The sequence below is a fragment of the Streptomyces sp. NPDC002884 genome, assembly GCF_040295245.1.
Classification (GTDB): Bacteria; Actinomycetota; Actinomycetes; order Streptomycetales; family Streptomycetaceae; genus Streptomyces.
The window spans coordinates 910,878-967,167 of the sequence record NZ_JBEOVB010000001.1; the positions used below are offsets into that span (position 1 = coordinate 910,878).

Annotated in this window: 51 protein-coding genes, 2 tRNA genes and 2 pseudogenes (1 of these 55 running past the window's edge); 33 read left to right on the forward strand and 22 right to left on the reverse strand. The window is 71.1% G+C overall.

Annotated features, from left to right (window positions below):
- Positions 1-60 precede the first annotated feature (60 nt).
- Both ABT070_RS04000 and ABT070_RS04005 read left to right on the forward strand, forming a co-directional pair.
- Positions 61-1,092 (forward strand): glutamate ABC transporter substrate-binding protein, encoded by a 1,032-nt coding sequence (locus ABT070_RS04000; protein ID WP_351754206.1) that lies wholly within the window; start codon positions 61-63, stop codon positions 1,090-1,092.
- Between the two features lie 74 nt (positions 1,093-1,166).
- On the forward strand, positions 1,167-2,501 hold the full coding sequence (locus ABT070_RS04005; protein WP_351754208.1) for a hypothetical protein: 1,335 nt from the start codon (positions 1,167-1,169) through the stop codon (positions 2,499-2,501).
- A 25-nt stretch (positions 2,502-2,526) separates the two neighbouring features.
- On the opposite strand, the gene ABT070_RS46235 is transcribed toward ABT070_RS04005, so the two are convergent.
- Entirely contained in the window at positions 2,527-2,895 is a 369-nt protein-coding gene (locus tag ABT070_RS46235; RefSeq protein ID WP_451099125.1) for a hypothetical protein, read from the reverse strand.
- A gap of 10 nt (positions 2,896-2,905) precedes the next feature.
- Here ABT070_RS46235 and ABT070_RS04010 point away from each other — a divergent pair, with 10 nt between their 5' ends.
- The 4 genes from ABT070_RS04010 to ABT070_RS04025 all read left to right on the forward strand — a co-directional run bounded on the left by ABT070_RS04010 (position 2,906) and on the right by ABT070_RS04025 (position 9,827).
- A complete protein-coding gene (locus ABT070_RS04010; protein ID WP_451099124.1) occupies positions 2,906-5,182 on the forward strand; it encodes a serine/threonine-protein kinase in 2,277 nt (758 codons plus the stop codon).
- Between the two features lie 3 nt (positions 5,183-5,185).
- A complete protein-coding gene (locus ABT070_RS04015; protein WP_351754212.1) occupies positions 5,186-6,670 on the forward strand; it encodes a PP2C family protein-serine/threonine phosphatase in 1,485 nt (494 codons plus the stop codon).
- A gap of 139 nt (positions 6,671-6,809) precedes the next feature.
- Entirely contained in the window at positions 6,810-8,156 is a 1,347-nt protein-coding gene (locus ABT070_RS04020; RefSeq protein WP_351754214.1) for a vWA domain-containing protein, read from the forward strand.
- A gap of 48 nt (positions 8,157-8,204) precedes the next feature.
- Positions 8,205-9,827: an FHA domain-containing protein gene (locus tag ABT070_RS04025; protein ID WP_351754217.1), complete on the forward strand. Its 1,623-nt coding sequence runs from the start codon at positions 8,205-8,207 to the stop codon at positions 9,825-9,827.
- Between the two features lie 44 nt (positions 9,828-9,871).
- On the opposite strand, the gene ABT070_RS04030 is transcribed toward ABT070_RS04025, so the two are convergent.
- Positions 9,872-10,900, reverse strand: a complete 1,029-nt coding sequence (locus tag ABT070_RS04030) for a methyltransferase domain-containing protein (protein WP_351754220.1) — start codon at positions 10,898-10,900, stop codon at positions 9,872-9,874.
- A gap of 107 nt (positions 10,901-11,007) precedes the next feature.
- Between ABT070_RS04030 and ABT070_RS04035 the strand changes: the two genes are divergently transcribed.
- On the forward strand, positions 11,008-11,412 hold the full coding sequence (locus ABT070_RS04035; RefSeq protein WP_351754223.1) for a globin: 405 nt from the start codon (positions 11,008-11,010) through the stop codon (positions 11,410-11,412).
- 193 nt (positions 11,413-11,605) lie between these two features.
- Here the strand turns inward: ABT070_RS04035 and ABT070_RS04040 are convergent, their stop codons facing one another.
- From ABT070_RS04040 to ettA, 3 genes are read right to left on the reverse strand one after another with little or no spacing between them, the layout of a single operon-like run.
- A complete protein-coding gene (locus tag ABT070_RS04040; protein ID WP_351754225.1) occupies positions 11,606-12,286 on the reverse strand; it encodes a DUF8185 domain-containing protein in 681 nt (226 codons plus the stop codon).
- Positions 12,283-12,693 (reverse strand): acyl-CoA thioesterase, encoded by a 411-nt coding sequence (locus ABT070_RS04045; protein WP_351754228.1) that lies wholly within the window; start codon positions 12,691-12,693, stop codon positions 12,283-12,285. The genes ABT070_RS04040 and ABT070_RS04045 overlap by 4 nt, the downstream gene beginning before the upstream one ends.
- Positions 12,694-12,699: 6 nt before the next feature.
- Entirely contained in the window at positions 12,700-14,364 is a 1,665-nt protein-coding gene (ettA, locus tag ABT070_RS04050) for an energy-dependent translational throttle protein EttA (RefSeq protein WP_351754231.1), read from the reverse strand.
- A gap of 242 nt (positions 14,365-14,606) precedes the next feature.
- Between ettA and ABT070_RS04055 the strand changes: the two genes are divergently transcribed.
- The gene (locus tag ABT070_RS04055) at positions 14,607-15,143 is read left to right on the forward strand and encodes an HAD domain-containing protein (RefSeq protein WP_351754234.1); all 537 of its coding nucleotides are present in this window, start codon (positions 14,607-14,609) and stop codon (positions 15,141-15,143) included.
- Between the two features lie 891 nt (positions 15,144-16,034).
- On the opposite strand, the gene ABT070_RS04060 is transcribed toward ABT070_RS04055, so the two are convergent.
- Positions 16,035-16,107: transfer RNA gene (locus ABT070_RS04060), tRNA-Arg, on the reverse strand.
- 321 nt (positions 16,108-16,428) lie between these two features.
- Here ABT070_RS04060 and ABT070_RS04065 point away from each other — a divergent pair.
- The 4 genes from ABT070_RS04065 (at position 16,429) to ABT070_RS04080 (ending at position 22,877) form a co-directional block, all read left to right on the forward strand.
- A complete protein-coding gene (locus tag ABT070_RS04065) occupies positions 16,429-18,036 on the forward strand; it encodes a dynamin family protein (RefSeq protein WP_351754236.1) in 1,608 nt (535 codons plus the stop codon).
- Between the two features lie 3 nt (positions 18,037-18,039).
- Complete coding sequence (locus tag ABT070_RS04070) at positions 18,040-20,220, forward strand: GTPase (protein ID WP_351754239.1); 2,181 nt, start codon at positions 18,040-18,042, stop codon at positions 20,218-20,220.
- A gap of 372 nt (positions 20,221-20,592) precedes the next feature.
- On the forward strand, positions 20,593-21,081 hold the full coding sequence (locus ABT070_RS04075) for a single-stranded DNA-binding protein (protein WP_351754242.1): 489 nt from the start codon (positions 20,593-20,595) through the stop codon (positions 21,079-21,081).
- Positions 21,082-21,458: 377 nt separating this feature from the next.
- The gene (locus tag ABT070_RS04080) at positions 21,459-22,877 is read left to right on the forward strand and encodes a Cys-Gln thioester bond-forming surface protein (RefSeq protein WP_351754245.1); all 1,419 of its coding nucleotides are present in this window, start codon (positions 21,459-21,461) and stop codon (positions 22,875-22,877) included.
- Between the two features lie 228 nt (positions 22,878-23,105).
- On the opposite strand, the gene ABT070_RS04085 is transcribed toward ABT070_RS04080, so the two are convergent.
- A tRNA-OTHER gene (locus tag ABT070_RS04085) sits at positions 23,106-23,190 on the reverse strand.
- A 340-nt stretch (positions 23,191-23,530) separates the two neighbouring features.
- Between ABT070_RS04085 and ABT070_RS04090 the strand changes: the two genes are divergently transcribed.
- The gene (locus tag ABT070_RS04090; protein WP_351754452.1) at positions 23,531-23,863 is read left to right on the forward strand and encodes a DUF6083 domain-containing protein; all 333 of its coding nucleotides are present in this window, start codon (positions 23,531-23,533) and stop codon (positions 23,861-23,863) included.
- Between the two features lie 165 nt (positions 23,864-24,028).
- Here ABT070_RS04090 and ABT070_RS04095 read toward each other — a convergent pair whose 3' ends face one another.
- Positions 24,029-24,634 carry a hypothetical protein gene (locus tag ABT070_RS04095; RefSeq protein ID WP_351754248.1) on the reverse strand — a complete coding sequence of 202 codons (606 nt, stop codon included), beginning with the start codon at positions 24,632-24,634 and terminating at the stop codon, positions 24,029-24,031.
- A gap of 56 nt (positions 24,635-24,690) precedes the next feature.
- Here ABT070_RS04095 and ABT070_RS04100 point away from each other — a divergent pair, with 56 nt between their 5' ends.
- From ABT070_RS04100 to ABT070_RS04110, 3 genes are all read left to right on the forward strand, one after another.
- Positions 24,691-25,251 (forward strand): GIY-YIG nuclease family protein, encoded by a 561-nt coding sequence (locus tag ABT070_RS04100; RefSeq protein WP_351754250.1) that lies wholly within the window; start codon positions 24,691-24,693, stop codon positions 25,249-25,251.
- 434 nt (positions 25,252-25,685) lie between these two features.
- Positions 25,686-26,012 (forward strand): hypothetical protein, encoded by a 327-nt coding sequence (locus tag ABT070_RS04105; RefSeq protein WP_351754253.1) that lies wholly within the window; start codon positions 25,686-25,688, stop codon positions 26,010-26,012.
- 1,446 nt (positions 26,013-27,458) lie between these two features.
- Positions 27,459-27,971 (forward strand): DUF4760 domain-containing protein, encoded by a 513-nt coding sequence (locus tag ABT070_RS04110; protein ID WP_351754256.1) that lies wholly within the window; start codon positions 27,459-27,461, stop codon positions 27,969-27,971.
- 231 nt (positions 27,972-28,202) lie between these two features.
- Here the strand turns inward: ABT070_RS04110 and ABT070_RS04115 are convergent, their stop codons facing one another.
- Complete coding sequence (locus ABT070_RS04115) at positions 28,203-28,505, reverse strand: hypothetical protein (protein WP_351754258.1); 303 nt, start codon at positions 28,503-28,505, stop codon at positions 28,203-28,205.
- Positions 28,502-29,200: pseudogene (locus ABT070_RS04120) on the reverse strand (GntR family transcriptional regulator); the annotation flags it as partial. The gene ABT070_RS04115 and the pseudogene ABT070_RS04120, both read right to left, overlap by 4 nt.
- A gap of 11 nt (positions 29,201-29,211) precedes the next feature.
- Here ABT070_RS04120 and ABT070_RS04125 point away from each other — a divergent pair.
- Positions 29,212-29,514 (forward strand): annotated as a pseudogene (locus tag ABT070_RS04125) (UTRA domain-containing protein); the annotation flags it as partial.
- 49 nt (positions 29,515-29,563) lie between these two features.
- On the opposite strand, the gene ABT070_RS04130 reads toward ABT070_RS04125, so the two are convergent.
- Together ABT070_RS04130 and ABT070_RS04135 are read right to left on the reverse strand one after the other, a co-directional pair.
- On the reverse strand, positions 29,564-29,878 hold the full coding sequence (locus ABT070_RS04130) for a hypothetical protein (RefSeq protein ID WP_351754260.1): 315 nt from the start codon (positions 29,876-29,878) through the stop codon (positions 29,564-29,566).
- Between the two features lie 643 nt (positions 29,879-30,521).
- The gene (locus tag ABT070_RS04135; RefSeq protein ID WP_351754263.1) at positions 30,522-31,337 is read right to left on the reverse strand and encodes a 4'-phosphopantetheinyl transferase family protein; all 816 of its coding nucleotides are present in this window, start codon (positions 31,335-31,337) and stop codon (positions 30,522-30,524) included.
- 75 nt (positions 31,338-31,412) lie between these two features.
- Here ABT070_RS04135 and ABT070_RS04140 point away from each other — a divergent pair, with 75 nt between their 5' ends.
- Positions 31,413-32,129, forward strand: coding sequence for an alpha/beta fold hydrolase (locus tag ABT070_RS04140; protein ID WP_351754265.1), 717 nt, complete (start codon positions 31,413-31,415; stop codon positions 32,127-32,129).
- Positions 32,130-32,139: 10 nt separating this feature from the next.
- Here ABT070_RS04140 and ABT070_RS04145 read toward each other — a convergent pair whose 3' ends face one another.
- Positions 32,140-32,520: an S-adenosylmethionine decarboxylase family protein gene (locus ABT070_RS04145; protein ID WP_079662176.1), complete on the reverse strand. Its 381-nt coding sequence runs from the start codon at positions 32,518-32,520 to the stop codon at positions 32,140-32,142.
- Positions 32,521-33,162: 642 nt separating this feature from the next.
- Here ABT070_RS04145 and ABT070_RS04150 point away from each other — a divergent pair.
- From ABT070_RS04150 to ABT070_RS04165, 4 genes are all read left to right on the forward strand, one after another.
- Positions 33,163-34,944, forward strand: coding sequence for a GNAT family N-acetyltransferase (locus tag ABT070_RS04150; RefSeq protein ID WP_351754269.1), 1,782 nt, complete (start codon positions 33,163-33,165; stop codon positions 34,942-34,944).
- Positions 34,941-36,071, forward strand: a complete 1,131-nt coding sequence (locus ABT070_RS04155) for an HAD-IIIC family phosphatase (protein ID WP_351754272.1) — start codon at positions 34,941-34,943, stop codon at positions 36,069-36,071. Before ABT070_RS04150 ends, ABT070_RS04155 begins: the two co-directional genes overlap by 4 nt.
- Positions 36,068-36,346 carry an acyl carrier protein gene (locus ABT070_RS04160; protein WP_351754275.1) on the forward strand — a complete coding sequence of 93 codons (279 nt, stop codon included), beginning with the start codon at positions 36,068-36,070 and terminating at the stop codon, positions 36,344-36,346. The genes ABT070_RS04155 and ABT070_RS04160 overlap by 4 nt, the downstream gene beginning before the upstream one ends.
- Positions 36,347-36,486: 140 nt before the next feature.
- Positions 36,487-36,810: a chaplin gene (locus tag ABT070_RS04165; protein ID WP_351754278.1), complete on the forward strand. Its 324-nt coding sequence runs from the start codon at positions 36,487-36,489 to the stop codon at positions 36,808-36,810.
- 151 nt (positions 36,811-36,961) lie between these two features.
- Here the strand turns inward: ABT070_RS04165 and ABT070_RS04170 are convergent, their stop codons facing one another.
- The 8 genes from ABT070_RS04170 to chpG all read right to left on the reverse strand — a co-directional run bounded on the left by ABT070_RS04170 (position 36,962) and on the right by chpG (position 42,340).
- The gene (locus tag ABT070_RS04170) at positions 36,962-37,828 is read right to left on the reverse strand and encodes a tyrosinase family protein (protein WP_351754280.1); all 867 of its coding nucleotides are present in this window, start codon (positions 37,826-37,828) and stop codon (positions 36,962-36,964) included.
- Entirely contained in the window at positions 37,812-38,303 is a 492-nt protein-coding gene (locus ABT070_RS04175) for a tyrosinase family oxidase copper chaperone (protein ID WP_351754283.1), read from the reverse strand. Before ABT070_RS04175 ends, ABT070_RS04170 begins: the two co-directional genes overlap by 17 nt.
- A 284-nt stretch (positions 38,304-38,587) precedes the next feature.
- Complete coding sequence (locus tag ABT070_RS04180; RefSeq protein WP_351754286.1) at positions 38,588-39,094, reverse strand: hypothetical protein; 507 nt, start codon at positions 39,092-39,094, stop codon at positions 38,588-38,590.
- 170 nt (positions 39,095-39,264) lie between these two features.
- Entirely contained in the window at positions 39,265-39,861 is a 597-nt protein-coding gene (locus ABT070_RS04185) for a vitamin K epoxide reductase family protein (RefSeq protein ID WP_351754288.1), read from the reverse strand.
- Positions 39,861-40,361, reverse strand: a complete 501-nt coding sequence (locus ABT070_RS04190) for a DUF5949 family protein (RefSeq protein ID WP_351754289.1) — start codon at positions 40,359-40,361, stop codon at positions 39,861-39,863. The genes ABT070_RS04185 and ABT070_RS04190 overlap by 1 nt, the downstream gene beginning before the upstream one ends.
- Before the next feature lie 167 nt (positions 40,362-40,528).
- Positions 40,529-40,816 (reverse strand): hypothetical protein, encoded by a 288-nt coding sequence (locus ABT070_RS04195; protein ID WP_351754291.1) that lies wholly within the window; start codon positions 40,814-40,816, stop codon positions 40,529-40,531.
- 160 nt (positions 40,817-40,976) lie between these two features.
- Complete coding sequence (locus tag ABT070_RS04200) at positions 40,977-41,816, reverse strand: hypothetical protein (RefSeq protein WP_351754293.1); 840 nt, start codon at positions 41,814-41,816, stop codon at positions 40,977-40,979.
- A gap of 284 nt (positions 41,817-42,100) precedes the next feature.
- Positions 42,101-42,340: a chaplin ChpG gene (chpG, locus tag ABT070_RS04205; protein WP_351754295.1), complete on the reverse strand. Its 240-nt coding sequence runs from the start codon at positions 42,338-42,340 to the stop codon at positions 42,101-42,103.
- A 238-nt stretch (positions 42,341-42,578) separates the two neighbouring features.
- On the opposite strand from chpG, the gene ABT070_RS04210 reads away from it, so the two are divergent.
- The 9 genes from ABT070_RS04210 to ABT070_RS04250 are packed head-to-tail and all read left to right on the forward strand — an operon-like array spanning position 42,579 to position 53,067.
- Positions 42,579-43,691, forward strand: a complete 1,113-nt coding sequence (locus ABT070_RS04210) for a DUF3344 domain-containing protein (protein ID WP_351754298.1) — start codon at positions 42,579-42,581, stop codon at positions 43,689-43,691.
- 49 nt (positions 43,692-43,740) lie between these two features.
- Positions 43,741-44,916, forward strand: coding sequence for a glycosyltransferase (locus ABT070_RS04215; RefSeq protein WP_351754301.1), 1,176 nt, complete (start codon positions 43,741-43,743; stop codon positions 44,914-44,916).
- Positions 44,913-46,328 carry an exopolysaccharide biosynthesis polyprenyl glycosylphosphotransferase gene (locus ABT070_RS04220; protein WP_351754303.1) on the forward strand — a complete coding sequence of 472 codons (1,416 nt, stop codon included), beginning with the start codon at positions 44,913-44,915 and terminating at the stop codon, positions 46,326-46,328. Before ABT070_RS04215 ends, ABT070_RS04220 begins: the two co-directional genes overlap by 4 nt.
- 7 nt (positions 46,329-46,335) lie before the next feature.
- The gene (locus ABT070_RS04225) at positions 46,336-47,646 is read left to right on the forward strand and encodes an O-antigen ligase family protein (protein WP_351754305.1); all 1,311 of its coding nucleotides are present in this window, start codon (positions 46,336-46,338) and stop codon (positions 47,644-47,646) included.
- A complete protein-coding gene (murJ, locus tag ABT070_RS04230; RefSeq protein ID WP_351754307.1) occupies positions 47,643-49,424 on the forward strand; it encodes a murein biosynthesis integral membrane protein MurJ in 1,782 nt (593 codons plus the stop codon). The genes ABT070_RS04225 and murJ overlap by 4 nt, the downstream gene beginning before the upstream one ends.
- Entirely contained in the window at positions 49,411-50,151 is a 741-nt protein-coding gene (locus tag ABT070_RS04235; RefSeq protein WP_351754310.1) for a polysaccharide deacetylase family protein, read from the forward strand. Before murJ ends, ABT070_RS04235 begins: the two co-directional genes overlap by 14 nt.
- On the forward strand, positions 50,148-51,311 hold the full coding sequence (locus ABT070_RS04240; RefSeq protein WP_351754313.1) for a glycosyltransferase: 1,164 nt from the start codon (positions 50,148-50,150) through the stop codon (positions 51,309-51,311). Before ABT070_RS04235 ends, ABT070_RS04240 begins: the two co-directional genes overlap by 4 nt.
- The gene (locus ABT070_RS04245; protein WP_351754315.1) at positions 51,308-51,955 is read left to right on the forward strand and encodes a YveK family protein; all 648 of its coding nucleotides are present in this window, start codon (positions 51,308-51,310) and stop codon (positions 51,953-51,955) included. The genes ABT070_RS04240 and ABT070_RS04245 overlap by 4 nt, the downstream gene beginning before the upstream one ends.
- Positions 51,952-53,067 (forward strand): GNAT family N-acetyltransferase, encoded by a 1,116-nt coding sequence (locus ABT070_RS04250; RefSeq protein WP_351754317.1) that lies wholly within the window; start codon positions 51,952-51,954, stop codon positions 53,065-53,067. The genes ABT070_RS04245 and ABT070_RS04250 overlap by 4 nt, the downstream gene beginning before the upstream one ends.
- 28 nt (positions 53,068-53,095) lie before the next feature.
- Here ABT070_RS04250 and ABT070_RS04255 read toward each other — a convergent pair whose 3' ends face one another.
- Positions 53,096-54,523 (reverse strand): glycoside hydrolase family 26 protein, encoded by a 1,428-nt coding sequence (locus ABT070_RS04255; protein WP_351754319.1) that lies wholly within the window; start codon positions 54,521-54,523, stop codon positions 53,096-53,098.
- 162 nt (positions 54,524-54,685) lie between these two features.
- Here ABT070_RS04255 and ABT070_RS04260 point away from each other — a divergent pair, with 162 nt between their 5' ends.
- Positions 54,686-56,029, forward strand: a complete 1,344-nt coding sequence (locus ABT070_RS04260; RefSeq protein ID WP_351754322.1) for a carboxylate--amine ligase — start codon at positions 54,686-54,688, stop codon at positions 56,027-56,029.
- A protein-coding gene (locus tag ABT070_RS04265; protein ID WP_351754325.1) for an FAD-dependent oxidoreductase crosses the window boundary here: on the forward strand, positions 56,029-56,290 show its 5' end (the start). Its footprint extends 983 nt past the window's final position; only the first 262 of its 1,245 coding nucleotides appear in the window; it begins with the start codon at positions 56,029-56,031; its stop codon lies beyond the right edge, outside the window. The genes ABT070_RS04260 and ABT070_RS04265 overlap by 1 nt, the downstream gene beginning before the upstream one ends.

Sequence of the window (56,290 nt, forward strand, 5' to 3'; positions counted from 1 at the left end):
GTGTCGGTGGGCGGCGGCGGACCGGCGGAAGGGGGCGTACCGGTGGAAGGGGGCGTGACGATGCGTGTGCGACGAATGCGGGCCGGCCTGAAGGGCTGGGGCGGAGTGGGCGCGATGGCGGCCCTGTGCGCCCTCGCGCTGGCCTTCGTCCTGCTGCTGCCGTGGACGACCCGGTCGCCCGGCGACGGAAGCACCGGCCAGGCCGGCCGGGGCGTCGCCGCGGGCACCCAGGCGGCCGACGCGGACTGCACGGACCCGGAGAAGCGGACGCCGGCGCCGTCGAGCGCGGACGGTCCGACGATCGCCGCCATCAAGGCCCGGACGGGCGAGAAGCGCAAGCTGATCGTCGGCGTCGACCAGAACAGCTACCGCTGGGGCTACCGCGACCCCAACAACACGGGCGCGGAGCTGGAGGGCTTCGACATCGACCTGGTCCACCGGATCGCCCAGGACATCCTCGGCGACCCGAACGCGGTCCAGTTCAAGGCCATCCCGACCAACCAGCGCATCCCGGCCATCCAGGAGGGCCGGGTCGACATGGTCGTCCGCACCATGACGATCTCCTGCACCCGCCTCGACGATGTCGCCTTCTCCGCGCCCTACTTCAAGACGGGACAGCAGGTCCTCGCGCCCAAGTCCTCGACGATCAAGGGCTACGACGACACGCTGGCGAAGAAGAAGGTCTGCACGGCGACGGGTTCGACGGCCAACACCAAGCTGGTCGACGACAAGAAGGCCGGCAGGATCGCCTCCGGCGTCGTGATCGCCGCCCCCGTGCCCAACCAGCTCGACTGCCTGGTGCGGCTGCAGCTCGGCGAGGTCGACGCGGTGGTCACCGACGGCGCGCTCGCGGCCAGCCAGGCCGCCCAGGACCCCACGGTCGAACTGAAGGGCGCCCCCTTCACGACCGAGTACTACGGCGTGGCCATGGACAAGAAGGCCACGGATCTCGTACGCCGGGTCAACCAGATCCTGGTGGAGTACCGCACGAACGGCTGGCAGGCGTCGTACGACACGTGGCTGTCGGCAACACTGGGCACCGACGCGACGAAGTCGAAGCCGCCCGCGCCGCAGTACCTGAGCACGAGCTGACGGACCGGCGGGCAGGGCGGCAGGGCAGGCGGCGGACAGAGCCGACAGACCGACACAGCAGCGAGAGGTGATCGATGGGCGTCACGGGACCCCCCGGGCCGGTGATGGACCGGGACGAGGTCGACCGTGCGCTGGCGCGGCTCGGCGCGGAGCACGAGGCGATCGAGACCTCGCTCCTCGCCCTCCAGGACCACGCGGGCCGCAGACTCCTCGAAGGCGCCGAACTCACCGGTGTCACCAAGGAGCGCTGGGCGACCGCGGACGCGTCGATCACACTCCTGTGGACCTACTTCGACGCGTACACGGACGCGCTGCGCGGTGCCCGCGACATCCGCTCGCGCCGCCGCTGGTCCAGCCGCGAGGACCTGGCGGAGCTGACGGAACTGCTGCGCGGCGAGTCGGTCACGGTGGCGGGCTCGGCCGCCGGTACGGCCGCCACCGCCAACGCGCCCACGCTGCACGGCACCGGCAGGCTCAGCCACAGCTTCTCCCTCACCACCCTCGTCGACCGGATGAACGAGCTCTACGCGGCCTCGCTCGACATGGTGGTGACCGCCGACGCGGTGTGGTCGGCGCTGCCCGCCCGGATAGATTTACTGGCCGCGGAGCTCCAGCGCACCCGCCGGCTCGCGCACTCCGTCGGCGTCCGCCCGGGCGAGCACCCGGCGGGCGACGACCTGGAGCACATCACCCACACCCTGACCTCCCTGCGCGAGCAGGTGGTGTCGGACCCGCTCGCCTTCTGGGTACGCGCGCAGGGCAGTTCGGCGCCGGGCGGCGGCCGTCCGGACACCACGGTGTACGACCGTGAGGCGCGCGCCCTGGAGGACGTGCGCCGGGAGATCGACGCCGTGCTGACGGTCCGCCAGGACGCCGAGCAGCGGCTGGTGAAGCTGCGGGACGTCCTCAGCCGGGCCGACCGGACGCTCGCCGAGGCGCGCACCGCGCGCGGCGAGGTCCTCGCGAAGATCGCCGCGACGGAGGTACCGGTGGTCAGCGGGCCGCCGACCGTGCTCCAGGAGCAGCTCGCGACGGCCGCCGACTACCGCCGGCACGCCCAGTGGCACCGACTGTCCCCGCTCCTGGAGTCCCTGGAGCGGAAGGCGGAGGACGAACTGCTGCGGGCCCGCGAGTCGCTGTCCGCGGTCACCCAGCCGCTGGCGGTCCGCGCGGAGCTGCGCGGCCGTCTCGACGCGTACAAGGCGAAGGTCGCCCGGCACGGGCTCGCCGAGGACCCGTTCCTCATCGAGCGCTACGACGCGGCGCGCCGCATGCTGTGGAGCGCGCCCTGTGATCTGCGCGTCGCCGAACAGGCCGTCCTGCGCTATCAGCAGGCGGCCGCCGAACTGCTCACGGCACCGCGCGTGCCGGAGCAGGGCGGACCTCAGGACCGTAGGGGGGAGCAGTAGCCATGAGTCAGGCAGAGCAGGCGTGTCAGCGGCCGGGCTGCGAGGGGGCGTACGAGGATGTGGGCGGCGGCGAGCTGTACTGCGACACCTGCGGTCTGGCCCCGGTCGTCTCGTCCGGGGGTTCGTCCTCCGGGGAGGGCCTGGTCGGCTCACCGCCGACCGGGGTGACCGGGGGCGGCAAGGGCTCGGCGGGCAGCGCCAGTTCACGCTCCAGCGGGCGCAGTGCCCGCAGCACGCGTACGTCGTCGCAGTCGTCGAAGTCGCGCCGCTCGGTGTCCGGGCGGCTCTCACGGTCGGTGTCGGGCAGCTCGACGGGCCGTTCGGTGTCGGTGCGCAGCTCCGGCTCGACCGCCGGGTCCTCCGGCCGGGCCCGGCTCGGCGCCGGCCTGGTCACGGTGCCGCAGGTGCCGAGGCCCGACCCGCGCGTGATGGTGCAGGAGAACCCCGAGGTACCGGAGCGCAAGCGGTTCTGCTCGCGCTCCGACTGCGGTGCACCGGTGGGCCGTTCGCGCGGCGAGCGGGAAGGGCGCACGGAGGGCTTCTGCACCAAGTGCGGCCACCCGTACTCCTTCGTGCCGAAGCTGAAGGCCGGCGACGTCGTGCACGGCCAGTACGAGGTCGTGGGCTGTCTGGCGCACGGCGGGCTCGGCTGGGTCTATCTGGCGGTCGACCGCGCGGTCTCCGACCGGTGGGTGGTGCTCAAGGGCCTTCTGGACACCGGTGACCAGGACGCGATGGCCGCGGCCATCTCCGAGCGGCGCTTCCTCGCCGAGATCGAGCACGCCAACATCGTGCGGATCTACAACTTCGTCGAACACCTCGACCAGCGCACCGGTTCGCTCGACGGCTACATCGTCATGGAGTACGTCGGCGGCAAGTCCCTCAAGGAGATCGCCAACGACCGGCGCACCGCGCAGGGCAAGCGGGATCCGCTGCCCGTAGAGCAGGCGTGCGCGTACGGCATCGAGGCGCTCGAGGCGCTCGGCCATCTGCACAGCCGCAACCTGCTGTACTGCGACTTCAAGGTCGACAACGCGATCCAGACCGAGGACCAGCTCAAGCTGATCGACATGGGCGCGGTCCGGAGGATGGACGACGAGGAGTCGGCCATCTACGGCACGGTCGGCTACCAGGGTCCGGAGGTCGCGGAGGTCGGCCCGTCGGTCGCGTCCGACCTGTACACGGTGGGCCGTACGCTCGCCGTCCTGACCTTCGACTTCCAGGGCTACACGACCGTCTTCGTCGACTCGCTGCCCGACCCCGACAACATCGAGGTCTTCCGCCAGTACGAGTCGTTCTACCGGCTGCTGGTCCGCGCGACCGACCCCGACCCGGCCCGCAGGTTCGCCTCCGCGCAGGAGATGGCGGAGCAGCTGACGGGCGTGCTGCGTGAGGTCGTCTCGCTGCAGAGCGGCCGGGCCAGGCCCGCGCTGTCGACCCTGTTCGGGCCGGAGGTCAAGGTCACGGACACGGAGCTGTTCCCGAAGCAGGCCGGCGAGGTGTCCCGGCTGGGGGCGCGGGTCGCCGTCAGGTCGCCGCGTCCGTCCGGCGGTTCGGGCACCGCTTCCGCCCGGCCGGCCGCGGCTCCCGCCCTGCCCGCCACCGCCCCCGCGTTCGCCGGCGCGGCTCCCGCCCTCGCCTCCGGCGCCGCCGCCTTCTCCGGTGGTTCCGCGCTGCCGGGCGGCGGCGGTGTCGCGTCGTCCGGCGCCGGGAGCACCGTCGCCGGGAGCACGGTCGCCCCCGGCCTGGTGAAGACCGTCCCCGCTCCCGCCGCCGCGCTCGCGCTGCCCGCTCCGCACGTCGACGCCACCGACCCCAACGCGGGTTTCCTCGCCGGTCTGCTGGCGTCCGCGCCGGCCGAGCTGATCACGGCTCTCGCGGCCGCGCCCGCGCCCTCGGTCGAGACCCGGCTGCGGCAGATCCGCGCCTGGCTGGAGAACGGCGACCACCAGGCCGCCCTCATGTCCCTCCAGAAACTGGAGGGCGAGCGGCCCGACGACTGGCGGGTGGTCTGGTACCGGGGCGTGACCTCGCTGGTCACCGGTGACCACGAGGGCGCGGCACTCGCCTTCGACGCGATCTACGACGCCTTCCCGGGCGAACCCTCGCCCAAGCTGGCGCTCGGCCTGTGCGCGGAGGTGCTGGGGCAGCTGGACAACGCCGCCGAGTACTACCGCCTGGTGTGGTCGACCGACCCGAGCTTCGTGAGCTCCGCGTTCGGCCTGGCCCGCGTGCAGCTCGCGGCCGGGGACCGCCGCAGTGCCGTACGGACGCTGGAATCGGTGCCGGAATCCTCCATCCACTACACGGCGGCCCGGGTGGCCGCCGTGCGGGCCCGGCTCCGGGAGCGGACCGCCCTCGCCTCCGACGTACCCTTCCTGGAGGACCTCACCGCCGCCGCGGCCCAGGTCGAGGCGCTGGACGCGTACGGTCTGGATTCGACGCGGCGCGAGCAGTTGTCCGCGGAGGTCCTCGGCTGTGCCCTCGACTGGATACTCTCCGGTGGCCAGGGCGCGGGCTCGGCCGCCCGGGTGCTGCTCGGCAGCGAACTGGACGAGCGGGGGCTGCGCTTCGGCCTGGAGCGCTCGTACCGCACGCTGGCCCGGCTGGCGACCGGCGGCGAGGAAAGGATCGACCTGGTGGAACGTGCCAATCGTTACCGCCCCCGGACGTGGGTGTAGTTGATGTCCCAGATGCCCCGGCAGGCCGCTCTGCCGACGTGTCCGAGCTGCGCGGAGCCGCTCGACGCGGGTGACCGTTTCTGCGGTGCGTGCGGATACGACCTGTCCGCCGTCCCTCAGCGCCCGGACGACCACCCGACCCTCACGATGAACGGCTCGGCCCTGCCGGCTCCCGCGGGAGCGGCGGCGGGGCCGACGGTGAGCGGTACGGGCGTGCCGGGCGCCGGCCTGAGCGGTGTCGCCGCGGGCGGGCCCGGTACGAACAGTGCCGGTGCGAGCGGTGTCGCCACGGCGGCGCTGCCTCCGGACGGCGCGCTGCCGCCGCCGGGCCCCGGTGTGCCGCCACCGCCGGGTTCCGGAGCACCGGTGCCGCCGCCGGGTCCCGGTGTGCCGGCTGCCGGCGCCCCGCTCCCGCCGCGTACGGCCGCGTCCCCCGCTCCCGGGGCCTCCGGCGTCACCGGAGGCCCCGGTGTCTCCGGCGTCCGGTTCGACCGGCCCTCGGAGCCCGACGAGTACGCCCTTCAGGCGCCGGACCCCAGGGTGGCCGCCGAGGCCGCCGCGGTGGCCGAGACCGCCCAGGTGTGCGTGGCCTGCCGGGCGGGCCGGGTCGACGACGACGGGTACTGCGAGAACTGCGGACACGCCCAGCCGCGCGAACGCGATCACATGGAGCTGGAGTCGGGCCCCCTGGCCGCCGTCAGCGACCGTGGTCTGCGCCACCACCGCAACGAGGACGCCTTCGGTCTCGCCCGCACCGCCCTGCCCGACGGCTCGCCCGCGCTCGTGGCGATCGTCTGCGACGGCGTGTCCTCCGCGACCCGCCCCGACGACGCCTCCCTCGCCGCGTCGAAGGCGGCGAGGGAATCGCTGCTGGCCGCCCTGCCGCAGGGCACGCACCCGCAGCAGGCCATGCACGAGGCGATCGTCGCCGCCTCGTACGCGGTCAACGCGCTCGCCGACGAGCCGGCCACGGCCCGTGAGCACGCCCCGCATCAGAACGCCCCGGCCTGCACCCTCGTCGGATCGATCGTCACGCCCGGGCTGCTCGTCGTCGGCTGGGTCGGCGACAGTCGCGCCTACTGGGTCCCGTCGGACCGCACCTCACCCCCGGCCCGGCTCACCGAGGACGACTCGTGGGCCGCGCAGATGGTCGCCGCCGGCCTGATGAGCGAGGCGGAGGCGTACGCCGACGAGCGCGCCCACGCGATCACCGGCTGGCTCGGCGCCGACGCCTACGAACTGGAGCCGCACACCGCTTCCTTCAAGCCGGACCGGCCCGGTGTGGTGGTGGTGTGCACGGACGGCCTGTGGAACTACGCGGAGGCGGCCGAGGACATGGCCGAGGTCGTCCCGCCGGACGCCTCCGCGCGCCCTCTGCACAGCGCGCGCGTCCTGGTCGGCCACGCCTTGGACGGCGGGGGCCACGACAACGTAACAGTGGCCGTCGTGCCGTTCCCCGCCCCCGCACAGGGGGCAGGATCGGCCTGAGGCCGCAAACAGGGAAACACCGGAAAACACGGGGAAACACGGGAAGCACGGGGAAGCACGCGTACGGACCGGTGGGGACCGGTCCGTATTCAGACATCGCCCCGCGAACGTGGGGTTTCCGAGGGGGATTTGAGTAGGCATGGCCAATTTCTCGAAGTCGAACGTGCCGCAGTTCTCGGTGGACGTCTACCAGAACGAGTACCTGCCGGAAGGCGGCCGCGAGGTCAACGCGATCGTCACGGTCACCGCCACCGGCGGCGGCACGGTGGGCAGCGCCGCGGCCGCGCCGCACCTGTACTCGCCGAGCCAGGGCCCGTCCGCCGCCGTGGCGATCATGGTGGACTGTTCGGGCTCGATGGACTACCCGCCGACCAAGATGCGCAACGCCCGCGACGCCACCGCCGCCGCCGTCGACACCCTGCGCGACGGCGTGCACTTCTCGGTGATCGGCGGCACCCACGTCGCCAAGGAGGTCTACCCGGGCGGGGGCCGGCTCGCGGTCGCCGACGCGACCACCCGCGAGCAGGCCAAGCACGCGCTGCGCCGGCTGAGCGCGGGCGGCGGCACCGCGATCGGCACCTGGCTGCGGCTGGCCGACCGGCTGCTGTCGACGGCGGACGTCGCCATCCGGCACGGCATCCTGCTCACCGACGGCCGCAACGAGCACGAGTCGCCGCAGGACCTCAAGACCGCCCTCGACGACTGCGCCGGACGTTTCACGTGTGACGCCCGCGGTGTGGGCACCGACTGGGAAGTGAAAGAAGTCACAGGGATAGCCTCCGCCCTGCTCGGCACCGCCGACATCGTCGCCGACCCGGCCGGCCTCGCCGCCGACTTCACGCAGATGATGGAGACGGCGATGGGCAAGGAGGTCGCGGACGTCGCGCTGCGGCTGTGGACCCCGGTCGGCACCGCCATCAAATTCGTCAAGCAGGTCGCGCCGACGGTCGAGGAGCTGACCGAACGCCGTACGGAGGCGGGCCCGCGCGCGGGCGACTACCCCACCGGTTCCTGGGGCGACGAGTCCCGCGACTACCACGTGTGCGTCGAGGTCCCGGCCGCGAACATCGGCCAGGAGATGCTCGCCGCCCGGGTCTCGTTGGTCATTCCGCAGCCCGGGGGCACGGTCCAGAACCTCGGCGCGCAGGGTCTCGTACGGGCCGTGTGGACCGACGACATGTCCGCGTCCACGTCGATCAACCCTCAGGTCGCGCACTACACGGGCCAGGCCGAACTGGCACAGGTCATCCAACAGGGGCTGGACCTTCGCAAAGCGGGCGATATGGATGGAGCAACGGCCAAACTGGGCCGGGCCGTTCAGCTCGCGAGCGCCTCGGGGAACGGTGATACTGCGAAACTGCTTGCGAAGGTGGTGGACGTCGTCGACGCCACGACAGGTACTGTGCGACTGAAGGCGAAGGTCACGGACGCCGACGAGATGACGCTCGAGACCCGGTCCACAAAGACTGTTCGTGTAAAGAAGTGACCTGAACGCGCTTGAGGGACACCGAACGAGAGAGGGGGACGCGCCGACATGCCGACCTGCCCGAACGGACACCAGTCGGGTTCCGACGACTGGTGCGAGGTCTGCGGTCACCGCATGGCCGGTGCCGTACCTCCGCCCCCTCCCCCGCCGCCCCCGACCGCCGGCTACGGCTTCCCGCCGCCCCAGGGCGGCCAGCCCGGCGGACGGCACCTGTCCTCCGTACCGGACCACGAGCCCGAGCTCTGCCCGCAGTGCCGTACGCCCCGTGAGGGCGGTGCGCCGTTCTGCGAGGAGTGCCGGTGGAACTTCCTGACCAACACGGCCACCTCGTACACCCCGGCCGCCCCGCGCCCACCGGCGCCGGGCCCGGGCGGTCCGGGTCAGGGTCCGGGCGGTCAGGGTCCGGGCGGCCAGGGCGGTCCCGGCGGTCCCGGCGGGCGTTTCCAGCCGCCGCCCCCCTCCTACGGGGGCAGTGACTCGTTCGACTACCAGAGCTCCCGCCCGTCCCAGATGAACCGTCCCGCCGAACCGCTCCAGCCGTTCGGCGGCGACCCCTCGGGCCCCGGCGGCCAGGGCAGGCCCGGTGGACAGGGCGGTCCGGGCGGACAGGGCGGTCCTGCCGGTGGTCCGCCTCCGGGCGCCTACGGGCGGGACCCCTCCGGCCAGGGCGGCGACCCCTTCGGGCGCGGGCCGGGCGACCCCGGCGGCCGTCCCCCCGGCCCGCCCGGCGATCCCTTCGGGCGTGAGCCGTCGGGTCCGCCCTCCGACCCCTACCGACGCGAGCAGACCGGGCAGGCCTCCGATCCCTTCGGGCGTGAGCCCGGCGGTCCCGTCGGCGATCCCTTCAACCCCGGCGGCCGTCCCCAGGGTCCGCCCGGCCCCGGCGGCCCGTCCGGCTTCGGCGCCGACCCCTCGCGACCGGTTCCGCCGCCCGGGCCCACGCCCACGGCCGGTCCCGGCATACCGGGCCAGGGCGGCTTCGGCGGCGGTCAGAACGACCCCAGGAACCAGGGCGGCCCCGGTGCTCCGCAGGCCTTCCAGCCGGCCGGCCCCACGGCCCCGTCCGGCTTCCCGCAGGAGACGGGCCGTCCGCAGCCCTTCGGCGGCGCCGACGACGACTGGGTGATCTCCCCGCCGTCGCACACCGGCCCCGGCCAGGGCGTGCCCGGCGGCCCGGGTCCGGCTCAGGGCGGCGGTGGCTACGGCTACCCGCAGCCCGGCGCCACCCAGGCGCCCCCGCCCGGCCCCGGCTACCAGCAGCAGCCGGTCACGTGGTCGGTGACCATAGGCCCGGACCGCGCGTACTTCATGGCGATGATGCACCGCTCGGGCCCCGAGGCCGCGGGGCTCAACCTGCCCGCGTACTCGCCCGAGCAGCAGCGTCCGCTCACCGGCAACCAGTTCACCATCGGCCGCCGCCGCCACTCCACCGGGGAGACCCCCGACCTGGACCTGTCGGTGCCGCCGGAGGACCCGGGTGTCTCGCACCAGCACGCGGTGCTGGTGCAGCAGCCGGACGGCAGCTGGGCGGTCGTCGACCAGAACTCGACGAACGGCACCACGGTCAACGGCTCGGAGGAACCGATCCAGCCGTTCGTCCCCGTGCCGCTCCAGGACGGCGACCAGGTGCACGTCGGCGCCTGGACGACGCTCACGATCCGCCGCGGCTAGAACTCCCCGAGGGCCGCGGCCAGGCGCCTCCCCGAGGGCCGCGGCTAGGCCTCCACGAGGCCCGGACCCGACATACCCGCCGAGCCCGACGAACCCGGCAGGGGCCAGGCGTACGGCCCCTCCGGTTCGTCGAGCCACGCCCACGCGTGCTCGGCGCCGACCGTGATGCCGTACCGCTCCCGTCCCGGCATCCCCTCGCGCTCCCACAGGGCGGACGCCTCCTGGGGGTCGAGCGTGCCCCGGGTCAGTGCCAGCAGGAAGCGGAACAGGTCGCTCTCCCTGGCCCGGTGCGGCACCCCGGTCAGGGCCACCGGCTCCGGCTCGGGCCGGTCCGACCCGCGCAACGGCACGAAGTAGGCCGGGGTCTCCAGGAAGCGGCCCTCGGCATGTCCGGCGTCCCGGACGGTCAGCGCGATCAGCCCGGTGGCCAGCGGCGCCAGGATCAGGGCTCCGGGGGCGCACTGGGCGAGCCAGAGGCGCGGGACCGACGCCAGCGTGCAGGTCGCGATGATCCGGTCGAAGGGGGCGCGTTCCGGCACCCCGCGCGCCCCGTCCCCGGTGACGACGGTCGGCCGGTATCCGGCGTCGTGGAGGTGCCGGCGGGCGGACTCGGTGATCTCCGGATCCAGATCGACGGTGGTGACGTTCCCGTCGCCCAGCCGGTACGACAGCAGCGCCGCGTTGTACCCGGTGCCCGCGCCGATCTCCAGGACCCGGTCGCCGTCCTCGACCCGCAGCTCGGCCAGCATCAGCGCCATCAGCGAGGGCTGGCTGCTGGAGGACAGCAGCACGCCGTCGCGCAGCCTGGTGGCCAGCGGGACGTCCTCGTACGCGCCCCGCACCCAGCGCTCCCGGGCACGCGGGTCGGGGCTCCCGCTCCAGCGCCGCTCGTAGCCGCCGACACCGCCGACGTAGTAGTACGGCACGAAGAGGTGGCGCGGGACCGCCGCGAAGGCCTCCGCCCAGCGCGGATCGGCGTCGAAGGCCCCGCTCGCCTCGATCTCGCGCAGCAGCACGGCCCGCGCCGATGCCGCGAGGCCTGCCAGCTCCTTGTCGAGTGCGTCCGCGCTCATGACTCCACTGTGCGGCGCGCGGCCCCGGGAAGCGAGCCGCTGGAAGGGCCCGCGGGAGCGGTCCTACGCCTCAAGTCCTCCGTCTTCCGGTCTGAGACCATGGGAGCGTGAAAGAGATTCGGCGCGGCACGCTTCAGGAGCAGACCTTCTACGAGCAGGTCGGTGGGGAGGAGACCTTCCGCCGGCTGGTCCACCGTTTCTACGAGGGAGTCGCCGAGGACCCGTTCCTGCGGCCCATGTACCCGGAGGAGGACCTGGGTCCGGCCGAGGAGCGTTTCGCCCTGTTCCTCATGCAGTACTGGGGCGGCCCGACGACCTACAGCGAGAACCGCGGCCACCCGCGTCTGCGCATGCGGCACGCCCCGTTCGTCGTGGACCGGGCCGCGCACGACGCCTGGCTGAAGCACATGCGGGTCGCGGTCGACGAGCTCGGCCTGTCCGAGGAACACGAGCACACCCTGTGGAACTACCTCACCTACGCGGCGGCGTCGATGGTGAACACCCCGGAGTAGGCCGCGACGGGGGACGAGCCGGGGGCGTGACGGGGGACGCGACAGGACATCTCGGGGAGCGACCCGGGAGCGTGACGGGGGGGATGACAGGGGGAACGGGCCGGAGGCATGCCGGGGGAAGTGACCGGGGACCTGGCGCCGCGTACGACGAGCGTCGGCGCGCGCCGACGTCCGGCGCCGCCCACGACGGGCGTCAGCGCACGCTGACGTCGAGCATCCCCAGCCGCCCCGCCCGCCGGACGGCGATCGACCCGTACGGTGTGCGCAGCCGCAGCCACGCGCCGAAGGAGAGCAGTTTCAGCTCGCCCGAACCCGTCGAGGGCCGAAGGAATCCGAGCGACTGGGCCGCGTGCACGGCGCGCACGGGAAGTCCGGTGTCCCCGACGGTCCGGGACCAGATCTCCCGCCCGATCCGGTCGAGTTCGGCCCGGGTCCGCAGTTCGGCCGTCAACTCCTCGGTACGGGACCGGAATTCGGCGACGGCCGCGCCGACCATCGCGCGCAGCGCGTCCGCGGCGGGCAGCCCCGCCTCGGGCTGCCATCCACCGCGCGGCGGCAGCACACCGGCCCACGGCGGCCCGGTGACGGCCGCGGGAACGGCGGCCGTCGCGGCGCTCTCGTCGACGGACTCCAGCAACTCCCCCGCCGACACGGTCACATCGAGCGTGACGTCGAGGCCGTCCTCGTACGGCTTGGCCAGCCGGACCGCACGGATCGCGAGCACGTCGAAGGAGGGCGGCCGGCCGAAGACGGCGAGCGCGGTGCCGGCCGCCTGGAGCCGTACCGCCGCTCCACGGTCGTAACGCAGCAGCCGGGAGAGGAAGGCCGCGACGTCCGCCGCCTCCCCCTCGTCGGCGAGGTGGAGCACCGTCATGCGGCGACGGCCTCCTCGTCGTCGTCCCGGTACTCGGCGAGGAACTCACGCTCCTCGGCGGTGAGCCGGCGCGGCCGCTGCGCCTCGAAGTCGAACGGCACGATCACCGTGGAGGCGGTGACATAGACCTGGTCACCGTCCTTCACCTCGTAGGTGATGGTGAAGGACGCTGCCCTGATCTGAGTGATCCACAGCTCGATGTCGACCGGGGTGTGCCGGTGGACGAGCTGCCGCTTGTAGTCGATCTCGTGGCGCGCCACCACGGACCCCTGCTTGAAGTCCTTCTCCGGGCGGAACAGGAAGTCGATACGGGCTTCCTCCAGATAGCGGAGGAAGACCACGTTGTTGACGTGGCCGTACGCGTCCATGTCCGCCCAGCGCAGTGGGCAGCGGTAGATGTGCCGCAAGATCGATCAGCCCCGGGTCAGCTTCTTGTAGGTGGCGCGGTGCGGACGCGCGGCGTCCGCGCCCAGCCGCTCGATCTTGTTCTTCTCGTACGACTCGAAGTTGCCCTCGAACCAGAACCACTTGGATTCACCCTCGTAGGCGAGGATGTGCGTGGCGACCCGGTCGAGGAACCACCGGTCGTGGGAGACGACCACGGCCGCACCCGGGAACTCCAGCAGCGCGTTCTCCAGGGAGGACAGCGTCTCGACGTCGAGGTCGTTCGTCGGCTCGTCGAGGAGGAGCAGGTTGCCGCCCTGCTTGAGGGTCAGCGCGAGGTTCAGCCGGTTGCGCTCACCACCGGAGAGCACACCGGCCGGCTTCTGCTGGTCGGGGCCCTTGAAGCCGAACGCGGAGACGTACGCGCGGGACGGCATCTCCACCTGCCCGACGTTGATGTAGTCGAGCTCGTCGGAGACCACGGCCCACAGCGACTTCTTCGGGTCGATGTTCTCGCGGCTCTGGTCGACGTACGAGATCTTGACCGTGTCGCCGACCTTGATGGACCCGGAGTCCGGCTCCTCGAGTCCCTGGATCATCTTGAACAGGGTGGTCTTGCCGGCGCCGTTCGGGCCGATGATCCCGACGATCCCGTTACGCGGCAGCGTGAAACTCAGATCGTCGATGAGCACCTTCTCGCCGAAGGCCTTGGAGAGGTTGTTGACCTCGACGACGATGGAGCCCAGGCGCGGGCCCGGCGGGATCTGGATCTCCTCGAAGTCCAGCTTCCGCATCTTGTCGGCCTCGGCCGCCATCTCCTCGTACCGGGCGAGACGCGCCTTGGACTTGGCCTGACGCCCCTTGGCGTTGGACCGCACCCACTCGAGCTCTTCCTTCAGACGCTTCGCACGCTTGGCGTCCTTCTGCCCCTCGACCTTGAGGCGGCTCGCCTTGGTCTCGAGGTAGGTGGAGTAGTTGCCCTCGTAGGGGTGGGCGCGACCGCGGTCGAGCTCCAGGATCCACTGGGCGACGTTGTCGAGGAAGTACCGGTCGTGGGTGACGGCGACGACGGTGCCGGGGTACTTCGCCAGGTGCTGCTCCAGCCACTGCACGGACTCGGCGTCCAGGTGGTTGGTGGGCTCGTCGAGCAGCAGCAGGTCGGGGGCCTCGAGCAGCAGCTTGCACAGCGCGACGCGGCGGCGCTCACCACCGGAGAGGTTGGTGACGGGCCAGTCGCCGGGCGGGCAGCCCAGGGCGTCCATGGCCTGCTCCAGCTGGGTGTCCAGGTCCCACGCGTTGGCGTGGTCCAGGTCCTCCTGGAGCTTGCCCATCTCGTCCAGCAGCGCGTCGGAGTAGTCGGTCGCCATCAGCTCGGCGACCTCGTTGAAGCGCTTGAGCTTGCCCATGGTCTCGGCCGCGCCGTCCTGCACGTTCTCCAGAACGGTCTTGGACTCGTCGAGCGGCGGCTCCTGGAGCAGCATCCCGACGCTGTACCCGGGCGACAGGAACGCGTCACCGTTGGAGGGGTGCTCGAGCCCCGCCATGATCTTCAGAACGGTGGACTTACCGGCACCGTTAGGCCCGACCACACCGATCTTCGCGCCGGGCAGGAAGCTCAGCGTCACGTCGTCAAGGATGACCTTGTCGCCGTGTGCCTTGCGTGTCTTGCGCATGGTGTAGATGTACTCAGCCAAGAGAAACCGTCCGGCAGCTTGAAATCTGGCAGTGGGCAGATACACCCCATCTTGCCTGAGGTCCAGCCCTGGGTGTTAACCCGTTTGGTCGGGGCGCTGTGAGCTGGGGTTTCGTCGTAGACGCCCGTGGCCGACCTGTCACTGTCGGTCGCCGTCGAGCGCCCTCGGGGAACCCCGGACGGCTCGGAGACGGCCCAGCCCGAGGGCACCACTCCCCTCACACGGCGGACTATCGTGCGCCTGTGACAAGCGCAGCGGAGCGCCCCCTCCTCTTCCTCGACGTCGACGGTCCGCTCATCCCGTTCGGGGCGCTGCCCGGCCACCCACGGACCGCCGCCACCGGAGTCCCGGCACCCGCCGACCAGGGAAACCCGCTGCTGGAGCGGCTCGACCCCGGGCTCGGGGCGCGTCTCCTGGCCCTGGGCTGCGATCTCGTATGGGCCACGACCTGGATGGAGAAGGCGAACGAGGTGGTCGCCCCACGCATAGGACTCCCGAGCCTGCCCGTGGCCGCTTGGCCGGACACCCATACAGACACAGATGCCGATACCGAGCCAGACCCACGCGGCCTGCACTGGAAGACCCGCCATCTCGTCGAGTGGGCCGCCGGCCGGCCGTTCATCTGGGTCGACGACGAGATCAGCTCCATGGACCGCCTCTGGGTCGCTGCCCAACATCCGGGCCCATCACTGCTGCATCGCGTGGAACCGGCCCGGGGCCTCACAGACGCGGACTTCTCCGCGATCGCGGATTGGCTCAGGACCGTTGTACCGAGATGAGCGCCGCTTTGGGAGTTCGATCCAAGCCCGCATCGGCTGGGGCCGGCGACCGGTGTCGCGGCCGGACAGAGATGCTGATGTATGCCTCCGTCCGGCGTTGCTGATGTCAGCAGTGGATGTCAGAAGCCTTGTGAGGTTGTCGCTGTAGAGCGACGAGGCACCGTCGCTCCTCCTGGTGCCGGACCATTGTCAGTGCCGCTCGCTAGATTGCCTGGTGGAGTGAGACCGGTCAGAGAACCTTCGAGGTCCGCGGTCAAGGGGGGTGGGCACAAAGGTCCCCGGGAGCCACCTCGGGACCATGTTGCAGGCCATGGATCCCCACCCCCCTCATCCTCCATGAGGACCGCGGTCGGCAACCTTCAATGAAGCGGCCGTGCAGGTGGGCTTCACTTTTCCCCAGGTGGGATGAGGCGATCGGCGCTTTCAGCGTCGTCCACGTGTCCATCGGCGTCGACGGTGATCGGCGTGGCTCGCCCCTTGGACGTGACCAGCCATGCAAGCACCTGCTCGGTCAACGGCCCGTTGTCGGGCCCCTCGTCCTTCCAGTACGGCGGAGTGACGGATCCCGCCCGCCCAGGTGGTCGAACGGGCCGGGAACAGCGTGCCGGTCCTGCCGACCACTTACGCACGGTGCGTCGAGGGGCAACTGCCTGACTTGAAAAGACGCCTGGAGGCCGCGAGGGATCCCCCCGAGCCGGCCGACGGAGACTGAGGCCTCTCGCCAAGAATTTCGACACGTATTCGACAGGGCCGCCCGCGAAAACCCGGTGGCAGCCGGACGGCCCCGACACTTCCCCATGATCGCCCGGGGAGTGTCCGGGGCTTCGCCGTGTCGCGTGAAACGTGCTCTGAACAGCAAAAATGCCCTCCCAAAGGGAGGGCGGAGACTTGCGCCCCCGGCAGGACTCGAACCTGCGGCCAAGCGCTTAGAAGGCGCCTGCTCTATCCACTGAGCTACGGGGGCCGGGTGTGGTGGCCTCGTACGTGCTGCCCGGGTGTGGGCTGATCCGTGACGTTGCCGGGGACAAGGATAGGGCTCCCGGTTCCTTGTCCCGGTTGCTTCGCCTCCGTGGCTCAATGTGGAGGTTCAGTGAAGCGGTCCTGATAATCGCAGGCAGGTGCGAATCGTGCATCGCTTTTCGCGTCCCGGGCCACGGGTGTTGTGCACTCGTTATGCCTGCGCTGTGCCTCTGTCCCAGTCGCACCTTCCGTCCCTTGTGTCCTATCGGCGCGCAGACATGCCTATATGCTTCATAAATCCCCTAAAATTGGGCATTCTTCGCATGTGGTGACCTTGGACGTACGGCCTCAGCTGCTCGACGCACTTTCCGCCCTGCGCGACCGTGTCGCCGCCGCACGCTTCCCGCTTCCCCTGGCGGGGGCCCCACGCGCGCGTGCCAACCGCGACGAACTGCTCTCCCAGCTCGACGACTACCTGGTGCCCCGGCTCCGGCAGCCCGACGCACCGCTGCTGGTCGTCGTGGGCGGCTCCACCGGCGCCGGGAAGTCGACCCTCGTCAACTCCCTGGTGGGCCAGCGCGTCAGCGAGGCGGGCGTGTTGCGGCCGACGACACGGACTCCGGTGCTCGTGTGCCATCCGGAGGACCATCACTGGTTCAGCGGCATGCGGGTGCTGCCGCGACTCACGCGCGTGTGGGCGCCCCGTCAGGAGTCCGCGGAAGACCTGCTAATGCCCGGCGAGGACGGCAGACACGTGCTGCGGATCGAGACCGCAGACACCCTCCCGCCGGGCCTCGCCCTCCTGGACGCACCCGACATCGACTCCCTCGTGGCCGAGAACCGGGTGCTGGCCGCCGAACTGATCTGCGCCGCCGACATCTGGGTGATGGTCACGACCGCCGCCCGTTACGCCGACGCCGTGCCCTGGCACCTGCTCCGCACCGCCAAGGAATACGACGCCATGCTCGTGACGGTCCTCGACCGCGTACCCCACCAGGTCGTCTCCGAGGTGTCCCGGCAGTACGGCGCGCTGCTCACCAAGGCCGGGCTGGGCGACGTACCGCGCTTCACGGTGCCCGAACTGCCGGAGTCCGCCTGGGGCGGCGGGCTCCTCCCGGCCACCGCCGTGGCGCCGCTGCGGAACTGGCTCGTCCATCACGTCCAGGACCCCGGCTCCCGCCGCCACGCGCTGGCCCGCACTGCTCAGGGCGTGCTCGACTCCCTCAAGGCCCGGATGCCCGAACTGGCGGGCGCCGCCGCCTCGCAGTACGCCGCCGCGCTGCGCCTCACCTCGGCCGTCGACGGGGCGTACGACACCGAGTACACGCGCGTGCGGGGCCGTCTGCAGAGCGGTGCCGTGCTCGCCGGCGACGCGCTCAAACGCTGGCGGTCCTTCCCGCTGGACTGCACCGCCGGTGAACTCCTCGACGCCCTGGTGGAGAGCCTCGCCGCACTCCTGCTGTGTGCCGTCACCGCCGCCGACGAGCGTGTCGACGACGCCTGGCGGCGCGAACCGGCCTCGGACGCACCGGAGCTGACGGACCGGGACGCCTCGCCGGAGAGCACCGAGCACCGGATCGGCCTGGCGGTACGACGGTGGCGGCGCGAGCTGGAGGAGTACGCCGAGGACGAGGTACGCGGCCTCGAACGCGGTGTCGCGCCCGATCCGGAGTCGGTCGCCGCTCTCGTCGCCACCGCCCTGCTGGGCGGCCGCAGGGCGCGTTCGGCCGGCGAGGGGCTCGCCGAACGGATCGGCGCCCACGGGGCTCTGCGGCTGCGCGACCGTGCCGGACGGCTGCTCACCGAACACCTCGACCGCGTGCTGCACGCCGAGCGCGAGCGACGCCTCGCGCCGCTCGAAGGGCTCGAGGTCCACCCCGAACCCCAGGCCGAACTCATTGCCGCGCTGTCCGTACTTCAGAAGGAGAGGTGACCGGTGACCGCCGTCACTGACCAGGACCACACGGACAACGACAGTAGGGACAGCAGGAGCAACAGGGACGGCAGGGACAACAGGGATCCGGAGCAGACGGAGAACGGCAGCCTGGGGGCGGGGGAGGACCCGGAGGCCGGGGAGCAGGCGCAGGCTCAGGTGCTGGTCCGCGCGGACGCGGAGGACGGCCGTGCGGCGGAGGACTCCGCGAAGGTGCCCATGAAGAAGCCCCCTGCGAAGGAGGCGGCCGTCCACGCGCGCGTGCCCGACGCCGACGGGGTCACCTCCCCTCGCACGGCGCCCGGCGCCGGCTCACACGCGACCTCCCGCCGGGGACCCCGGTCGGAACCCGACACGGAACCAGATCCAGAACGAGGTCCAGAACGAGGTCCAGAACCGGGAACGGAACCGGGCGCGGAACCAGGCAATGAACCTGGCACTGAACCGGGTACGGACTCTGGCGGGGCCTGGGACGACGGGCTCATCGCCCGCCGTGTGAGCGAGGCCTCCGCCGCTGAACAGGCCGCCCTCATGGAGACCCGGGTCGGCGGTGGCGGTGGTGGCGGCGGGAACGCCCTGCCCTCGACCCCGCTCACCTACGACGGGCCCCTGCGGTCCCGGCTCGACGCGCTGCGGGAACTCGTCGGGCTCTCCCGTACCCGGCTCGACAGCCGGACGCTCGCCGAGGCCGGCCGGGTGCTCGACGAGGCGGCTGCCCGGCGCAGGCTCTCCGGTCAGCACACCGTCGTCGCCATCGCGGGCGCCACCGGGAGCGGCAAGTCGCAGCTGTTCAACGCCCTCGCCGGCGTGAACATCTCGGAGACGGGCGTACGCCGCCCGACCACCTCCGCACCCATCGCGTGCAGTTGGAGCGACGGCGCGTCGACCCTCATCGACCGGCTCGGCATCCCGGGCCGACTACGCAGGCGGCCGGTGCAGAGTCAGGACGCGGAGGCGCAGTTGCGCGGGCTCGTCCTGATCGACCTGCCCGACCACGACTCGGCGGCTGTCCAGCACCGCGCGCAGGTCGACCGCGTCCTGGCGCTCGTCGACGCCGTCATCTGGGTCGTCGACCCCGAGAAGTACGCCGACGCCATCCTCCACGAACGCTACCTGCGGCCCATGGCGGGCCACGCGGAGATCATGTTCATCGTCCTCAACCAGGTCGACCGGCTGCCCGGCGAGGCCGCCGAGCTGGTCCTCGACGACCTGCGACGCCTGCTCGACGAGGACGGCGTCGCCCTCGGCGAGTACGGCGAACCGGGCGCGACCGTGCTGGCCCTGTCCGCGCTCACCGGCGACGGCATCGGGGAACTGCGCGAGGTGCTGGGCCAGTTCGTCGCGGAGCGCGGTGCCGCGGCACGACGGATCGCCGCCGATGTGGACGCCGCCGCGTGGCGACTGCGGCCCGTCTACGCCACCGGGCGGCGCACCGGGCTCAGCGAGGAGGCGCGGGACGAGTTCGCGGACTGCCTGGCGGACGCCGTGGGAGCCACCGCCGCGGGCGAGGCCGCCGAACGAGCCTGGCTGCGCAACGCGGGCCGAGCGTGCGGGACGCCGTGGCTGAGGCTTTGGCGGTGGCACCAGGACCGGTCCGACCCTCCCACCGGACGGCTGCCGGCCCGCGCCCCGGCCGACGAGGAGGCCACGGCACGGCAACGCGTCGAGCAGGCGGTGCGCACGGTGTCCGAGCGGGCCTCGGCGGGGCTGCCCACGCCGTGGGCGCAGGCCGTGCGGGAGTCGGCCGTACGCGGGGCCCACGGGCTGCCCGAGGCGCTGGACCAGCTGGCGGCGCGGGCCGGACTGCCGCCGGGGCGGCCGCCGCGGCCGGGCTGGTGGCCGGTGGCCGTGCTGGCACAGGCGTGCATGACCCTGCTCCAGGTGGTCGGCGGGCTGTGGCTGCTCGGACAGATCGTCGGGGTGCTGGCGCCGAACCTCGGGGTTCCGGTGCTGCTGATGGTGACGGGCATCATCGGCGGCCCGCTCGTCGAGTGGAGCTGCCGGCTGGCGGCACGGGGACCGGCCCGGCGGTACGGGCAGGACGCGGAGCGGCGGCTGCGCGAGGCTGCGGCCGGGTGCGGCCGGGCCCGCGTACTGGATCCCGTCGCCGCCGAACTGCTGCGGTACCGCGAGGTCAGGGAGCAGTACGGGCGGGTCACGGGGGTGGGGGCCGCCGCGCGGTGAGAAGCCGTGAGGCGATCCACGAGGAGTGATGCGGGAAGTGACGCGTGACGAGCGACGCATGACGCATGACGCATGACGCATGACGAGCGATCCACGCGGGTGTTCCACATGGGGTGATCCGCGGAGGGTGGGGCGTGGATCACTCGTCCGGGTGGTGGAGTTTTCCACAGGCAGTGGATGATCCACAGCGCTCGGCGGGCCCGGTCCGACGGAGGCAGTCTGGCTTCGCGGCGATCGCGACGGATGCGGTCGCCGAGAGGGCGGTGACGGTACGCGGTGATCGGGCCGTGACCGTCACGGCGGACGCAGCCGTGCGGGACGGGCCCGTACGTGTATCCGGGCGGGGGACCGTCCGGCGAGGAGGGGTTCACGATGAACGAGACGATGGTCTGCGCGGTCGGCAACGTGGCGACGCAGCCGGTCTACCGGGACCTGGCGGCGGGCGCGTCGGCGAGGTTCCGGCTGGCGGTGACCTCGCGCTACTGGGACCGCGAGAAAGGCACCTGGACCGACGGCCACACCAACTTCTTCACGGTGTGGGCCAACCGGCAACTGGCCACCAACGCGGTGGCCTCGCTGAACGTCGGCGACCCGGTGATGGTGCAGGGCCGGCTGAAGGTGCGTACCGAGTCGCGTGAGGGACAGCAGAACTGGACGTCGGCGGACATCGACGCCGTGGCGATCGGCCACGACATCTCGCGGGGCACCTCCGCCTTCCGCCGGTCCGGCCGACCCGAGCCGACGGCGGTCGGCGCACCGGCGCGGCCCGAGCCCGACTGGGAGACACCGGCCGCCGACGCCCCCGAGCCGGAGCCGGACACCCCGCGGAGCCGGCGTCGCGAGCCGGTGGCGGTGACGTGAGCCGGTGGGCGGTGACGTGAGCTGAGGGACGGTACGGGGCGGCGCGGGACGGTGCGGCTCGGCTCGCGGGCGGGACGCGGTGCGAGTTCATGCGACGGTGCGGTGACGGAGCGTCAGCGCCCGCATCATGCCGACGCCGACCGATCCGCGGCCTGCCGGCGCATGACTTCGAGCAACCGAGCAGATTTGTCGACAAGCCGGACCCCTGGACGATCTTGGGGATAACGATTCCGAGTCGGATCGGCGATCCGATGAGATGACCGGTAAGCGAGGTGCGCGACGTCTCTAGGATGCCGGACGTGGCTCACGGGGCTTCTGATTCTGCTGGTGGGACCCGTACCCCCCACATCAACGGGTCCTGCTCGAAGGGGAATTGCGTGATTTGTTCGTTCTCCGCGCCGTTCGCGCGTGGGCGAGGGGCGGTCCGCCTCGCCGTGACGGCGATGGTGTCCGGCCTCGTCGCCGTCGGCGTGATCGCCGGCGCGGGCACGGCTGTCGCGGCCGAGGTGACGCAGAGTCAGGGCGGTGCCACGGCGACGATAGGCGGCCTCAAGACCTACGGCACCGCGGTGATCCACGCCGACAGCGGCGACCAGGAGGTCTCGGCCGGTCTGTTCGAGATGTCCGTCGAGGGCGGCGGCACCCTGCAGACCTACTGCGTCGACCTCTACAACCCCACGCAGAAGGACGCCAAGTACCAGGAGACCCCCTGGAGCGGCACCTCGCTGGGCGCCAACAAGGACGCGGGCCGTATCCGTTGGATCCTTCAGCACTCCTACCCCCAGGTGAACGACCTGGCCTCGCTGGCAGACAAGGCCGGGATCGCCGGCGGTCTCACCGAGCAGGACGCGGCCACCGGCACCCAGGTGGCCATCTGGCGCTACTCGGACGGCGCGGACGTCGACGCCGTCGACCCGCAGGCCGAGCGGCTCGCGGACTACCTCCAGAAGGCCGCCCGCCCCGTGGCGGAGCCCGAGGCGTCGCTCACCCTCGAGGCGCCCGCCGTCTCCGGTCACCCCGGCGAACTGCTCGGCCCGGTGACCGTGCGCACGAACGCGAGCGGCGTGACGGTGACGCCTCCGCTGGACGCCGCCACCAGCGGCGTACGGATCGTCGGCAAGGACGGCAAGGTGGTGACGTCCGTGACGGACGGCAGCCAGCTGTTCTTCGACGTGCCCGCCGACTCGGCCGACGGCTCGGCCGAGCTGACCGTCCAGGCCTCGACCACCGTCCCCGTCGGACGCGCCTTCACCTCCGAGAGCCGCAGCCAGACCCAGATCCTGGCCGGTTCCAGCGAGTCGACGGTGTCGGCGACGGCGAGCGCGACCTGGGCGAAGCAGGGCGCCATACCGGCACTGTCCGCGGCCAAGAACTGCGCGAAGACCGGAGTGGACATCACGGCCGTCAACCAGGGCGACCAGGTCTTCACCTTCGAGCTGATGGGGACCGAGTACACCATCGCGGCCGGTGCTTCCCAGACGGTGACGATCCCGCTCCAGGAGGACCAGGCCTACGCCTTCACGATCAACGGCCCGCAAGGCGTGGAAAGCCGCTTCACCGGCGTCCTGGACTGTCTGACCCAGGCCGACGAGATCGCCGGCCTGACCACCCAGACCCTCAGCGAACCGAGCCCGGCCACCGTGGGCGGCACCTCCACCACCGACGACACCAACCTCGCCGCGACGGGCGGCACCAGCGCCACCCCCCTCATCGCCGGCACCGCCATCGGCCTGGTGGTCATCGGCGGAGCGGCCCTCCTGCTCGTGGGCCGCAAGGAGAACGAACCCCGCCACTGACCCGGCTGTCCGAGACCGCTCGGCCGACGACACATGGTGGCGGACGAGCCGCCACCGCCGACCGCGAAGCCCCGCTCTCAGGCCGCAAGGGCGTTCCTACAATGGCGCGCTCCACGTTGAGGCCCTGAAACGCCCGCCCGCTCCATGACGCGCGGGCGGGAGGCAGACGGCATGGGAGCCGCGGTTCGGGGTGCCTTGAGCCGGGTTTGGCCCCGGGAAGACCGAGGGTGGCCACGGCCCGGATTCGAACCGGGGTTTCCGCATCGGGGCGAACCCGAGTGCGACGTCTTGGGCCGCTGAACGACTCATGGCCAGGCGGATCGAGCGACTCAGAGACCGGCGAGGCCGTTTCATTTCGAGGGGCTATGCCTCAGAGTGACGACTCAGAGCGCAGGTTCAGGGCACCGATTCAAAGCGAGCCCATCACCGGCCCGGATGGCCAACCGCGCCCCTGATCGTCAAATGAGGCCAAATCGCGACCTACTGGGATCCGGTCAGATTCGCTCACACTCAAACACATGGGGGCGATTCGGGATCGTGACCAGTTGGCGTGCCACCGCTGCGGGGAGATCAGCCGCACCGTGCGTGAGCGCGGACGGTTCGGCCTCATGGCGAGCTACTGCGAGAGGTGCTGGAACACCTTCGCCAACGAGATGGCCCATGCCGACGGGGCCACATCCGCGCCCAGACCGGATCCCGGCCCGGACGACGTGACATGGATCGAGCCACCGATCTGCGCGGAATGCGGCGCACTGGTCCGCGTGTATCCCACCAACTACGACCGGTGGGTAAGTCTGGCCATGGTGGAGTTGCCCGCCAAAGACGTCCCGGAGGCCTTCAGATGGCGCCTGACGAGGATTCCGGGCCGACCCCCCATCCCCACGGATATCGTGGCCGTACGGGTTCGTGGAATCGATCCGCTGCCGAGCGAACCCGTCGTACCGGCTCACCGCATGATGTGTATCCCCGAGTGGGGCGAGCCATAGAGCACACGGCAGCGAGCAGGAGGCTAGGCTCCGTGCCCTCTGCGTGCCCTCTGCGTGCCCGATCGGGCCTCGACCGATCATGGCCCGGGGGTCTTCGCACGCGACGAACGTCAGCCGGGGCTGCCGCAGTTCCACGGTGGACTGCCTTCAGATGTCGACGGGGTCCTACGTGCCCTCGCGGAACGTGATGATCTTCAGGTCCGTGCCGAACTCGTCACGCACAAAGCCCCCGTAACCCGGCTTGGCGACATGAGGAGCGATCAGCGCAAGCAGCGCGTCGAGGCGGAGGGTGAAGTCGTCGACCCAGTAACAGCGTGCGAAGAGCTCCCATTCGTACCGCTCCCCCAAAGACGTGAACTCCTGCACCGTGCGCCGAAGGGACACGACGTCCCCGCCGGGAAGACGGCTGTTGCTGTTCGGGATGAGCAGGGGGTACGGGGAGCTCTCGGGATCGAGATCCTCCGGGTCCTCACCGCCCAGACCCAGGTGCCAACGCAGGGCCACCAGAACGGAGGCAGGCGTGTCATCACGCAGGAAGCACGAGAAGAGAACTTCGAAGTGGTCACTCGTGGAGCGCATTGTGTACGGCAGCACCGACACGCTCAAGGGGGCGTGCCAGATCCGTGCCGGACCGTGCGGGGAACCACGAAGTGCACAGGGGACCCGGTCGGGCGACCGGACAAACGCGGACACCGTTCCGCCGCCGCGCTTCAGCGATCCACCTGTGCTCGGATCACCTGAGCTTCCCAAGCTGATGTCCGGCTGCTGCACAGTCCCCTGACGTCCTGTCCGCGTCTACAAGTAGCCTGCGACGATCATCCGTGGTAATGCCTGGAGGCTTCGTGGAGGCTACCGCTCTCGTCAGTCCCGACCGGCTGTGGAACGCGCGCGAGGTCTTGGCTCGCCCGAGCCCTGTCCCAGCAGCGGCAGGGATCTATGGATGGCACTTCAAGCAGCCGCCCCATTCGGACCTGGACGCCGGGCGCCTGCTTTACGTCGGTATTGCCCCGCGGTACATGGCGAACCGGACCAGCGCCCAGAACCTGCGCAAGCGGGTGCGGAACCACTACCGGGGCAACGCGGCCAGTTCGACGCTGCGGCTCACCCTCGGCTGCCTGCTCGGACTTGAGCTGCGCCGCGTGGGCAGCGGTCAGAAGATGACCTTCGGCAAGGCCGGCGAAGCCACGCTGAGTCAGTGGATGGCGGACAACGCCCGAGTGTGCTGGATCGAGAAGAAGGAACCGTGGACCTTGGAGTCCCAGCTCATTTCCGAACTCGACCTCCCGTTGAACCTCGCCCAGAACCGCCATAACGCGTTCCACAGTCGACTGGAGGAGCTACGGGCCCAAGCACGGCAGCGAGCGAGGGAGCTGCCACTCAGCTCGTAGGCCTTGCCGACGGGGCGGTGCCTGGACCGTCCGAGGTTGCTCAACAGCGGTCAATGACGACCGACGACGACCACCAGGCGCACGAGCCCACCGCCCTGACCAGCAAAAACCCGGCTCACCAAGATCCCCGACAAGACCCAGGGCAAGAAAACAGGTCGTGACTCCCTCATTGAACTCCGCCGCCCGCGTGTGCTTCCGCTGCTCTCAGGCATCCCGTGTTCACAATGCTGGGTATGGACGCTGGCATCGCTGCTTTGTGGGGCGCAGGCATCGGTGGAGCGTTGGGTGCCGGAGGCGTCCTGGGCTCAGCTTGGCTGACAGGCCGATCGCAAGGGCTGACTCAACACGTCCAATGGCGAAGGCAAGGACGACGGGAGGCGTACAGCGAATTCATCGCTGCTGTCGCAGCCCATAGAGAGGCCGCCGACAGGCTCATGACGCTCATGGAGGGCACTCACCGCCCCGACGACGCTACGCGAGCCTTGGAGCGCGTTGACGAGCTATTCCCTGCCGTACGAGCAGCCTCATCAGTGGTGACCGTGGAAGGTCCTGCCAGCGTGGCGGACCTTGCTCGGAAGGTCATGAAAGGAACCGGGAGCGTCACCAGTGAAGTCGACTTCTACGTCACGGTTGCTCATCGGTCTGACAACCCCGGGTACTACGAGGCCGGACGCGTCGATGCAGCGCTAGTGGAACTGAGCAACCTCTTGGGCAAGTTCACGGAAGCGGCCAGAACCGCCCTCGATTCTCCCAAGGTCTAGGTTCCTCAACAAGGAAACAACGCCGAAGGCGTACACCGTGTGCGTGTCTAACTGCGTGACAACACCTACGAACAGTGGCGGACGACCACGGACATCTGCGGACCATCAGCGCAGGTGAGAGTCACACCAGCCCAAGGCAGCGCCCCCGCTCAAGTTGCTTCGGGACGAAGAAGTCATCACCGAAAGCCTCACTGCACGCTGCCGCCGTCGCAACTAAACTCCACAGACGCCTTCGAGGCCCACCCATCACGTCGACTCTCTGGTCGACGCCACGAGCACGGAAGGACGCTATACCTTCCGCAGAATCTCCGCTACCCTTTCCCATTCCGCATGCCGAGCGACAATCTGCCCAATCCGCTCCATGTCGCGCCTGTCTCTTTCGGCGCACTGTCGCATGCTGGGAATGAAAGTCTTCCCACTTCCAGGAAGGTCGGATATTCCAGCCCTAATCTCGGGCAATATGTTAACGCCGCGCAAAGATAGCCCATATTCAACCTGAATGCGCGATCGCATATGATAACGCGCGGCTCCTATTCCCAGCCTACGGACCCGAAGCCCCCACCGAGACTGGCGACTGTAGCTCACTAAGAGAATGTACGGCTCCAGGGCATAGAAGATCTCCATGAGGCGGGTGTGCATTTGAGAGAACAAGTCCCTTTCACGCAAAGCTGAGTTCTCAAGATAGGCCGACAGATTACTCAGGGCATTGATCACGAGCGGTGCATACTCCAAGTATTTGTCGCACTGCTGCTGCCCGTCTGGAGACGACGAAGACGGTCTTGTACTGGAGGCCAGCCAGTCGACAAGTTGACTGGCGCGATCGTCCAGCGACCCAGGGAAAGCAGGCACATCATAAAGCAGGTACATCGCCTCACTTTCAATCTCACGCCACTCTGTATGCATAGAAGAAAGCGACTCCGCACTGCGCTGACGCTGCACTATTCTCAGTTGAGAAATACCGAAGACAAGCGCCGTAAAAACCGCGGCAGTTTGGATGCACCCAAAGAGGAGGCTCCAAGCTTCGTATGATATTCCGGCATAGTTTGAAGCCAGCATGCGCCCCCCAGACGTCCCCTCACTCCTTGAGTCTGGTATGCCCTTGCGTCTGTAACCGCAATCATGTGCCGTGCCAGTGACTGACACGAGCCATGGATGATCAACCGATTTACGCGCAGCGGGTCGTACCGACACCCAAAGCTGACCCTCATAGGAGGTCCGGCGAGTACGCCCGCCGGACCGTCGTGACCTTCATGGAGGTTTACTTCGGTGACTTGAGCAGACCTCGCCTGGCAGAGGCGTTATGTCACGGCGCTACGGCAGTAGCGTCTCAAATTCTCTCCAATATGTCCCACTTGAGAGTCCTATTCACTCTCGCCTCATGGGTCGCACGCCAAAATTTAACTTGCGCTACTGTCCCACAAATTGCGGTCAGAAATGCGAGGAAGAATGGACCCGTCTCTCGCAATAAACCTTGTATCGCTAGTAATCTCTCTTATAGCGTTGGCTATTTCCGCTTACCTCGCCCACAGGCAAGCGTCGGCTGCACACGGCGCGAACCTCATACCTGTGATCTTTAACTCGTTCCGGGAGTGGCGGGAGCCAGATTTCATCCGGACGCAGAAGTACATCCTGGCCAGCCTCGGCAGCGAACACGGAGCAGAGGCGGGACTATCTGGAATACCGGAGCCTCTGCAGTCCCAAATCGACAAGGTTGCCATATTCTATGATGACCTGGGGAAGTTGGTCGCCTACCGAGCTCTCGACTGGAGGATAGTGATCGGAACATTTGGAATTACAATTGTGAAGGTCTGGACCGTCCTCAAACCCTTTATTTACCGCGAGCGTGAGATTCGCGGAACCCAGCACATGGCCTGCTTCGAAGATCTGGCGTGTCGGGCGAAGGATAATCCGCCTGCGAAGCTGCACAGGAAAATGGGTCTGCGGGCAGACGGATCGTAGCCGCAGCCGTCTCACGTCACGCAGTCTATTCGTGGAACGCCACGGATTAGACGACCCTAGCCCCGACCTCTCAAGGCTCGCCGGTCGGAGCAGGGATATCGAGCGGTCAAGTCAGACGTTCTTCTGCTATGAAACAGAAAGAGGAACTGGATCCTCGTCTAAGTCCCTCTCCCAGCGCGGGTTGAGCGGGAGGCTGCCCCGCTATCCTCCCTGCCTTGCCAATCGTCCTCCTCAGAGGCTTTGAGGTTCGCTCACCTCCAGGAGGTGACCGCGGCTGGTGGCTACTCGGAGCACGTCTCTTAGAGCTCCGGTCAGTTCCTTCGCCAGGAGTTGCATGTCCTCCAGGCCAGCGTGCTCGTCACCGAGGGTTTCCGCGGCCTGCATCAGCAGGTCGGTTGCTGTCTCGAGTTGCTCCGATTCGATGTTGTCGGCCAGGCGGGACATGTAGCCGTCCCCGTCCACCGTGCACAGGTAGCAGGGCTTGTCATCCGGTCCCGACCACGAGAGGAGTCGTAGCTTGTTCTGCGCCGTCATCCTTGCGTCTGCCTCTCGTCGATCACGTGGTGGGTGGTGAAAACCGCGTCGACGCGGTCACCCGGGAACACCAGAAGCGCGGCCTCGACTACGTGGCCGGCAGCGTCGGCGGCAACTCGGGTGATCGCAAGCACCGCAGTGGTGGGGTTGATCCAGAGGGTGGACGCCTCATCTGGTGTCGGGGAGCGGACGGAAACCGTCTCCCGGACCTCCGCCGACAGAGGGCTCAGCACAGCAAAGCTTTCTTCTGTCCGCACGTATGAGGGGCCGTCACTGAGCGCTTCGGTGGGCTCCAGGTCGCGCGGGACGTAAATGCGGGCCAGGCTGTGCGGGGACTCTCCCTGGTAGCTGATGCTGAGGAACTCGGTCAGGGGGCTGCCGTTCGGCACTCGCATCAGGGCTGCCAGATGCCCATGCGCCTCGACCGCGGTGGCGCGGTCCGTGACGCGCAGAGCCGCTTCTGCGGCTGTCCAAGGGTCCAGCGTCCCCCAGCCGCCGATGTACATGATCTTGCGGAGGCGGTGGCGGACGAAGTTCCCCTTGCCGTGGATCTTCTCGACGAGGCCTTCCCCCTGAAGCACCGCGAGAGCGCTCCGCAGGGTCGCCGTGCTGACTTTGTATTGGCCGGCCAGTCCGACTTCGGACGGCAGGCGTTCGCCAGGCTTGATGCGACCGGTTGCGATCTGAGCCTCAACGAGTTGGGAGCCAGCCGTACGACCTCACGGCTGGCACCCTCGTCATCCTCCCCGAAGGAGGGCCGCACGCCGGGGCGGGGGTCGTGAACCGCATGGCCGCCATCGGCATCACTGTCGGCCACGCCGTGGAGCAGCCGGAGCCGAGGCATGCGACCGCTGAGGAGGCGTCACTCCTGGGCATCCAGAAGGTCGCCCTCGTCACGCACATTCGGCGGACGTACTACAGCGACGAAGGGCGGCCCGTGGAGACGGCGGACATCGTGGTGCCCGCCGCTCACTGCGAGATCGTCTACGAGATCCCGATCAACCGGTAGCGCTGTGAGCGCGTAGGTTCGCCGGCTGGTGGTCGTGGCGGTCGGAGGTCTACTTGTCGCGCAAGGTCTCGATTTCGGCCGCCAGCACGGCCATGTCGCGCACGTGTGTGTAGTACTTGGCCCCGTACTCGTCGCCGATCGCGGGAAGAACCTTTTCGAACGCCGCTGTGAGCCTGCTCAAGCCAGCGCGACGCTGCTCATCGAGCGGGCCTTCGAGGACAATGGCCGCGTAGGCGTAGGAGTCCGCATCGAGCAGCACCATGTCCCGGCCTTCGATGTCCAGGCCGCGGAAGCCAGGAGGGAACGGCGCGGCCATATGCTCGGCCATCATCTGTGCCAGCGCGTCCCGCTTCTCTTCGAACATGCGGGAGATCCTTCCAGGCACGGGTGCGTCGGGGCGCGACTCCACCTCAACCCGGTGAACCCATGCGGTCACCAGCACTAGTGTGCGCCGCATGACCAACGACACCCCGCCCTGCCCTGATTGCGGCCAGCCCATGAAGTCCGGTGGCCTCCTACTGTCCAGGCGGGAGGACGACGGCCGACGGGTCTGCCGGTCGCTGTGGAGATGTGCCGGTCGGCATGTCTGGTGGAGCTGGGCCGACCGGCCGGAGGAACCATTGGAGGCCTGCCCAGTGCCACAGCTGTTCCGCTGACATCCAAGTGCGCCCGGGATGCGTGGACGTAGCCGAAGCGCGTTCGTATCCTCGTCGGTCGAATGCGTGTCGAAGTCGCCGAACGTCCGGAGCCGGTGCCCGGAAAGGGCCAGGTCAGGCCCGCCCATCCGGTGGTCAGCTCAAGCGCCTTCTAAGCGCCTGGCCGCAGGTTCGAGTCCTGCCCCGCCGGGGGCGCAAGTCTCCGCCCTCCCTCTGGGAGGGCTTTTTTGCTGGCTTTTTCCGCGCTGCGGTTCCGCGTGAGAAGTCTGGCCGATTCTCGGCCACGCCGAAGGACGCCGAAGGACGCCGAAGGCACCGGAGGAAGCCTAAGCATCGCGAGCGGGCGAGCGGTCAGCGGGTGTACGCGGCCAGCAGCTCCGAGCCGTCGTGCAGGGTGACCCGCACCCCGCCGGCCTCCTCCACCCGCCCCCCCACCCCGGCTCCCGCCCCCGTCCCCGTCACCGCCAGTGCTGCGGGGTGTGTGCCGTCGACGATCAGGTCCGTCATGCTCACTCGGGGGCGGGGGGTGAGTCGGCCGGGCCAGGTCAGGATGGTCGGCGGTTTGTCGGGCGGGGACAGCTCGAGCTCGCGCAGCGGCACGCTCAGACCCACGCCCAGCGCTTTGAGCACGGCTTCCTTGCGTGTCCAGGTGCGCAGGAAGGCGGGCGGCCGTTCGGCTGCCGGGCGGGCGTACAGCGCGGCGAGTTCGGGGTCGGACAGGGCGACACGGGCAGCGGAGTCGACGTCCAGGTCGCCGTGGGACTCCTCGACGTCGAGGCCCACCTCCCTGCCCCGGCGGACGGCGACACCGACGAGCGCGCCGCTGTGAGTGACGGAGAAGCCGTAGACCGGCCGGGTGCCCGAAGAACCGTCCGGCGGCAGAGCCGCTCCCGAAGGGCCGTGCGGTGGCAGTGCCAGGTGGACCTTGCCGTGCGGTCCGCCGCAGCGTGGACACACGCGGCGCAGGGGGACGTCCGCCGGGGGCAGGCCGAGCAGTTCGCCGAGGACCAGGCGGCTGAGGGCGCAGCCGACCAGGAACCGTCCCCTGCCCGCGGGATCGACGGTCGACTCGTACCGGGCCTGTTCCACGGGATCGAGCAGTTCTCGTAGACCCGATCGGGCGTCCTCCAGACGGGCCCACCACACCTGCACCGGGTGTCCTGTCACAGTGCCTCGTCCTGGTTCGATGATCAGCCCGCGCCCTAGACTCTGCTCACACCACACCACACGAGGGGCAGCCGCATGCGACTGCACACACAGGAGTGGGGAACGGGCGAGCGTGTCGCCGTCCTCGTCCACGGCATCATGTCCGACCACCGCACGTGGCACGAGCTGGTCCCGGTCCTGACCGGACGGGGCTATCGCGTCCTCGCCGTGGACCTGCGCGGGCACGGCGACAGTGCTCGCGGGCGGTACGAGCCCCGGTTCTTCGCCGAGGATCTCCTCGAGACGCTGCCGCACGCCCCGGAGGTGGCGCTGGGCCATTCACTGGGCGCGCTGGCCCTGGCCCTCGCGGTGCCGGAGCTGCAACCGGCTCGCGCCGTCTACTCGGAACCGGCCTGGCAACTCGCCGGGGCCCACGGATCCCTGGACCCGGCCCTCTTCACCCTCTTCAAGCGCTCTTCCCGCGCTCTCGCCGCGCTCTCCCGACCCTCGCGCGACGGAGAACCGGACGAGCGGCTCGAGAAGCGGGCCGCGGCCGAGCGGCAGGCCCTCGACCGCTGGGACGAGAAGACGGCTCTCGCGCTCTCCTCGCACCGGCACATCGACCACACGCCGGAGAAGGCTCAGGTGCCCTCTCTCGTCCAGACCTCGGACCCGAGCATGCTGGTCAGCGCGGAGATGCGGGCGGAACTGGTGCGGCGCGGTTTCGAGGTGCGTACGGTGCCCGACGCACCGCACGCGATCCACCGGGACCGGTTCGACGCTTTCGTCGAGTCGCTGTCGGGGTGGTTGTGAACGGTGCGGGTCAGTGCACCGCGCGCAGCATGCGCGTCACGTTGATCCGCGTGGGCGAAAGGCCGAGCTCCACGCTCTGCATCATCCGCTCGCCGTTCAGTCGGCCATAGGCGAGCAGGTCGACATTGGCCAGGCTGAATTCGGGCCAGGTGTGAATGCTCAGGTGCGACGCCGAAAGCAGGAGAATCGCGGTGACGGCACCGTTCGGGAAAACGTGCGACGCCTCACCGAGCACGGTGGCGTTTCCCTTTTCGGCGGCCGTGCGCAGCACCTGGAGGAGGCGCTCCTCGTCGGTCAGGATGCTGTGGTCGCTCACCCATACATCGACGGCATAAGAGCACAGATCGTCGACGTTTATACCCTCGGTGGCGAGGTTGGCGGAGTTGGTCATGGGGAACCGGGGGTGACGAACCGCTGCCCCCGTCTCCTTTCACATAGATCTGCGCTGGTCCGCGCGGCCAAAGGGGAAGGTTGCGAGGCCGGTAAGCGGCACTCGATGGTGCCCAGCGTAGCATCCGGGGCGCTCCGGGGCTCGCGCGCGCATCGTGTCAAGGGGAGCGGAGCGGGTCCTAGGGATTCGACCGAAAACCCGCCGCATACCTTCCTGGATTCCTTCCCTTCGCCTTCCCGTGAACATCACGAGAACACCGAACCGGGCATCAATTGGAACGGTGGATGAAACGGCAGGCGAAAAGCGATCGGCGCAGCAGGGAGAGCAGCATGGTGAGCGGCAGGGAGAGCGGTGGGGAGAGCGATGGGCGGGACATTGGTCGAATCTCCTGCGGGACTTCACGGGATTACCCTTCGGTCGATCGAATTGCGCGTCGGTTCCCGGTCTATTCCCAGTCGATTCGCGGTCTATTCGCGGTCTATTCGCGGTCTATTTCCGGTCCATTCCCTACCGTCCGAGCGGGGCCGAGGGTCCGCGCATCTGCCCGTATACTCGATAGGCCCGGAATCCACCAATCAGCTTGCCCGGAGTTGCCTTGTGAAAGACGCGCCTCGACACCGCCGGCGTGCCACCGCGGATTCCGTGCTCACGGAGGTCGCGGAAGCCGTCCGGCTCCAGGAGGGCCCGCCCGGGGTGCGGTCCGTCCTGCGCGCGCTGCGCCGGCTGGCGCCCGCCTCCACGAAGGACCTCAGCCGCGCGACCGGCCTGCCCGTCCCGATCGTGGCCGCGCTGGGGAACGAGCTGCGCCGCCGGGGATACATCACCACACAGCGTCCGTCGCGGCTGACCGAGGCGGGGCTGGACCTCGTCGCCCAGCTCGGCATGGACCTGTCCCTCGACGCCACCTGCACCACCTGTGACGGGCGCGAGCTGGTGATCCCCGACGTCCTGGACCAGGCCGTACGGCGGCTGCGCGCCCTCATGGAGACGGGTCCCGCCGCCGACATGGCGATCGACCAGTCGCACTGCACGGCCGAGACGAAGGTGCGCCGGGTGCTCGCGCTGCTCACGGCAGGCGCGCTGCCCGGCGGCTCCCTGCTGCTGATCGGCGACGACGACCTGGTGTCCCTCGCCGTCGCCGTGGTGGGCGACGTGCTCGGCACTCCGATCGTCGAGCGGGTGACGGTCGTGGACATCTCCCCCGAGATCCTCGACTACATCCAGAAGGTGTCGGCCGGCCTCGGCACCCGCGTCGAGACCGTCCAGCACGACCTGCGTCTGCCGCTGCCCGCCGAGCTCCACGGGCAGCACGACGTGGCCATGACCGACCCGCCCTACACCGCCGAGGGCGCCCGCCTCTTCCTCTCCCGTGCCGTGGAGGGGCTGCGGCCCGGCCCCGCGCACAGCGTCTTCTTCTCCTTCGGCGGCAAGAGCCCGGACGAGATGCTGGAGGTGCAGCGGGAGATCATGGGGCTCGGCCTGGTCACCAACGGTTTCATCCGCAACTTCAACGAGTACGAGGGCAGCGGCATCCTCGGCGGTGTCGGCTTCTTCCAGCACCTGCTCACGACCACCTCGACGGCCCCCACCCACGAGGGCGAGTTCAGCGGTCCCCTCTACACCGGCGACAAGCGGACCCGGCAGCGCGAGTACACCTGCGTGGCCTGTGAGACCCGGCTGCGCGTCGGACCCGGCGCCCGCTGGACCTCGGTGGCCGCCCTGCGCGACGAGGGTTGCCCGAACTGCGGCAAGGGCCCCTTCCGCCCCGGCCGCCTGGTCCCCGCGGAGGACCCGGCGACCCCGGCCGGACAACCCCCCGCAGCCCCCAGCCCCAGCCTCACCCCCACCCCCGCCCCGGCGCCCGCCCCGGCCCCGGCCGCTCCCGTCGGACGCACGATCGGCTGGCGTCCGCCGACCGACGAGGACCGTGCCGCCCTCGCCGGGCGGGCGCGGCCGTACGTCACCCGCCGGGCCGACGAGCGCGATCTGCCGGCCATCGGACGGTTCGAGGCCGAGATCGCCCGTGTCTCCTTCGGCGAGGACGCCATCGACGACCCCGCGCGGTGGGCGACCCGCCTCGGCCGCGCCATGGAGAAGTCGAAGGAGGGCATGATCGTCGCCGACGGTCCGGGCGAGGAGCCCGTCGGCTGGTGCTGGGTGAGCATCAACCAGAACGCGATGACCGGCGACCGCTACGCCAACTTCCGCTCCCTGGCGGTGTCCCCGGTGGACAACCGCAGCGACGTCGCCGAACTCCTGCTCACCGCCGGTCTGGAGTTCTGCCTGGCCAACGGCATCACCGAGGTCGTCGGCCGGGTGCACGTGGGCAACGTCCCGATGCGCACGGTGTACCGCAAGTTCGGCTTCGACCCCACCAGCCTGTCGATGAAGCTGTTCCTCCCGGAGGGGGACGCCGCCCGATGAGCGTCACGGACGGCTTCGATCCCGACGGCGTCAAGTGCGTCGTATGGGACCTCGACGGCACCCTGTGGGACGAGATCGCCGTCGAGTCGGCCACCGACGAGCTGCCCACGCCCCGCCCCGCGGCGCTCGCCGCGATCGACGCCCTGGCGGCCCGCGGTGTGCTCAGCAGCATCGCGAGCCGCAGCGCGCCGTCGGTGCTCGACCGGCTGGACGCCGTACCGGAGGTGCGGGCGCGCTTCCTGGCCCCGCAGGTGTCCTGGCAGGACAAGAGCGAGTCGCTGCGCAGGATCGCGAAGGACCTCGGCATCGCGGTGGACGCCCTCGTCCTGGTCGACGACTCCCCGTACGAGCGTGCCGAGGTCGGCGCCCTCCTGCCGGGGGTGCGCACCCTCGCGCCCGAGGACGTGCCCGCGCTGCTGGCCGCGTTCGAGGGCCGGGAGGTCACGGCCGAGTCCCGCGAACGCGTGCACCGCTACCGCACGGAGGAGACCCGCAGGGCCGAGGGCGAACGTTTCGAGGGCTCGCGCGAGGAGTTCCTGCGCTGGTGCGACATGCGCCTCACCGTCGGCGCGGCCACGGCCGACGAGATCCCGCGCGCGCTGGAGCTCGCCGCCCGCACCCACCGGCTGAACTCCTCCGGGCTCACCCCCGACCGCCTGCGCGAGCTGGCCTCCTCGGACGGACACGAGCTGTACACCGCCCGCATGACGGACCGTTTCGGCGCGTACGGCATCATCGGCGCCGCCCTCGTCGACCGCACGCACCACACCGACCGCACCGACCGCACCGACCGCGCCACGCCCGCCACCTGGTCGGTCCCGCTGCTCGCGCTCTCCTGCCGGGTGGCCGGCCGGGGCGCGGCGGCCGCCTTCCTGTTCCGGCTGATGGAGCGGGCCCGCGAGGCCGGCGCGGAGGAGTTCCGGGTGACCCTGCGCCCGACGGACGCCAACCTGGAGATGCGCATCCTGCTCCGCCAGGCGGGCCTGCGCCGTACGGATGACACCGCCACCGTCACCGGCGCTGCCACCGCCGCGGATTCGGCGGTGCTGGGCAGGACACTTCAGGGCGAGCTGCCCGGGTCACCCGCGTGGCTGCACGTATCCGACCGAGAGGACGCCGAAGCGTGACGGACATCCAAGAGCGGGCCGCGGTGGAACGCGAACTCCGTTCACTGATCGCCGAGGCGGCCCGGCTGGACGAGGCGGTGGTCGCGGAACTTCCCGCCGACACCGACCTGTTCGGCCCGGAGATCGGTCTCACCTCGCTGGCCGGTGTGACCCTGCTGGGCACCATCGACAAGCGGTACGGCGTCGACGTGGCCGCGCTCGACCTGAGCCTGGACAGCCTCCAGTCCATCGCCACCCTGAGCGACTTCGTCGCGACGCACCTCCAGTCGCACTAGCCACCCGGCTGTACGGCCGTCCTGTTCAAAAAGGGTGATCCGTCCGAACGCACCGTGACCCGCTCACGGTGTCGGCGTTGAACGGGGAGTGCGGCGGCGCCCCCTGCCACCGCACGAACCGATTCCCTAAGGAGAACGTGATGTCTCGCATCGCGAAGGTGGCCGCTGTTGCCCTCGGCACCAGCGCCGTGGTGGTCAGCGGAGCCGGCCTGGCCATGGCGGACGCGGGTGCGCAGGGCGCGGCCGTGGGTTCGCCGGGTGTCCTGTCGGGCAACGTCGTCCAGGTTCCGGTCAACATCCCGGTCAACGTGTGCGGCAACAGCATCAGCATCATCGGCCTGCTGAACCCGGCCTTCGGCAACACCTGCGCCAACGTCAGCGACCACGACAAGGGTGGCGACAAGCACCACGACAAGCACGGCAACAAGCACAAGGACAAGCACGGCGGCGGCTACGGCGGCTGAGCTTCGTCCGTACGTCCCGTACGTACACCCCGGTCGTACCCCGCGTACGTACCACCAGGAGAGCCCCGGCACCTCGAGCGCCGGGGCTCTCCCCTTGTCCGCGAGCGGTTCACCGCCACGGGCTCACCGCGACCGGTTCACCGGGACCCGTTCACGCGTACCGGTAGATCCGGGACGCGTCCTCCAACTGGTCCGGGGTCACGTCCCACGGGGGCAGCTTCTCCTGCCGGGCGACGACCCGGCGGTACTGGCGACTGGTCGGCCCCGGCGGCTCGGCGGGCAGGTAGCGATGTTCGCGGTGCCTGCTCTGCCAGCGGGTCCACACCAGGTCGACGAAGGCGTGGTGCAGCCAGAAGGCGGGGTCGTTGACCGAGGCGCCGCCGAGCATGACCCCGCCGACCCACCGGTGCACCCGGTTGTGGTTGCGCCAGGCGGCGCTGCCCGAACCGGTGCCCCACCCCTCCAGCTTGTTGCGGAAGCCCCGGGTGACCGTCGAGTCCCAGGGCTCGGTGTCGTAGACGGGGTCCTGCAGCGCCAGGTCCAGGTCGCTCCGGGTGGGCAGGTCGATCGGGGCGGCCGAGCGGCCGAGGTCCCGGGTGAGGAACTCCCCGTCGGTCACGTTCTCCTTGATGGTCCAGTCGCCGGTGGCGTAGGCGAACGGCCCGGTCGTCACCTGGTGGTCGGAGCGCCGTCCGTTGCCGCCGAGGAGGTCCTTGGTCCAGGGCGCGGCGGTCGCGGTGCGGTCGCGCGTCCAGTCCCAATAGGGCACCGTCACCGAGGAGTCGACCCGGCGCAGCGCCTCCTCGAGGTCCAGCAGGAACCTGCGGTGCCAGGGCAGGAAGGAGGGCGCCATATGCGCCGTCCTCAGTCCGCCGTCTCCGTCGGAGACGTAGTAGTCGATGTGCATGCGGACGAACTCGTCGTACTCGCCCCTTCGTTTGAGCTCCAGGAGCGCCCTCACGAAGCGCCGCCGTTCGGCGCTGGTGAGTGTGCTGACGTCCTTACGCGTGTAGGCCACGGTGTCCCCCCATGTGCGGGTGTCGGTGTGCCGGGTGTGCTGGATCCGCCTCGCGCAGCCGCTCCCCCGGACCGAGTCCGTCCACGGCGGCACGGACCGCCTCCAGGGGAGTGGCGTACGAGCTGTAGTGGTCGACCATGCTCAGCCAGGTGCCGTCGGCGCGGCGCATGAGGTGCAGGGGTCGACCGTCGACCGTGATGTCCCACCGGACGTCCGTCGCGACCGCGTGTCCCGTCGGGGCGAGGACGCCGTGGATGTGCCGGCCCCGGTAGGTCTCGTCGAAGGAGTCCGTGGGGCCGCCGTCCGCCGGACGCGAGGGCCGGGAGCCGGTGACGACGGGGACGATCGCGAGGGCCGCGGCGGCGCCGAGCAGCCCGCGCAGCAGGTCCCGTCGCCGTGCGCCGTGCGCCGTGCCGGGTCTGCCCGGGCCCACCGGCACCGCGGTCACGGGTACTCCGTCGACACTGACGACCATGGTGTGCTCCTCGTCCGGTGCACCGGCCCGGTTCGCTGATCCGGGCGGGTTGTCCGTAGCGGGTTTCTGTAGCGGGTTGCTGCAGCGGTTTCTGTAGCGGGTTGCTGCAGCGGTTTCTGTGACGCGTTGCCGCAGCGGGTTTCCACGGGGGTAACCGCCCGGTGGCCCTCCTGGTCACCGCCCTGAGGCCGAACGGTCCGCCGGGGGAAGCGGATCCGGACACGGCGACGGGCCCGGACGACGGCGTCCGGGCTCGTGGTTCGTGGCGGTGGTCCGCCGGGGTGCTAGAGCCCCTTGCCCACACCGAGGTCCGCGCCGGGTACCGCCTGGAGCATCGGGGTGAGCACTCCCGCCTGGGGCAGCTGGAGGTCCGGCAGGCCGAAGCGGTCCGGGTTGGGCGCGGTCAGCGGGGCGTCCAGGCTCAGGCCCGGGCTCAGCGTGCGCAGGTCGGAGGCGGGAGCCTCGAGGCCGAGGTGGTTGAAGTCGTTTCCCAGGATCTCCGGCAGCGGTGCCCGCAGCCCCACACCGGGCAGCCCCGCGGCGACCGGCAGCTGCGGAACGACCCGATCCGGGATGAGCCGGCCCTCGACGAAACGCGGCCCCTCGGGCGCACCCGGCGTCGGCAGGGGGATCTCGCCGCCGATCGTGGGCAGTTCCAAGTTGAGGGACTTCTCGACGCCGTCGAGCGGTACGGGAACGGGCACCGTGCCGATCGCGGCGGCGGGGGTCACGGCGGCGGCCGCCACACACGTGATGACTGCGGCGAGGGTTCCTCGGGTGGTCGACTTCATCTCGGGTACGGGCCCTTTCGGAAAGGTTCGGGGGGCGTTGCGTCCGTACCGGGTAACGAGCCGTAAATCGGCATCAGTTCACAGTTCCCCCGGGTGCCGCAATAGTGCTAATTCCATACAGCACCAAGGTCCTACAGTGCTGACGCCATATCGGCGCGACGGGACGACGGTCAGCTCGTCCAGAAATCCCACCATCGGGTCAGGATCAGCATGCCGATCACCCCGATGTGCAGGAGCGGCAGCACCCAGGTGAAGTCGGCGAGGAAGTTGCGCACTACGGCCGGGGCCGGCAGGAACGCGTGACGTACGTCGAACGAGACGGCGTACCAGAACATGAGGATCGTGGCGACCCAGGCCAGACAGCACCACAGACACAGCGCGTTGATCCGGTACAGGGACTCGAACTGCAACCAGGACACGAACCCGACGCCGAAGAGACAGCCGCCGGTGAACGTCAGCCAGTACCAGCGCGGGAAGGCGGCACCGGCCAGCAGGCTCACGCCGACGCACACGACGATCCCGTAGGCGACCAGGCCCAGCATCGGATTGGGGAACCCGAACGCCGAGGCCTGGTCGCTCGTCATGACGCTGCCGCAGGAGACGACCGGGTTCAGGCTGCACCCGGGCGTGAAGCCGGGGTCCTCCAGCAGCTTGAACTTGTCGAGGGTGATGACCCAGGCGGCCAGCAGCCCGGCCGCACCGGTGAGGACGAGCAACAGGGCGTACGCGCGGCCGCCGCCCGCGGGCGCCGGGTGCGGCCGCCGCATCAGCCGCGCAGCCGGCGAGCGGGCAGGATGATGTGCGCCCCGGCCGCCAGGGTCTCGTGGGCGCCCGCGAACGCGGCCAGTTCCCCGGGCGTGACGGCCCGGCCGGGTGTGGCCTGCGGCCAGGCGCGGGTGGTGAGGACCAGGTAGGCGTAGCCGCGCTGCTCGACGGCCGCGAGCCACTCCGGCGGCGGCAGGCACTGGGCGTTCAGGCTCGGCATGTTCAGGATCGCCGCGCCCGACTCGACGAGCAGGGTGAACGGCAGGCCGGGCCGCTCGGTGCCGTCCACGACCTCCCCGCCGACGGGCAGGCCGTTGTCGGTGAGCAGGCGCGCGACGGCGACGGCCGTCCCCTCGGGGCCTTCCTGGGTGTCACCGAGGGAGTAGGCGAGGAGGTAGGGCATGTCAGTGCCGTCGGGGGCCTCGCCGCTCCACGGCATCACGACGAGGGTGCCCAGGTCGGCCACGCGGAAGTGGCGGGTTGCGCTTGGGGTTGAGGTCACCGCGCGACCTTATCGGCGGGTCGGGGGGCGTTCGGGCGGGTTCTCACTCGACCGGAGGACGACGGTCCCTTGCTCCACACGAACGAGGGACGCGCCGCTCGACTCGCCTCGAACAGCACCGAGGGCCGGTCCCGTCGGTGACGGGTCCGGCCCTTCGGGAAGGTGTCTCAGCCCTGGAGCGGCAGCCCGCCGAGGAGACCCTTGTGCGAGTTGAGGGCACCCGTCGCGCCCTTGACGGTGCTGAGCACGGAGTCCTTGTTCTCGGTGTCGAGCGCGTTGGACTGGTGCTGGACCGGCATCGCGTCCTCCAGGTTGATGGGCCCCCTGGCGAGGGTGTCCACGGCACCGTTGAGGCTGGTGGGCGTGAGGTCGGCGGGGGCCGCGAACGCGGGCGCGGCGGCACCGGCGAGGACCATGGTTCCGGCAACGACAGCGGCAGCCTTCAGGGACTTCATCGGATTCCTTTCTTCGGCGACTCGGCGAATCGGCGCATCGGGTCACCAGGGAAATTCTGACGTCGTGCCTAACGAGCCCCGCCGAATGCGGAAACCGGGTGCGCAGAAAATTTCCGCACCCCGGCGGAATGCCGGGGTGCGGAAATCGGGGGGGCGACCGTCAGGTGGTCGGCAGGGCGGGCAGCGCCGGCTGGGCCGCGGCCGGCGCCTCGGCGGGCAGCGCCGGCAGAGCCGGTGCCGGTGCCTCCGCGGGCAGGGTGGGCAGGGTCAGGCCGGCCCCGGCCAGCGTCGCGCTGATCAGGTCGAGCAGACCGGACACCACGCCGGTCACCGCCGGGGCGACCTGGCTGACGTCGAGGGACGTCGCGGCCGCGAGGAGCGCGGCGACCGCCTTGTCCAGCGCGGCGACGGCGTCGGACACCGGGTCGGCGGCGGCCTTCGACTTGGCGTCGTGACTGCCCTTGCTGAGCACGGGCTTGACCGGCAGCGCGGCAGCCGGGTCGGCGGGCTTGGCCGGGAGCACGACGGCCGGGTCGGCCGGCACCACGGGCTTCTCCGGGACCACGGCAGCCGGGTCCGCCGGCACCGCGGGCTTCTCCGGGACCACGGCAGCCGGGTCGGCCGGCTTGGCGGGCAGCTCTGCCTCGGGGTCGGCCGGAGTCGCCGGAGTCGCCGGGGTCGCCGTCGTGATCTTGGCGACGGCGGTCTTGACGGCGTCGCCGAGCTCGGTCGCCTGCTCGGCGGTCAGCTGACCGCCGTCGGCCTTGAGGACGGTGTCGAGCAGTTTGGCCACCGGGGTGAGGACGGTGCCGAGTTCGCCGAGGCCCTGCGCCTGGGCGAGCAGTGCGTCGGTGCCGGCCACGGGCGCCTTCGACGCCGCGGCGTTGCGCTCACGGGCAGTGGTTCCGTCGGCCGCCATGGCGGCGGGGGCGGTGATGCCCAGGACGAGGGTGGCGCAAAGCGCGGTGGAAGCGATGTGCCGTACGGGCAGGCCACGCATGGGAAATCCTTTCGATTGCTTCGGGTCTTGTGCCCACCGTGCAAACGAGCCGTCGCTCTCCGCAACAGATTGATTCCTCTGCGTGACGTACCGCCGCCCGCCCACTTCGCATCACCCCAGGTGGGGAGGCCTGTCAAGGTCCGTCGAGCGTGTCGGGGCCACATCCCCCCATTCGGGGCAGCGCCCCTGCCGACCGCACCGGCGGCAACGCGAACGGCCGCCCTCCTGGCAGGAGGGCGGCCGTTCGGCGAACGACGTGTCGTGACCTCGAAAGGCAGGAGACGTCAGTCGTTGATGCAGGTGTTGCCGAACGCCGGGTTCAGCAGGCCGATCACGTTGATCGTGTTGCCGCAGACGTTGACCGGGATGTGCACGGGAACCTGGACGACGTTGCCCGACAGCACGCCCGGGGAGTGCGCGGCGACGGCGTTCGCGCCACTGTCGGCGGCGGCGATGCCGGAGGCGCCGGCGACGGCCGCGGCGGCAACTGAGGTAAGGACCAGGCCCTTCGCGATACGCGACATGGAGAGGTGCTCCTTGGGGTTTTGACACAAACACCTGGGCGGGGATGCCCGGCGCTGAAGTCAACGCGCGGGGCCCACAGGGGTTGTGCCGCCAAATGGGTGATGTCACCGCAGCCCGGCTTCACCATTCCGACACACTTGTCCGGTTTCGACGGATTAATCCGGACAGCGGCTAGAGTTGCGCCCCATCCGACGCACGCCTATAGCAAGCAAATCGCACGAAAGGGCACCGCCGGTCATGCGTAATTCCCTGGGTCCGCTGCTACGCCGCGCGACAGTCGGCGTTCTCGCGCTCACCGCCCTCTGGGCACCCGGCGGCGCCCGGGCGGCCGGCGCGCCGCCCGCCGCGGAGGCACAGCAACTCGCCTTCGCACAGCGCTACCACGCGACACAGCACGGCGGAATCGTCCGCGCGGCCAACGCGGCCATCAGCTGCCGCACCACCGACACGCCCACCGGCAAGGCGGCGGCCGCCTGCCCCGCGGCGCGCCGGGGCGGGGCGGCCGTCAACAACGCCTTCAACATGTTCTACGTCGACGTGGACCGCGACCCGAACACCTACAACTCCTCCCGCGCCGCGGTCCGACTCCCGCAGGGCGCGCGGGTGTCGTACGCGCGGCTGTACTGGGGCGGCAACCTGCGCGTCGGCGAGCAGAAGCCGCCGAAGGACAACGGGCGGGTGCTGATCGCCGAGCCCGGCGGGGAGTACAAGGCGGTGCTCGCGGACACGGTCGTCGGCCACCGGGTGGCCCAGGGCGCCGACGCCTTCCAGGCCTCCGCGGACGTCACCAGGCTGGTGCGCGCGAGCGGGCAGGGCCTGTACACCGTCGCCCAGATCAACGTGGCCATGGGCCGTTCGTCGACCGGAGCGTGGGGCGGCTGGACGCTGGTCGTGGCGTACGAGAACCCGAAGGAGCCGCTGCGCGACCTGTCCCTCTGGGACGGCTTCGACACCCTCGGCTCCCCGGCGGGCAAGGAGATCCGGCTGCGCGGGCTCGCCGTTCCGCGGGGCGCGGGCGGCCGGGCCGGGCTGGTGGCGTACGACGGCGACCGCGGCCGAACGGGTGATTCGCTCATGTTCTCGACCGGTGGCCGGACCGCCGCCGCGCTCACGGACGCGGTCAACCCATCTGACGATGTGTTGAACTCCACGATCAGCGAGCCGGGGGAGGCTCCGGCGGCGCGTGTACCGGCGTACGTCAACACCCTCGGCTACGACTCCGATGTGTTCGATCTGAGCGGCGGTTTGCGGCGCGGCGGTGACCAGCTGACCTTCCGGCTCGTTTCCCACCGGGACGCGGCGTGGGCCGGGGCGCTCTTCGTCGCCGTCGACACACGGAAGAAGCAGTAGGCGCGTTCCCGCCCGTCCCGAGCGCCACCGTGAGCGAGGAAACCGCGCAATGCACCAGCCAGAACCCGACGCCAGACCCCGGGTCCTGCATCTCACCCAGCCCGTGGACGGCGGGGTCGCCCGGGTCGTGACGGATCTGACGCGAGCCCAGCTCGCGGCCGGCCTGCACGTCACCGTGGCCTGCCCGGCCGGCCGGCTCGCCGGGGACCTGCGGTCCCTGGGAGCGGACGTACGGCAGTGGGCGGCGACCCGGTCGCCGGGGCGCACGCTCCCCGGTGAGGTACGACGGCTCGTACGCCTGCTCGACGAGGTACGCCCCGACCTGGTGCACGCGCACAGCGCGAAGGCCGGGCTGGCCGGGCGGCTCGCGGTGCGCGGACGGATCCCGACCGTGTTCCAGCCGCACGCCTGGTCCTTCGAGGCGGTCGGCGGCACCACCGCGGTCCTGGCGCTCAAGTGGGAGCGTCTCGCGGCCCGTTGGACGGACCGGCTGGTGTGCGTGAGCGAGGCGGAGCGCACCACCGGCCTGCGCGCCCGGATCGGCGGGCAGGTCAGCGTCATCCCCAACGGCATCGATCTCGAGCGCTTCCACCCGGCCTCCGTCGACACCGTACGGGCCTCCCTCCTGCCCCGACTCGACCCCGCCGCGCCGCTGGTGGTGTGCGTGGGGCGGCTGTGCCGGCAGAAGGGGCAGGACGTCCTGCTGACGGCGTGGACGGACATCGCCCGGAAGGTGCCCGGCGCCCGGCTGGTCCTGGTCGGCGACGGCCCGGACGAGGAACGGCTCCGGTCCCGCGCGCCGGAGTCGGTGCTGTTCGCCGGGGCCGTCGCCGATGCCGTGCCCTGGTACCAGGCCGCCGACCTGGTCGTGCTGCCCTCGCGCTGGGAGGGCATGGCACTGGCCCCCCTGGAGGCGCTGGCCTGTGGGCGGCCCGTGGTGGTGACCGACGTGGACGGCGCCCGGGAAGGCCTGCCGGCCGCGCTCGCGCCCCGCTGTCTGGTGCCCGCCGAGAACCCGGCGGCGCTGGCCGGTGCCGTCGCCGGACTGCTGCTCGACCCGCTGCTGCGCGAGTCGCTCGGCCACCAGGGACGCCGGCACGTCCTGACCACGCACGACGTGCGGCGCACGGCCGAGGCGGTCGCGGGCGTGTACCGCGAACTGCTCACGACCACCCACGGGGCGCGCGTCGCGCCCACCGAGTGCAGGGAGTCCATCCACTCGTGACTGCGGAAAGCACCGTCCCCTCTCCCGGCGCGCAGCCCGGGTACTCGCCCGTCTCGGTCATTCCGCGACGGAAGAGCGGAGCGGGATTCCGGTTCCCCACCCGGCGGCCCCCGGCCCGGCCCGCGTCGCCGCTGCCGCTGCTGTTCACCGACGGTCTCGCCACGTTCGTGGGAGCGCTCGCACTGACCGGCGCACAACGCCGGCCGCTGCTGGTGGCCCTGCTGGTGGCGGCGACCATATTGCTGCGCCCGCAGCGACCACGTCCGGTCGTGGGGGTGCTGGACGAACTGCCCGCCGTCTGCGGCCGGATCGCGGTCGCCTGGCTGGCGCTGGGCACGCTCGTCGCGGCGTGGCACCCGGCCCACGCGCTGTCGGTCCGCACGCTGCTCCTCGGGTTCGCGGCGCAGGCCGCGGCCGGCTGCGCGGGCCGCGCGGTGGTGCACCTGCGGCACCGCCGGGCACTGCTGCGCCGCCCGCACGCCGCGCTCGTCATCGGTCCCGCCGCGACCGCGCAGCGGGTGGCCACCGCCGTGCTGCGGCACCCCAGGTCCGGGGTCCAGCCGGTGGGCATCGTGGCCGAGCGGCCGGACGGCGCCGACGGACTGCCCGTGCTGACCACGGGTCAGGAGGTGCAGCGGGCCCTCATCCAGAACGGCGTCCGGGACGTCCTGTGCGTCCATCCCGCCGTACGTACCGTGCAGGGCCCGCTGCTGCGGGCGCTCGCCGAGTCGGGCTGCACGGTGTGGGAGGTCGACGCCGACACCCCCTCGTACGCGAGCCGCGAACGGCTCGCCGGGTTCTCCTGCCGGCGTCTCGACCTGGGCGCCCGGCGCCGGGGCAGTCTCGGCAAGCGGCTGCTGGACATCGCGGTCACCGGGGCCCTGCTCCTGCTGCTGAGCCCACTGCTGCTGGTGTGCGCGACGGTGCTGCGGCTGACCGACGGGCCGGGGGTCGTCTTCCGGCAGGAGCGCATCGGCAAGGACGGCCGGCCCTTCACGCTGCTGAAGTTCCGCACCCACCGCCCGGTCGACGAGAACGAGGCCGCGACCCGCTGGAGCGTGGCCGGCGAACGGGAGATGAGCCCCTTCTGCCGCTTCCTTCGCCAGACCTCGCTGGACGAGCTGCTCCAGCTGTGGAACGTCCTGTGCGGCGACATGAGCCTGGTCGGCCCGCGCCCCGAACGGCCTTATTTCGTCGGCCAGTTCAGCCAGACCTACCCCGGATACGCGGCCCGCCACCGGATGCAGACCGGTATCACCGGCCTCGCTCAGGTCCAGGGGCTGCGCGGCGACACCTCGATCGAGGACCGGGCCCGCTTCGACAACGCGTACATCGACAACTGGTCGCTGTGGCAGGACATCTGCATCCTGCTGCGCACCGCGGCCGCCATCGTGCGACCGACCGGGAGCTGAACCGCCGATGACCCTCGCCCTGCCCCTGCCCCGCGCCCGGACGCTGTCACCGGTCCTGCCCGTGGTCGCCGTGGTCGCCCTGCTCGGCCTGCCGCTCGGACCCGGCGGCGAGGGCGGCGCCGGACCGGCCGACGCGCTGTCCGCGCTGGTCGTGCTGTTCTGCGCGGTCCGGCTGCTGCGGCAGCGGCGGCGCCCGCTGTCCCTCACCGCCGCTCTCGTCCTCGGACTGCCGGTGGTCGGGCTCGCGCTCGCCGCGATGGGCGCGTCCTCGCCGGGGGCCGGGTTCTCCGGTCTGGGCCGCTACCTCCAGATCTTCGTGCTCGTCCCGGCGGCGGTCGCCCTGCTCGTCCGCGACCGGACCGACTTCCGGGTGCTGGCCTGGTCGTTCGTCGGACTCGCGGGGTGGCAGGGGGCGGTCGGCGTCCACCAGTTCGTCACCGGGACCGGCGCCTCCTACCAGGGCGAGGACATCCGGGCGGTCGGCACCTTCGGGCCGCAGGACGTGATGGGCATGGCGACCGTCGTGGCGTTCGGACTGATCTGCGCCGTCGGGCTGGCGCTCGGCCGGACCCCGGTACGGCAGCGGGCGATCGCCGCCTGCTCGGCGCTCGCCCTGCTGGTGCCGCTCGCGCTCTCCTTCAGCCGGGGCGCGTGGATCGCGACCGTGCTGACCTGCGCGGTCCAGCTGGCCCTCGCCGGGCCGCGGCGGGCGCTGAAGGTGGGCGCGGTGGCGGCCGCGGCCGGGGTGATCCTGGTGGGCGGCTTCGGGTTCGGCTCGGCGATGCTCCAGGAGCGCGTCAACAGCATCACCCAGGTCAGGGACGCGCCCGACCAGTCGGTCACCGACCGGTACACGATGTGGGCGGCGGCGGTGGGCATGTGGCGCGACCAGCCGCTGACCGGCGTCGGGTTGAAGGGCTTCCCCGAGCACCGCGACGGCCACGCCTCCCTCGCGCTGTCCTCCGGCAGCGACACCGACGGCGCGGGCTCCGGGTTCGTCAAGCAGCCGCTGCTCTCCCCGCACAACATGTACCTGCTGATCCTCAGCGAGCAGGGCCTGATCGGGCTGCTCACCCTCGCGGGCGGCTGGCTGGCGATGCTGGCGTGCGGGCTGCGCGGTTGGTTCCGGATCCGGCGCTCCGGACCCGGCCTCGACTGCGCGCTCGTCGCCTGCGGCCTGCTGATCTGGCAGCTCGTGGACTTCACGTACGCCGACATCGGCGGTCCGTCGACCGTGCTGACCGCCGTCGTCTTCGGGGCCGTGGCCTGGTGGGCGCTGGTCGGCGGCCGTGACCGCGAGGAGGCGCTCGCACGATGACGGTCACGCCTCCCCGGACGCCTCGCACGGACGGTCCCGCTTCCGTGCCGTCGGCGCGGTCCGCCGCCCGGTCCGGGGAGACGGCCGACGGGGCCGACGGAGCCGACGGAGCGGCCGCCGCGACGGCGGCCGACGGGCAGGAAGCCGGCGTCGGGGAAGTCGGCGGCGAGGAACTCAGCGGCAAGGAGCGCGGCGGGCAGGAGGGCGGCGGACTCCCCCCGATCTCCCGTCGGTTCCTCGCCAAGGCCACCCTCGTCACCGCCGTCCTCTCCGTCGCCGGGGCCCTGCTCGGGCTGGTGCGCGACCAGGCGCTGGCCCGGCTGTTCGGGGCGGGCAGCGACACCGACGCCTTCCTCGTGGCGTGGACCGTGCCCGAGTTCGCGGCCACACTGCTCATCGAGGACGGACTGGCGTTCGCCCTGATCCCGGCGTTCAGCATGGCGCTCGCCCGCCGCTCCCACGGCGCCCCAGGCGACCCGGTCCGCGCCCTGGTCGCGGGCACGCTGCCCCGTCTGTCGCTGGCCTTCGTCGCGGTCGGCGCCCTGTTCATCGGCCTGGCGCCGCAGCTGGTCGAGGTCCTCGCCCCGGGCCTGCCCGACCCCGCGCTCGCCGTCGACTGCACCCGGCTCACCGCCACCTGCGTGGTGAGCTTCGGGCTCGCCGGGTACTGCAGCGCCGCCCTGCGCGCGCACCGGCGGTACGGGGCGCCCGCGGCGATCTACGTCGCCTACAACGTCGGCATCATCACCGGGATGTTCGTCCTCGGGGGCCGCTGGGGGGTGCGCTCGGCGGCGGCCGGGGTCGCGGTCGGCGGGCTGCTGATGGTCCTCGTCCAGCTGCCCTCCCTGTGGAGGCAGCTGAGGAAGCGGGGGGTGGCCGAGGAAGCCTCCGCGCACGAGGAGCCCCGGCCCCTCGACACCCTGCTCCTCACGACCGTGCTCCTGTTCGCGCTGTGCCGGCAGTCCCAGGTCCTCATCGAGCGCTTCCTCGCCTCACAGCTGCCGGCCGGGGCCATCTCGCACCTGAACTACGCGCAGAAGGTCGCGCAGATGCCGATGATCCTGTCGGTGATGGTGTGCACGGTCACCTTCCCGGTGGTCGCGCGGGCGCTGGCCGAGGGAAACACCGAGCGGGCCCGCACCCGGGTGGAGCGGGATCTGGCGCTCGCCGCGTGTGTCGTGCTGCTGGGCACGGCCGCCGTGCTGGCCTGCTCACCGCAGATCATCGAACTGCTCTTCCAGCGGGGCGCGTTCACCGCGAAGGACACGGCTGCGACGGCGGGCGTGATGCGGGTGTACGCGCTCGGGCTGCTCGGCCAGACCCTGGTGGGCGTGCTGGTCCGCTCGTACTTCTCGGCGGGCCGCGGCTCCTGGTACCCGGTCGGCGCGATGGCCTCCGGGATCGTCATGACCTCCTGGATCGGCGCGCTGAGCGTCGGTTCCTGGGGCGTGTACGGGATCGCCGCCGCCAACGCGATCGGCATCACCGTCACCGCCCTCGTCCTGCTGGCCGGTATGGGTCCGCGCAGCGTTCCGGTCGGTGTCCGGAACGTGCTGCGCGAACTGAGCCGGCCGGTGCGGGCGGCCCTGGTGGCCACCCTGGCGGGGGCGTTCGCCGCCGGACGGTTCACCGACCCCCTGTCCGGCCTGGCCGCCGGGGGACTCACCGTGACCGTCGTCTTCCTGCTGCTCGGCCGTGCCCTGGGCTCCCAGGGCATCGATTCCGCACTCCGTTCCGTACGTTCCGCGACCCGAAGGTTCTCCCATGTCCGCTCCTGACAACAGCAGACGCACTCCCGTCCCGTGGGTGGCGATGTACCACTCCGTGGGGGACTGCTCCGAGGATCCCTACCGCATCACCGTCACCCCCGAGCGGCTGGAGAAGCAGCTGATGTGGCTGCGCCGACGCGGGCTGCGCGGCGTCTCCATGGCGAAACTGCTCGCCGCCCGGGCCCGGGGCGAGGGCCGCAACCTGGTCGGTCTCACCTTCGACGACGGTTACGCCGACTTCCTCACCGAGGCGCTGCCCGTGCTGCGCCGCCACCGCTGCACGGCCACCCTGTTCGTGCTGCCCGGCCGGCTCGGCGGCGACAACGCCTGGGACCCGCTGGGCCCGCGCAAGCCGCTGCTGACCGCCGACGGCATCTGCCGCGCGGCCTACGAGGGCGTCGAGATCGGCTCGCACGGCCTCACCCACGTCGACCTGACCAAGGCCGACGACCTCACCCTGAAGAAGGAGACCGTCGAGAGCCGCGCGGCCCTCGCCGCGTTGCTGGGCACCGAGGTCGACGGCTTCTGCTACCCGTACGGGACGATCGACCAGCGCGCCATGGACGCCGTACGCGAAGCCGGTTACACGTACGCCTGCGCGATCGACCCCGGCGCGCTGAACGGCCTCCACGCCCTTCCGCGGCTGCACATCGGGCAGGGCGACAACGTCGTCCGCATGCATCTGAAGTACCGGCTGCACCGGCTGCGCCGGCGGCCCGTCGAGGGGCTGCGGTGAAGGCGCTGCACATCATCACGGGGCTCGGTGTCGGGGGTGCCGAGCAGCAACTGCGGCTGCTGCTGCGGCACCTGCCGGTCGAGTGCGAGGTGGTGACGCTGACGAACCCGGGGTCGGTGGCCGACGGGCTGGCCGAGGACGGGGTCCGGGTCGTCCATCTCGGCATGGCCGGCAACCGCGACCTGGCCGCGCTGCCCCGCCTGGTCCGGATCATCCGCTCCGGCGGCTACGACCTCGTCCACACCCATCTCTACCGGGCGTGCGTCTACGGCCGGCTGGCCGCGCGGCTCGCCGGGGTCCGCGCGGTCGTCGCCACCGAACACTCCCTGGGCGACTCGCAGATGGAGGGGCGGAGACTGACCTCCGGGGTCCGTGCGCTCTACCTCGCCAGCGAGCGGCTGGGCCGCACCACGGTCGCCGTCTCCCCCACGGTCGCCGACCGCCTGCGCAGCTGGGGGGTTCCCGCCCCCCGGATCGAGGTCGTCCCCAACGGCATCGACCTGGCCCGCTTCCGTTTCGACCCGGACGCCCGCCGGCGCACCCGGCGCCGCCTCGGCCTGCCCGACGACGCCTGTGTCGTCGGCGGCGTCGGACGGCTCACGGCCGGCAAACGCTTCGACGTCCTCATCCACGCCCTCGCCCGGCTCCCCGCCGACCACTGGCTGCTGCTGGTCGGCGGCGGCCCCGAGGAGAACGTGCTGCGCCGCACCGCCCACGAGGCGGGGGTCGCCGACCGGGTCCTGTTCGCCGGTGAACGCCCCTGTGTCCCCGACGGCACACCCGGCCCCGACCTGCCCTCCCTCACCTCCGCCATGGACCTGTTCGTCTCGCCCTCCCCCGAGGAGACCTTCGGACTGGCCGTCGTCGAGGCGCTGGCCTGCGGCCTGCCCGTGCTCTACGCCTCCTGCCCCGCGATCGAGCAGCTGCCCGCCGGGGCGACGGGCGCCCGCCGGGTGACCGGCGGCACCGAGGCCTTCGTCCGCGCGCTGACCGAGGCACGCGCGCGGACCCCCGGCCCGCGCACCGCCGCCGAAGCCGCCCGCCACTACGACATCACCCGCAGCGCCGCCCAGCTCATGGACGTGTACGCGGCCACCGTTTCCGGACCACCCCTGCTCTCCCCCGCCACCCCGACACCCCAGGGAGTCAGTTCCCCATGACCGAGAATCCCCGCCGTCCTGCCTCCCTGCGCCGCGCCAAGACGCTCCCGCCCTGGTCCCTGCTCGCGGTCGGCGCCGTCGCCGGCGGACTGCTCGGCGGCACGTACGGCGTCCTCAAGCCGCCCGTGTACACGGCCACCGCCTATGTGGTCGCCGTCCCCACCGAGAAGTCCGACCCGGCGTCCGCGCTCGGCTTCGCGCAGGCCTACGGCCGGGTCGCCACCCAGCTGGCGGTGCTCGGGGACGCGCAGGTGTGGGCCGGTGTGCCGGTGAGGACGCTCCAGCAGAGCGTGCAGACGGCGACCTCGCCGGACGCCCCGATGGTCTCGATCACGGCGACCTCCCCCCGGGCCGACCTGGCCGCCGACATGGCCAACGCGGTCTCCCGCTCGCTGACCCAGCACGCCAAGAGCTCCCGGACCGCCACCAACGTCGAACTCCAGCAGTTCGCCCGCGCGGTCCGGCCGACCGGCCCCTCCTCGGTGTCCCCGGCGGTGACGGGTCTGGTGGGGGCGAGCGCGGGCGGGCTGCTCGGCGGACTGCTGCTGCTGGTGCGGCCGAAGCGGGGCCGGGAGGAGGAGGCCGCGCGCCCCGCCGCCGTCCCCGGCCCGGCCCTCGCCGCCGACGCCCACGGAGCGCTGTGAAGCCGACGTTCACGACCGAACTCGTCACCGACGAAGAGGCCTTCGCCGCCCTCGCCCCCGCCTGGGGCCGGCTGTACCAGCGGTGCGCGAGCGCCACCCCGTTCCAGAGCCACGCCTGGCTCCACTCGTGGTGGCTGTCGTACGGCAGGCGCGGCCGGCTGCGTCTGCTGCTGGTCCGCGACGGCGGTGAACTCGTCGCCGCGGCCCCGCTGATGGCCGTACGCCGGCCGCTGCCGGCGCTCGTGCCGCTCGGCGGGGCGATCTCCGACTACGGGGACGTCCTCGTCGACGACGAACAGGGCGAGCATGCCGTCGCCGCGCTCACCGAGGGCCTCGCGGCGGCCGCCCGCACCGCGCTGATCGACTTCCGCGAGGTGCGGCCGGGCAGCGCGGTGGAGCAGGTCTACGAGCGCTGGCACGGCCCCCGGCGACGGGTGAGCGACTCGGTGTGCCTGGAGCTGCCCGCTGTGCCCATGGACGAGCTGGTGGCCCGGCTTCCGTCGGCGAAGGCCCAGCGGGTGCGTGCCAAGCTGCGCAAGCTGACCGCGCTGGGCGTCGAGCGTCAGGTCGTGTGCCCGGAAGAGGTCGACTCGGCGCTGCGCCGGCTGCTGGAACTGCACCAGTTGCAGTGGCAGGGGCGGAAGGTGACGGGCGAGCACCTGCGGGCACGGTTCTGCGAGCACCTGGTGCGGTCCGTCGGGCCGATGGTGCGCTCCGGGGACGCGGTGGTCACCGAGTTCCGGCTCGACGACGACGTGGTGGCCGTCGATCTGACCCTGCTGTCGCGACGGCTGGCCGGGGGCTACCTCTACGGCGCCCACCCCCAGCTGCGCGAACGCAAGGCGGACGTGGCGGTGATGCTGCTCGACGCGTGCGCCGAGCACTCCCGGAGCGGGGGCCGCGCCGCGCTCAGTCTGCTGCGCGGCAACGAGCCCTACAAGCACCACTGGCGGCCCGAACCGGTCGTCAACCAGCGGCTGCTGCTGGCCCGTCGACGCACCGCGCCGCTGCTGTCGGCGGTCGTGTGCGACGTGGCCGCGCGACGGCGGGGCAAGGAGTTGCTGCTCCGGCTGGAGCAGCGGAGGGAGCGTGACGGTGGCGGCAGGTCCTGACGCGGGCCTGCCGCCACCGCACCGCGGTTCACTCGTCGCCCGACCACCAGTCCAGTCGGAAGCACAGCTTGCCGCCGATCCAGTACTCGACCCAGTCGCCGAGGTTCATCGGAATGCAGTTCGCCGTGGGTTCGGTGGAGGGTTCGGTCGGAGGGTCCGTCGAGGGCGACGGCTCCACGGGGGGTTCGACGGAGGGCGCCGGGCTCGTCGGTGGCGTGCCCGGCTCGTCGGTGCGGCCGGACAGCAGCGAGCGGTAGACGGCGGACGACTCCGGGTTCTGCCCGCACTGCCACACGCCGTGCGGGCAGTAGTCGGTCACCGTGTTGTACAGCGGTTTGTGCTCGTCCATCCAGGCGAGCATGCGCCGCATGTATTCGGCGTTGTCACCGTTGCGGAACAGTCCCCATTCGGGATAGGAAATGGGCTTGCCATGGCTTTTGGCGAAGTCCACGTGTGCCTGGAGCCCGTAGGGTTCCTTCACCTGCTCGTCGAAGGACAGGCCGGTCGGCTGGTCGTAGGAATCCATTCCGAGAATGTCGACCGTGTCGTCCCCCGGATAGCACTCGGTCCACGGAACGGCGTCCTTGCCGCGGGTCGGCGTGAAGTCGAACCTGAATTTCTGGCCCGGCACCGAGCGCATGGTGGAGACGATCCTGTTCCAGTACTTCTTCCAGGCCTCCGGGTCCGGCCCACACCGATGGGTGTACGTGATGCCGTTCATCTCCCAGCCGAGCACGATGACCGTGTCCGGCACCTTCAGCGCGACCAGCCGCTCGGCGAGAGCCCTGAAGTGGTGATCGAACTCCCCGGCCGCCCCTTCCCGCAGCAGCCCGCGCACCTCGTCGTCGGACACCCCCTCCTCGTTGCGTTCCATCATGGGCACGTTGAGGACGAGCATGCGGTCGTCCTTCTCCAGCCTCCAGTCCGCCCACACGTCGAGGAAACCGGGCGAGCCCTCGATGTTGCGCCACCGGTCGCCGGGCAGGTAGGTGTGGCCCACGCGCAGCTCCGCGCCGCCCAGCCACTCGCTGAGCTCGGCGATCCGGGCCACGCCCCGGGCGCCGTAGTCGAGGTAGGCGCCGAAGGCGGGGGCGTCCTTCGCGGGCGGGGCGGTCGGGGTGGAGGGGACGGGCGGCACGGACGGAGTGGAGGTCTCCGCCGGGGTCGGCGGGACCTCGGGGGCGGCCGGCGCCTCGGAGGACACCGGCACCTCGGGGGCCACCGGAGCCTCCGGTGTCGCGCTCGGGGCGGGTACGACCGGTTCGGGCTCGACGGGTGCGGGGAGGGTCACCGCGGCCGTCGGGACGGTCGGGGTGGGAGCGGGAGGATCGGCTACCCGCACCACCCCCGCACCCGCGGCGAACCCAGGTCCGGACGCCAGCGCGGCCGACGCCGCGACCGCTGCCGCGACGACGGCCAGCCGTCGGGACCGCGTGCGTCGCTGCTGTGGGGCCATGCCTGCTCCTTTCTCCACTCTTGCGTAACGCGCAAAGACCGCGCATTACTGACACTCAGTCATATGAAAGTCACACGAAAAGGAATTACGCCACCGCCGTTACGGCTTTCGAGTGCCTCGATCGCCCATACCGGTGAACTGAACCGAAGGACCCGGAAAAAAATGCCCGAGTCGCTGCTCGACACCCGCGTCCCCGCCGTTCTGCTGCGGATCGACCGGAATCCCTTTCACCACGGAACGCTGGGTGCCGTGCGCTCCCTCGGCAGAGCCGGAATCGACGTGCACGTGGTCGCCGACTCCACGGGAAGTCCCGTACGCAAGTCCCGTTTCGTACGCCAGTTGCATCCACCGCCGCGACCCGGCGCCACCCTCGCCGACATCGCCGCCACCCTGCTGCGGGTGGCCGCCCGCATCGAACGGCCCGCCGTGCTGATCCCGATGGACGATGCCGGCGCGGTCGCCGTGAGCCGTCTGCGCGAGGAGCTGGCGCCCGCCTACCTGCTGCCGCAACAGCCCGGCACGGTGCCCGAACGCGTCGCCGACAAGGCCGAACTGACCAGGCTGTGCGCGGCGGCGGACGTGCCGCACCCGCTCACCGTGATCCCGGACAGCGCGTCGCAGGCCGCCTCCGCCGCCTGGCGGCTCGGCCTGCCGGTGGTGGCGAAGTGGAGCCGCCCCTGGCTGCTGCCCGCCGATTCGGGGCTGCGCAGCACACTCGTGGTGCGCTCCACCCAGGAGGCGCGCGACCTGTACCTGCGCACCGAGGAGGCCGGCAGCCGGCTGCTGCTCCAGGCCTTCCTGCCGCCGGGACCGGACCGCGACTGGTTCTTCCACGGGTACGCCGACCGCTCCGGCGCGGTGGGCGGCGGCGGCCCGGGCCGCAAGCTGTGCGCCTGGCCGCGCGGCGCGGGGCTCACGGCGGTGGGCGAGTGGACCGAGAACCCGCAGGTGCGGACGCTGGCCCAGCGGCTCACCGACGAACTCGGCTACCGGGGCATCTTCGACCTCGACTTCCGCCGCTGCGGCACGACGGGCGACTACCACCTGCTCGACTTCAACCCGCGCCCCGGCGCCCAGTTCCGGCTCTTCGCCGACGGCGGCGGACTCGACGTCGTCCGCGCGCAGCACCTCGACCTGACGCACCGTCCGCTGCCGGCCGGGGCGCCGCTGCCGGGCCGGGCGTTCGTCGTGGAGAACTACGCACCGCTGGCGGCACTGCGACCGGCCCGCCGCGGCCGTGAACTGGCCTGGCACGCGGGCGACGACACCGCTCCCGGCCGGGCCATGTGGGGCCTGTGGGGCGCCCATGTCGCCCGTCGGCTGCTCGACCGGCTGCGCCGGGCCGGCGCCTCGGGCGCGGCCGGGGTCCGGCCCCGCGTGGTCCGCCAGGCGACGCCGCCCACACCGTCCCTGACGGACCTGACCGAACCGCCGCCGAGCGCACCGGCCCCGACCGCGCCTGCCCCGGCCGCACCGACCGACGACGAGAAGGCGAGCAGTTGCTGATGTGCGACCTGCTGGTGGTGGGCGCGGGCCCGTACGGCCTGTCCATCGCGGCGCACGCCGCGGCCGCCGGGCTGAAGCTTCGCGTCTTCGGCCGGCCGATGGCCTCCTGGCGCGACAACATGCCGGGCGGGATGTTCCTGAAGTCCGAGCCGTGGGCCTCCAACCTCTCCGACCCCGAGGCTCGCTGGCGGCTCGACGCGTACTGCGCGACCCAGGGCGTGACGACCCGGCACGGGGAGCCGATCCCGGTGGAGATGTTCG

Excerpts from the sequence above, each read along its gene's own strand:
- ABT070_RS04015 (WP_351754212.1), top strand. The coding sequence starts at position 5,186 with ATGTCCCAGATGCCCCGGCAGGCCGCTCTGCCGACGTGTCCGAGCTGC.
- ABT070_RS04145 (WP_079662176.1), bottom strand. The coding sequence starts at position 32,520 with ATGACCAACTCCGCCAACCTCGCCACCGAGGGTATAAACGTCGACGAT.
- ABT070_RS04215 (WP_351754301.1), top strand. The coding sequence starts at position 43,741 with ATGCACCAGCCAGAACCCGACGCCAGACCCCGGGTCCTGCATCTCACC.
- ABT070_RS04105 (WP_351754253.1), top strand. The coding sequence starts at position 25,686 with ATGACGCTCATGGAGGGCACTCACCGCCCCGACGACGCTACGCGAGCC.
- ABT070_RS04075 (WP_351754242.1), top strand. The coding sequence starts at position 20,593 with ATGAACGAGACGATGGTCTGCGCGGTCGGCAACGTGGCGACGCAGCCG.
- ABT070_RS04155 (WP_351754272.1), top strand. The coding sequence starts at position 34,941 with ATGAGCGTCACGGACGGCTTCGATCCCGACGGCGTCAAGTGCGTCGTA.
- ABT070_RS04140 (WP_351754265.1), top strand. The coding sequence starts at position 31,413 with ATGCGACTGCACACACAGGAGTGGGGAACGGGCGAGCGTGTCGCCGTC.
- ABT070_RS04255 (WP_351754319.1), bottom strand. The coding sequence starts at position 54,523 with ATGGCCCCACAGCAGCGACGCACGCGGTCCCGACGGCTGGCCGTCGTC.
- ABT070_RS04100 (WP_351754250.1), top strand. The coding sequence starts at position 24,691 with ATGCCTGGAGGCTTCGTGGAGGCTACCGCTCTCGTCAGTCCCGACCGG.
- chpG (WP_351754295.1), bottom strand. The coding sequence starts at position 42,340 with ATGTCGCGTATCGCGAAGGGCCTGGTCCTTACCTCAGTTGCCGCCGCG.
- ABT070_RS04210 (WP_351754298.1), top strand. The coding sequence starts at position 42,579 with ATGCGTAATTCCCTGGGTCCGCTGCTACGCCGCGCGACAGTCGGCGTT.
- ABT070_RS04020 (WP_351754214.1), top strand. The coding sequence starts at position 6,810 with ATGGCCAATTTCTCGAAGTCGAACGTGCCGCAGTTCTCGGTGGACGTC.
- ABT070_RS04115 (WP_351754258.1), bottom strand. The coding sequence starts at position 28,505 with ATGACGGCGCAGAACAAGCTACGACTCCTCTCGTGGTCGGGACCGGAT.
- ABT070_RS04130 (WP_351754260.1), bottom strand. The coding sequence starts at position 29,878 with ATGTTCGAAGAGAAGCGGGACGCGCTGGCACAGATGATGGCCGAGCAT.
- ABT070_RS04185 (WP_351754288.1), bottom strand. The coding sequence starts at position 39,861 with ATGCGGCGGCCGCACCCGGCGCCCGCGGGCGGCGGCCGCGCGTACGCC.
- ABT070_RS04040 (WP_351754225.1), bottom strand. The coding sequence starts at position 12,286 with ATGACGGTGCTCCACCTCGCCGACGAGGGGGAGGCGGCGGACGTCGCG.
- ABT070_RS04200 (WP_351754293.1), bottom strand. The coding sequence starts at position 41,816 with ATGCGTGGCCTGCCCGTACGGCACATCGCTTCCACCGCGCTTTGCGCC.
- ABT070_RS04025 (WP_351754217.1), top strand. The coding sequence starts at position 8,205 with ATGCCGACCTGCCCGAACGGACACCAGTCGGGTTCCGACGACTGGTGC.
- ABT070_RS04195 (WP_351754291.1), bottom strand. The coding sequence starts at position 40,816 with ATGAAGTCCCTGAAGGCTGCCGCTGTCGTTGCCGGAACCATGGTCCTC.
- murJ (WP_351754307.1), top strand. The coding sequence starts at position 47,643 with ATGACGGTCACGCCTCCCCGGACGCCTCGCACGGACGGTCCCGCTTCC.
- ABT070_RS04090 (WP_351754452.1), top strand. The coding sequence starts at position 23,531 with ATGGCCCATGCCGACGGGGCCACATCCGCGCCCAGACCGGATCCCGGC.
- ABT070_RS04260 (WP_351754322.1), top strand. The coding sequence starts at position 54,686 with ATGCCCGAGTCGCTGCTCGACACCCGCGTCCCCGCCGTTCTGCTGCGG.
- ABT070_RS04175 (WP_351754283.1), bottom strand. The coding sequence starts at position 38,303 with ATGGTCGTCAGTGTCGACGGAGTACCCGTGACCGCGGTGCCGGTGGGC.
- ABT070_RS04110 (WP_351754256.1), top strand. The coding sequence starts at position 27,459 with ATGGACCCGTCTCTCGCAATAAACCTTGTATCGCTAGTAATCTCTCTT.
- ABT070_RS04030 (WP_351754220.1), bottom strand. The coding sequence starts at position 10,900 with ATGAGCGCGGACGCACTCGACAAGGAGCTGGCAGGCCTCGCGGCATCG.
- ABT070_RS04005 (WP_351754208.1), top strand. The coding sequence starts at position 1,167 with ATGGGCGTCACGGGACCCCCCGGGCCGGTGATGGACCGGGACGAGGTC.
- ABT070_RS04165 (WP_351754278.1), top strand. The coding sequence starts at position 36,487 with ATGTCTCGCATCGCGAAGGTGGCCGCTGTTGCCCTCGGCACCAGCGCC.
- ABT070_RS04245 (WP_351754315.1), top strand. The coding sequence starts at position 51,308 with ATGACCGAGAATCCCCGCCGTCCTGCCTCCCTGCGCCGCGCCAAGACG.
- ABT070_RS04235 (WP_351754310.1), top strand. The coding sequence starts at position 49,411 with ATGTCCGCTCCTGACAACAGCAGACGCACTCCCGTCCCGTGGGTGGCG.
- ABT070_RS04000 (WP_351754206.1), top strand. The coding sequence starts at position 61 with ATGCGTGTGCGACGAATGCGGGCCGGCCTGAAGGGCTGGGGCGGAGTG.
- ABT070_RS04225 (WP_351754305.1), top strand. The coding sequence starts at position 46,336 with ATGACCCTCGCCCTGCCCCTGCCCCGCGCCCGGACGCTGTCACCGGTC.
- ABT070_RS04180 (WP_351754286.1), bottom strand. The coding sequence starts at position 39,094 with ATGAAGTCGACCACCCGAGGAACCCTCGCCGCAGTCATCACGTGTGTG.